The sequence below is a fragment of the Streptomyces sp. NPDC025721 genome, from assembly GCF_055558595.1.
This window is the reverse complement of record NZ_JBVHMF010000018.1, coordinates 1-57671: the sequence shown is the minus strand read 5'-3', so window position 1 is coordinate 57671 and position 57671 is coordinate 1. Positions and strand designations below refer to the sequence as shown.

Sequence of the window (57671 nt, the reverse complement as noted above, 5' to 3'; positions counted from 1 at the left end):
TCGGCAGCGCCTCCGGCGCCTTCGCCGCCACCACCCTCTACGCCGCCGCGGGCTGGCCGGCCGTCTGCGCCCTCGGCGCCGCCCTGAGCCTCGCCGCCCTCCTCCTCTGGGCGGCCACCACTCCGCGACGCCGAGGGCCGCGCTGACGCTGTGGGGCGAGCCGATCTTTCGGGCGCTGGGGGTACCTCCCAGCGGTAGCCGGGGGAGGAACTGCGCGGTCGGCCGAGACGTGGCTGCACGTCACCACCGGCCCCAGCGGGGCGATTCGGCTGTTGTCGGACCACCGGCCGGCGGGGCCAACGGGGCGGCGGCCCAGCCTCGTTCGCCTCACGTCAAGGCTGACGTAACCAAATGATCACCCCCGTGAGGTTGGCTTCGGGAATGACGGAGGGTTTAAGGGCCCCGGCCCACGTAGCGATCCTCGCCGGAGGCGACCCCGGTGGATTGGACGGCGACTCGCGTGCCCTGAGGGTGGCGGACGCGGCGCGGGCGGCGGGCTATCGGGTCACGCTGATCGGCAGGGCACCGGCGACGGTGACGCCGAAGGGCGTGGACGTACGGAAGGTCGCCGTGCGCGGCGTACTCGGCGCGCACCGGGTGCGGCGGCCGAGACCCGGGCTGCGCTGGCCACTGGCGTACCGGAGCGCGGCGGCGTACGACCACCGCACGGCACTGGTGACGGCCGAGCGCGCGGTGCTCGTCACCCGCACCGCGGAACTGGACGTCGTGCACCGGGCGTTGCCGCTGCTCGCGGCGGCCCGCACGGGCCACGCGCTGGCGTGGCTGCGGCACGGACTGCGGGCCGGATGGACACGGCTGCGCGCGGCGCAGTACCTGGCGGCGGTCCGCCGCCGCAAAAGCCCGACGGCCCGGCTGGACAACTTCGTCACCGAGACGCTGCGGCTGCTGCTCGGCCGCCGCGCGTGGCGCCGCCTCGACCCCGGCCTGCTGGACGAGGAGGTCGCGTACGGCCCGGTGCTGGACGCCGTCCGCCCGCATCTGATCCACGCGCTCGGCCACCGGGCGCTCGGCGTCGCCACCCGCGCGGCGCTGCGGGCCGAAGGGGCGGGGCACCGTATCGAGGTCGTGTGGGACGCGCCGCCGCGCACCCCGGCCGCCTCCCGCCGCGCGGCCGTGGCGGGCGAGGCGTACGAACGGACCTTCGCGCCCGAGGCCGACGGCGTCGTCACCGTCGGCGAGGGCCTGGCAAGGGAGTTGCGCGCACGGCACCGGCTGGCGGCCACGCCCGCCGTGGTCCGCAACGCCCCGCCGCTGGCCGCCGCCTCCGTCGCCGCGCACCCCGCGGGCATCAGGGCGCGCTGCCATCTGGCGCCCGACATCCCGCTGTTGGTGCACACAGGACCCGTCACCCCGGACCGCGGCCCGGCCACCGTCGTGGAGGCGCTGCCCAAGCTGTACGACCTGCACGCCGCCTTCGTCGTGCCCGACCCCGGCCACCCGCACCTGCGCGAGCTGCGCGAGCGCGCCGCCCAACTCGGCGTCCACGGACGGCTGCACGTCCTCCCGTACGTCCCCGTCGCCGAGATCCCGCGCTTCCTCGCCTCCGCCGACATCGGCGTCCTGCCCGTCCACCAACTCCCGCACCACCAAACGGTGCTGGCCACCCGCTACTTCGAATACGCCCACGCCCGGCTGCCCGTGGTCGTCAGCGACGTCCGCGCCATGGCCGCCGCCACCCTCGAACTCGGCAACGGCGAGGTCTTCCGCGCCCGCGACACCGCCGACTTCGTCCGCGCGGTCGGCGCCGTCCTCACCAACCCGCGCCGCTACCGCAAGGCATACGACCGCACCGACATCCTCCGCCAATGGTCTTGGCAGACCGAGTCCGCCCCCCTCCTCGACCTCTACACCCGCCTCCTGGGCCCCCGCCCCTCCGACACCTGAGCCCCCTGAGCCCCCTGAGCCCCCGCCCGGTCCGCCAGCAACAGCGCGAGCGGCCCCGCGGGCAACAGAAACCGACCGTCCCCGGCGGCGCGCAAAGCCTCTCCCATGGACCACCACCCGAGCGCGAAGTCCGCTTCGCTCTCCGCGAGTTCCTGCGGACCACAACTCAGGCCGCGCGCTTCGTAGAGATACACGCGGGCGGGCGTGGCGACGGTGAGCGCGAACGACCCCAGCGATCGCCACACCGTGGCGGTGATGCCGGACTCCTCACGCAACTCCCGCCGCGCACACTCCTCCGGCGTCTCGCCCGACTCCCGCCGCCCGCCGGGCAGAAACAGGAACTCGCCCCGGTGCGCCGGAAAGTACGAGCTCAGAACAGCCACGAACCCCTCGTCGTCCCTCGCCACCACCACCGAGGCGTCGCGAGGTCCCCCGCTGTCCTTCCGGGCCTCGCTGATATCGGCGCTCATACCGCCCGAGGCTAGCGATCGTCAGAGCACCATGGCCGCGTAGGGCACGTTCATGACCACCGGGTGGGCGATACCGCGGCCGTGGAAGCCGTCCTCGCCGAAGGCGTCGCCGTGGTCGGCGCACAGGATGATCAGCCAGCGGCTTCTGGCGGTCAGGGTGGTGATCAGGCGGCCGAGGTGGGCGTCGGCGTAGACGAGGGCTGCCTGCTGGGAGGCAGCGGTGTCGCGGCTGTCGCCGAGGTAGTGGCCGTGGGGGACGTGGGTGGCCGAGATGTTGACGAACAGGTAGAGAGGCCGCCCGTTGTGGTGTTCGGCGATCTCCAGCGCGTGGTCGACCTGGTGGTGGGTGGAGTCCGGTTCGGGGGAGCCGAATTCGGGCCGCCAGTGGTCCTCGTCGAAAAGGCCGGGCAACACCGAGCCGAGCGGTGTTTCGCGGGAGAAGTAGGTGACGCCGCCGACGCAGACACTGCGGTATCCGTGCAGGGCAAGGCCCTTGAGGAGGTTCGGGGCGTCGAAGACGAAAGTCTCGGGCGGGACGGTCGCGAAGGCGGGCGGGCGGCATTCCCACAGCCGCGGCGGCTGCACGGGCCGGGGCAGCTTGGGCAGGAAGCCGGAGAAGAAGGCCATGTGGGCGGGGAGGGTGAAGGTGCCCGGGGTCTGCCGGTGCTCCCAGACGCCGCCGGGAAGTAGAGCGGCCAGGCATGGGGTGAGCCCGCCTTCCAGGGCGGTGCGGGCTACGTCATAGCGCAGTGAGTCGAGCGTGACGAACAGGATGCTGGTGCCCTTGCGGATGATCTCGGCCGCGTCGATCACGTCGTTTCCTCCACGTCGGCTGGATCGAGGTCATGGATGCTGCCGCGGGCGCTGTCGCTGACCGGGAGCGGGATGCGGTCCTCGGCGATCATGCGGCGGATCGCGGCGAGACCGGTGTCCTCCTGGAGTGGTTCGCCGTCCTCGTCGTAGAGCTGGACGCGGACGACCACCGTTCCGTCCGAGGCGGGTTCGGTGGATACGTATGTGGCTGGCATTGGGCGTACGACCTGAAGGAAGGCGCGCAGGACCTTCCCCGTGACGGTGCCGAGGGAGGAAACGGCGCACGCGTGGTACCGCGCGTTGACGGCCCCGTTGCACAGTCGGCGTGCGAATTCGGCGGACGTCGGATGGCCGTCGTGCCCCACGGCCAAGCGGGGCGCGGCCTTTACGGCGACGAAGCACGCGCCGACCCACCAGGCGACACCCTCGTGGATCGCGCCGGGGAAACGGCCGGTCGCGCCGCTGTCGCGGATGACGGCGGTCGTGTCGACAGGGTTAAGCATCACGGGCCTCCAGGCGGGTGACGATCCAGTCGGCCAGGTCGTCCACGGACTTGTCATCGGTGTGGAGCGCGACGGCCGTCGGATCGGCGTCCTGCACCTGCTGGAAGTTCACGAGCAGCCGCGCAAGCCTGCCGGGAACGGCGAACAGGTCCACGTCGTCCTGTTCGGTATCGAGCTTGGCCGCCAACCGCTCCGTCAACGCGGCTTCCGAGCAGCGCAGATAGAAGGTGTGAGTGGGCGGTTCGAGGTAGGTACGGAACGGCTCCAGCAGACGGCTGACGTCGGTGACCGGCACGGTGTGGACGGCTGCGTGGCATGCGATGACCGAGGACGCGAAGCGATCGGCGATCACCGGGCCGTTCCTGCGGGCAGTACGCACGCAGTCGGCGGCGTGCAGCAGACCGGACACGTAGAAGGCGAACTGCGGCAGGGCGCGCAGCCGTTCGTTCACCACCGTCGACCATGCGGTGTGGGGCGGGGGAAGGGTATGCAGGGACGTGCCGCCCAGCCGCTTGGTCAGGGCGCGGGCCAGCGTCGACTTCCCGACGCCGGACACACCTTCCAGGACGATGAACGGATACGGCAGCGGAGCGTCCACAACGTGTGGACGGTACGGCGGCGGAAGGCTCACAGTGTCCCCTCGGTAAAGGCGGCCACGTGCTCGGCGACCGCCGAAGCCAGCCCTGCCGGATCGGCGAGCAGGCCGCTGACGTCCAGGCGGAGGTCGTCGCGCAACAGGCACGGCTGGACGCCGCCGCCGTGGTCGACCCGAAGAGCCCAGAAACCCTCCACGCACCGGACGCGCAGTGCGCAGCTCCCGCACTGGCCGACGTGATGGCGGCCGAGATCCCGGTGGATAACGTCGATCTCGACGCCGTCGACACGGAAGACCCGGCGTCCCTGTCCGACCCCGGCGACCTCAAGGTGCTCATCGCTGGTCAGGCTCCGCAGGTGGGCGATGATGCCGTCGGCGGACACCGCCGAGTCGGCTCGGCCCTCGTTGAAGTCGGTGCCCACCAGCTCGATGAACTGCACCGGCAGTCGGCGCTCCAGCGCGAAGTCCAGGATCTGCCGCACCTCGTGGGCGTTCTCCCGCTGCAGCAGCGTGTTCAGTTCGACCCGCTCGAAGATCTCCCTCGCGGCCTCGATGCCGTCCAGGACAGTACCGATTCCGATCCGCGTCCCGGCGATGGTCCGCAGCGACGCGTCGGAGAAGTAGTGCAGGGAGACCTTCACCTTGTCCAGCCGGGTCTTCGCCAGCCACGACCGATGCGTGCGCACCCTCGTTCCGTTCGTGATCAGCGTGTACGAGGCGTCGGGGCGCGCTTCCGGCAGCCCCTCCAGCACAGGCTGCGCCATAGGCGACGCCAACGGCTCACCACCGGTGAAGTACACCCGCCTCAGCCCGCTCTCCATCAGCGCGCCGATCACACCGAGATACGCGCCCGCGTCGAGCTGCCGTGGCCGCGGCTGCCGCGACCGGTCGAGCCGCGTCATCGGCGGCGGCACATCGCCCTCGTTGTGGCAGAACCAGCAGGCGATGTTGCACCGCGGCGTCAACGACACACGCAACTGGCCACGCAGAGCGGCGAAGTTGTGCAGAGCGGTCCAGTCGACACCGGCCGCAGCCGGTAGCGACAGCGAAGGTCCAGGCACGCGCGGACGTCCTCTCAAGGCTGTGGAACACGGCAGACCCGCCCGACTCGCGGGCAACGGACAGCGATTGGGCTCAGCGGCGGCCGAAGTGCCATGGGTCACCGACCTCGTCGCCACAAGGGCGGCGACGGGACGGCGTCCACGAAGCCTCCGGAATGGCGACCTTGGCCCAGACGCATTTCCCGGCTCCGACCGCCGCGACGGGCCTTTCCGTACGACCGCCGCGGTCTGTTCACCGACTGTGCGGCGACGGATCTCTTGTCACTTCCCGCACTCGGGTATCCCCACCATGGGTACGCTTTTTCACGGGGTGTGACGCACACTCGGCTGAACAGGCACGACGGGGTACTCATGACCGCATACAGGCCGCCAACAGCCTTACCGAACGAGCTCTTCGAGCGCGCGGACGTACGGGAAGCACTCGCGGCCCACGACTTCGGGACAGTGTTCCGGCTGGTGCGTGAGCTGGCCGGGATCAGCTATTCGAAGATCGCTGCCGAGTGCGACATCAAACCCGAGCGTGTCGGAACTCTGGCGCGGGGCCATGGCAGCGTCACGAGTTTCGACAAATTCGTGGCCATCGCTGACGCTCTGCGAATTCCCGGACATCTCCTCGGTCTTGCCACCCGTCCGTGGGAAGACGGGGAATCGGTCCCAGCATTGCCTGAACGGGACGACAGATCGGCGAGAGGCGGGGAAGACGTGCGGCGCAGGCAGTTCCTTCGGGCAAGTTCCGGTGCCGGTCTGGCGGCCGGGATTCCTGATCTGGCCAAGCCAAGCGCCGGGCGACGCATCGGCAGGGACTTCCCCGGACTTCTGCGGGAGCGCACCGCACGCCTGCGTCGGCTCGATGACGTGCTCGGCGGCGGAGACACCTACCGCGTCTATCTGGGCGAGTACCAGCAGACGAAGGCGTTGCTCCGGGACTCGACCTGCGCCGAGGAAACGCGCCGCGACCTGCTGTCCGTACTCGCCGAACAGGCTCAGCAAGCCGGATGGGCAGCATTCGACGCCGGGCGGGAGACGGATGCCGCCAGCTTCTACAAGGACAGTTACACCGCGGCGGTCGAAGCCGATGACACCGACCTCGCCGGTAACGCCCTGGCCTTCCTCGCCTACCAGACCGTGGCCGGCGACCGGAAAGCCGGAGTGGAGATCGCCGCGCGTTCCTGCCGAACCCTCACACCCGACGCCCCGGCCGGGGTGCGAGCCCTGCTCCACGAGCGGTTGGCGTGGGCCTGCGCCGTCGCGGGACTCGCCACGGAAGCGGAGAAGGCGCTCAGCCACGCCGAGGAGGCACTGGCCGACCTCGGCGCCGCGCCCCAACCCGACTGGGTGGCATGGGTCGACAGCAACGAACTCCAGATCATGTCCGGCCGCTGCTGGAGCGAACTGCGCCGTCCGCTGCGCGCCGTGCCCGTGCTGGAGGCAGCACTGGCCGGGTACGACGACAGCCACGCCCGCGACAAAGCGCTCTACCTGTCGTGGCTGGCCGCCTCCTACCTGACCGCCGGAGAGATCGAACAGGCCGCCAAGGTCACCGGCCGCGCGCTCGACCTCGCCAACGGGGTCGCATCCGTCCGTCCGAAGCAGCGCCTCGCACCGTTTGTGGAGCGGCTCGCGCGGCACCGTGATGTCGCCGCGGTGGCGGACGTGCTGGAGAAGGCAGCGGTCTGAGGGTTACGAAGCCGCTTCGGGCGTGGTGTTCGTCTCGATCCACCGGAAGGACGCCTCCGAACCGGCGACGACCGGCACCGCCGACACCTCGGGGTTGTCCCACGGATGGTGCCGCAACAGATGATCTTCGAGGGCCTGGTACCGCTCCGCCCGGGTGGTCAGCAGCAACCGCCACTCCTCCCCGGTACCGAACTTCCCCAGGTGCCAGAACACCGATGTCACCGGCCCGACGACCTGCGCCCCCGCGGCCAGACGCTCACGCACCGCGGACGCGGCCAACTCCACCGCCTGGTCACGAGTTTCCGTAGCAGTGCTCACCTGAAGGAAGTCGCCCATGTCGCGAGAGTAACCGCCGCGTTGGGCGCGCAGCAGGGCGCGGTGGGCGGCGGAGGTGCGGGGCACGGGGGCGTGGGGAGCGGAACACTCGGGCGGCACACGTTGCCGTAACACGAGGGTCGTAAGGTAAGGGGTCTCACCCGTGAGGCGGGGGTCGTCGGAGACGGTCGCGTTGCCTCGCGTGGGACGGCTCGTTGAGCCAGTATGGGTGTAAGAGACCTAAAAAGTTTTCTTACCCCCGAGGGTGACTGGGTATGCGCCGATCGGGCGACTTCTTCTCCTCCCGCAGGACAAAAACTTTCCCGATCACGTAAGAGGAGCCGGTGATGGGCCCTACGCTGACTGAGGTGAACGATTCACCTACACCGCCGTCCGACGGGCTGACCGCGGCTGTGCTGTCCGGTCTCGCCGAGACCGTCGTGGACGACGCACTGCGCGCCGAGCTGATCGCCTTCCGCCGTGACCTGCACAGGAACCCCGAATTGGGGCGGCAGGAGTTCCGGACGACCGAGCAGATCAGGGCGCGGCTGGAGCGCGCGGGGCTGAGCCCGCGGGTGCTGCCCGGCGGGACCGGACTGGTGTGCGACATCGGCGACACGGACGACAGCGGCAGCGGCAGCGGCGAAGACACCGGCGCGGCACGCTCCCAGCGCCCCCGCCTCGCCCTGCGCGCCGACCTGGACGCGCTGCCGGTGCCCGACACCAAGACCGTGGAGTACCGATCGACGGTCGAGGGCCGGGCGCACGCGTGCGGCCACGACGTGCACACCACGATCGTGCTCGGCGCCGGCCTGGTCCTCGCGGAGCTGGACAAGCGGGGCACGCTCCCGCGCCCGGTGCGGCTGGTGTTCCAGGCGGCCGAGGAGATCATGCCCGGCGGCGCGCTGGACGCGATCAAGGCGAACGTGCTCGACGGCGTCGACCGTATCCTCGCGGTGCACTGCGACCCCAAGGTGGAGGTCGGCAGGATCGGGCTGCGCCAGGGGCCGATCACCTCGGCCGCCGACCGGCTGACCCTGACGCTGGAGGGCCCCGGCGGACACAGCGCCCGCCCGCATCTGACCACCGACCTGGTGATGGCCACCGCGAAGCTCGCCGCCGAACTGCCCGCCGTACTGGCCAGGCGCGTGGACCCCAGGTCCGGGCTGAGCATCGTGTGGGGCCGCATCCAGGCCGGGCACGCGGCCAACGTCATCCCGCAGTACGCGGAGCTGGAGGGCACCGTCCGCTGCCTGGACCTGACGGCCTGGCACGACGCACCCGACCTGGTGCACGAGGTGATCGACCAGATCACGGCGATGTACCGGGCGAAGTGCGAGATCACCTACCAGCGCGGTGTGCCGCCGGTGGTCAACGAGGCGGTCTCGGTGGAGCTGCTGCGGGACGCGATGACCGCGCGCTACGGCCTGCACGCGGTCGAGGACACCGAGCAGAGCCTGGGCGGCGAGGACTTCTCCTGGTATCTGGAGCGGGTGCCGGGCGCGCTGGCCCGGCTCGGCGTGCGGCCGGTCGGCGACACCGCCAAGCGCGATCTGCACCAGGGCGATTTCGACGTGGACGAGGGGGCGATCGCGGTCGGCGTGGAGCTTTTCACGGCGGCTGTCCTGCTGTCCTGACACCGGGTGAACCCCCCGCTACCGGTCCGTCACCTGGCTGAAATGCGTCGATCCGATAACGGGCCGTCATTCGGTCTTTACCTGACATCTACGCGCGTTAAGCTCCCGCTTAGCCAGCGCCGGACGGGGCGCTTCAGACTGAAGGGGACCCTCTTGCGCCGGGTATCCAAGATCATCGTCGCGGGTATGGTGTCCGCGACTCTGGGGCTCACTGCCACCGCGTGCGGCAGCAGCAGCTCCTCGGACAGCGGCAAGGACAAGGGCGTCGGTCTCGCCTTCGACGTCGGCGGCCGTGGCGACCACTCCTTCAACGACTCCGCGGCCCGCGGCATGGACAAGGCCGTCAAGGAGTTCAAGATCGGGTCGAAGGACCAGACCGCCAGCAACGGCGAGACGGAGTCCGACCGCGAGCAGCGCCTCGACCTCCTCGCGGGCGGCGGCTACAACCCCGTCGTGGCGGTCGGCTTCACCTACGGCGACTCGGTCACGAAGATCGCCAAGAAGTACCCCAAGGTGACCTTCGGCATCGTCGACTCGGTCGTGGACCTGCCCAACGTCGACTCCATGGTCTTCGCCACCGAGCAGAGCTCGTACCTCGCCGGTGTGGCCGCGGCCCTGAAGACCAAGACCAACAAGGTCGGCTTCATCGGCGGTGTGCACAACACCCTGATCGGCACCTTCGACGCGGGCTTCGCCCAGGGCGTCAAGGACACCAAGCCGTCGGTCCAGCTCACCCGCCAGTACCTGTACGAGACCGACACCAAGGGCTTCAACGACCCGACGTCGGCGCAGGGCAAGGCGCAGGGCATGCTCGACAGCGGCGTGGACGTGATCTACACCGCCGCCGGTCTGTCCGGTGACGGCGCGATCCAGGCGGTGGCGGGCAAGGCCGGCGCCTGGGCGATCGGCGTGGACTCCGACCAGTACGAGGACCCGGCCCTGGCCAAGTACAAGGACCACATCCTGACCTCGGCGGTCAAGAACGTCGACGTGGCCACGTACGACCTGATCAAGTCGGTGCACGAGGGCAAGGCCAAGACCGGCACCAACACGTACGACCTGGCCAACGACGGTGTGTCGCTGGCGACGTCCGGCGGTTTCATCGCCGACATCCAGTCGCAGCTCGACGCGGCCAAGCAGAAGATCGTCTCGGGCGCGATCAAGGTGAGCTCGAAGCCGTGACGTAAGCCGGGGACCCGGCCACGGGTCCCCGCTGGACCGGCGGTACGACAACCGGTTCGCGAGGCTCGGCGGGGGGATGCTGCGGCGCCCCCCCCCCGAGCCTCGATCACTGTGCGGAACCATGCGGGAACACCCGGAAATCCCAGGAACCGTCCTGTCGGAATCCCGTGGTCCCCAGCCTGTGGAATGAACACAACTACGCGCGTAGAGTGCCATTTCCGCGATACGTTCACGCGATACCTTCACCCCACCCGCCCTGCCGCTCCGAGCCTTTCCCCCCAGGAGAGTGCGTCATCAACGCGTCCACGAGTCCACCCGCCGCCCCGGCCCCCGGCCGGTCCGCCGCGCCGCCCGCCGTCGAACTGCGCGGCATCACCAAGCGGTTCCCCGGCGTCGTCGCCAACCACGACATCGACATCACTGTGCGCAGCGGCACCGTGCACGCCCTCGTGGGCGAGAACGGCGCCGGCAAGTCCACCCTGATGAAGATCCTCTACGGCATGCAGAAGCCCGACGAGGGCACCATCGCCATCGACGGCGAGGTGGTGACGCTCGGCGACCCCGGCGACGCCATCGCCCGCGGGATCGGCATGGTGCACCAGCACTTCATGCTCGCCGACAACCTCACCGTGCTGGAGAACACCGTCCTCGGCAGCGAGGGCCTGCACGGCATCGGCGGCAAGGCCCGCGCCCGGATCAAGGAGCTGTCCGACGCCTACGGCCTCGGCGTACGCCCCGACGTCCTGGTCGAGGACCTGGGCGTCGCCGACCGGCAGCGGGTGGAGATCCTCAAGGTCCTCTACCGCGGCGCCCGCACGCTGATCCTGGACGAGCCGACCGCAGTCCTGGTGCCGCAGGAGGTCGACGCGCTCTTCGAGAACCTGCGCGGACTGAAGGCCGAGGGCCTGACCGTCATCTTCATCTCGCACAAGCTCGGCGAGGTGCTGTCGGTCGCCGACGTCATCACCGTCATCCGGCGCGGCACCACCGTCGGCGAGGCGGACCCGGGGACCACCACGGCCAAGCAGCTCGCCGAGCTGATGGTCGGCAGCGAACTGCCCTCGCCCGAGACCCGCGAGTCGACCGTCACCACCGAGCCGATGCTCACCGTGGACGGGCTGCGGCTGGGCACCGTCGACCTCGACGGCATCGAGCGCAAGGTGCTCGACGACATCTCCTTCACCATCCACAAGGGCGAGATCCTCGGCATCGCGGGCGTCGAGGGCAACGGCCAGGCCGAACTGGTCGAGGCCATCATGGGCATGCGGGAGCTGGACTCCGGCGGCCTCGTGCTCGACGGCAGCGACATCGCCCACGTGCCGACCCGCAAGCGGCGCGAGGACGGCATCGGCTACATCCCCGAGGACCGGCACCGGCACGGCCTGCTGCTGGAAGCGCCGCTGTGGGAGAACCGCATCCTCGGCCATGTCACCGAGCGCCCCAACAGCCGCGGCTTCCTGATCGACTCCGGCGCCGCCCGCCGCGACACCGAGCGGATCGTCAAGGAGTACGACGTCCGTACCCCCGGCATCGAGGTCACCGCGGCCTCGCTGTCCGGCGGCAACCAGCAGAAGCTGATCGTCGGCCGCGAGATGAGCCACCTGCCCAAGCTGCTGATCGCCGCGCACCCCACCCGGGGCGTGGACGTCGGCGCGCAGGCGCAGATCTGGGACCAGATCCGTGAGGCCCGCCGCGAGGGTCTGGCGGTGCTGCTGATCTCCGCCGACCTCGACGAGCTGATCGGCCTGTCCGACACTCTGCGCGTCATGTACCGGGGACGGCTCGTCGCCGACGCCGACCCCGCCACCATCACCCCGGAAGAGCTGGGATCCGCGATGACCGGTGCCGCCAGCGGCCATCTCGAACACGGGGCCGGGACCGACACCTCGGCCGGTTCAGAGGACCGGCCCAAGAAGCTCGGGGGAGAGGACCGATGAAGAAGTTCGACAAGGACCGGCTGGCCCTGGGCGTCGCCGCCCCCGTGCTCGCCGTCGTCGGCGCGCTGGTGGTCACCGCCCTGGTGCTGCTGGCCACCGGCAAGGAGCCGTTCCACGCGTTCGACGTGATGGTGAACTACGGCAGCAAGACCGACAGCCAGGTCTACATCCTCAACAAGGCGACCACGTACTACCTCGCGGGTCTCGCGGTGGCGGTCGGCTTCCGGATGAACCTGTTCAACATCGGTGTGGACGGCCAGTACCGGCTCGCGGCCTTCTTCGCCGCCGCCGCGGGCGGCGCGATGTCGATCCCCGGCATCATCCAGATCCCGGTCATCATCCTCACCGCCATGGTCGTCGGCGCGCTGTGGGCGGCCATCGCGGGTGTCCTCAAGGTGACCCGCGGGGTCAGCGAGGTCATCTCCACGATCATGCTGAACTCCCTCGCGGGCATCGTGATCGGCTACTTCCTGCGCGACGGACGGCTCGGCGTCACCGACAAAGCGGCGAACATGATCTCCACCAAGCCGCTGCCGTCCTCCAGTCACCTGTTCAACTTCACCACCTCCACCGACCCGGTTTTCGGCTTCATCGTCTTCGCGGTGCTGGCCGGTGTCATCTACTGGTTCGTGCTCTCGCGCACCCGCTTCGGCTTCGACCTGCGCGCGGTCGGCCGCTCGGAGTCCGCCGCCGAGGCCAGCGGCGTCAGCGTCAAGAAGATGGTCGTCACCAGCATGCTGATCTCCGGCGCGATGGCCGGACTCGTCGGCATGCCGACCCTGCTCAACCAGTCGTACGAGTACGGCACGGACTTCCCGACCGGTATCGGCTTCACCGGTATCGCGGTCGCCCTGCTCGGCCGCAACAACCCGATCGGCATCGGCATCGGCGCCCTGCTCTGGGCCTTCCTGGAGCGGGCCTCCAACGGCCTGGAGTTCGAGGGGTACGACAAGGAGATCGTCGGCGTCATCCAGGGCGTCATCGTCCTGGCCGTCGTCATCGCCTACGAACTGGTCCGCCGCTACGGCATCACCCGCCAGCAGCGCCAGGTGGGCGCGGAACTCGCCGCGGCGTCCGGTCCGGGCAACGGAACAGGCCCCGGCACCGGCAACGGTTCAGGCAACGGCACCGGTAACGGCACCGGCAATGGCCCCGACTCCGGCCCCGACTCCGGCCCCGACGACAAGCAGGAGGTGACGGCGTGACTGCCACCGCTACCCAGACCCCGCCGCCGGCCGCGCCGCGCGTGACCAACGGCGGCAAGGCGCCCCGGCTCAAGCTCACCTTCCCGGTGATCCTGCTGATGATCGCCGCCGCGCTGATCGTCGTCTCCCTGGTCCGGATCATCACCGGCGCGAACGACATCACCTCCGACGGCCAGATCGCCGGAGCGCTCGCCGGCGCCGTACCGATCGGCCTGGCAGGACTCGCCGGCCTGTGGTCCGAGCGGGCCGGTGTGGTCAACATCGGCCTCGAGGGCATGATGATCCTCGGTGCCTTCTTCGGCGCGGCGGTGGGCTGGCAGACCGACCCGTGGCTCGCCGTCCTGGCCGGTGTGCTCGGCGGCGCGGCGGGCGGCCTCGTGCACGCGATCGTCACCGTCACCTTCGGCGTCGACCACATCATCGCCGGTGTCGCCATGAACATCCTCGCCACCGGCGTCACCGCGTACCTCGCCAAGCGCTGGTTCACCGTCGGCGAGGCGGCCTCCAAGGGCGGCAGCCCCAAGCAGTCCCCGCCGATGGACTCCATCAAGTCCTTCACCGTGCCCGGACTCTCGCACTGGCTGGCCACCGTCGAGAACCACCACTGGTTCCTGATCTCCGACGTGGCGGGCATCCTCGGCGGCCTGGTCACGCACATCTCGTCGCTGACCATCCTCACGCTGGTGCTCTTCGTCGCCACCTTCTTCGTGCTGTGGCGCACCGCCTTCGGCCTGCGGCTGCGGTCCTGCGGCGAGAACCCGGTCGCCGCCGAATCCCTCGGCGTCAACGTGTACTTCTACAAGTACATGGCCGTCATCGTCTCCGGCGGCCTCGCCGGACTCGGCGGCGTCTTCCTCGCCATCGGCACGCACTTCTACCTCGCGGGCCAGACCGGCGGACGCGGCTACATCGGTCTCGCCGCCATGATCTTCGGCAACTGGCGCCCCGGCGGACTCGCCATGGGCGCGGGCCTGTTCGGATACGCCGACAGCCTCCAGCTCCGCAACGGCAGCTCCTCCGTGCACGCCCTGCTGCTCCTGCTCGCGCTGCTGCTGCTGGCCATGGCCGCCTGGAAGTTCTTCCGCAAGTCCTACGTGCCCGCCGCCGTCGCCCTGGGCTTCGCCGTCCTGCTGGCCGTCTGGTACGCGCTGACCGACTCCGTCCCCGACGAGGTCGTCCAGGCCACGCCGTACGTCGCCACGCTGCTCGTCATGGGCCTGTCCGCACAGCGGCTGCGCATGCCGAAGGCGGACGGGGTCCCGTACCGGAAGGGGGAGGGCGGATGACGCCTCCCGTCACCGACCCGGCCGCCGTCGACTGGGACCGCCTGCGGTCCGCCGCCCGGGAGATCATGGAGAAGGCGTACGCGCCCTACTCCGGTTTCCCGGTCGGCGCCGCGGCGCTGGCCGTCGCCGACGACGGCACGGTCCGTACGGTCGTCGGCTGCAACGTCGAGAACGCCGCGTACGGGGTCGCGCTGTGCGCCGAGTGCGGGCTGGTCTCGGCGCTGCACGCCTCGGGCGGCGGCAGACTGACCGCCTTCACCTGCTCCGACCTGCGCGGCAACCTGTTGATGCCGTGCGGGCGGTGCCGCCAACTGCTGTGGGAGAACGGCGGGCCCGGCCTGCTGGTCGACACCGCGGGCGGCATCCGGCCGATGAGTGAGATCCTGCCGGACGCGTTCGGCCCGGAAGACCTGAACCGCTGACGCGGTTGAACCGCTACACCGCTAGGACTATTCGTGGACGTCATTTCCGTCATCCGTACCAAGCGGGACCGCCAGAGGCTGAGCGACGACCAGATCGACTGGGTCATCGACGCCTACACGCGCGGTGCCGTCGCCGACGAGCAGATGTCGGCGCTCGCCATGGCCATCCTGCTCAACGGCATGGACCGCGCCGAGATCGCCCGCTGGACCGCCGCGATGATCAACTCCGGTGAGCGGATGGACTTCTCGGCGCTCACCCGCCCCACCGCGGACAAGCACTCCACCGGCGGCGTCGGCGACAAGATCACGCTGCCGCTGGCCCCGCTGGTCGCCGCGTGCGGCGCCGCCGTCCCGCAGCTCTCCGGGCGCGGCCTCGGCCACACCGGGGGCACCCTCGACAAGCTCGAATCCATCCCCGGCTGGCGCGCCTCGATCTCCAACGAGGAGATGCTGGCCGTCCTGGACGACGTCGGCGCCGTCATCTGCGCCGCCGGGGACGGGCTCGCGCCCGCCGACAAGAAGCTGTACGCGCTGCGCGACGTGACCGGGACGGTCGAGGCCATCCCGCTGATCGCCTCCTCGATCATGTCCAAGAAGATCGCCGAGGGCACCGGGTCGCTCGTGCTCGACGTCAAGGTCGGCTCCGGCGCCTTCATGAAGTCCCTTGAGGACGCACGGGAGTTGGCGTCCACCATGGTCGGGCTCGGCACCGACCACGGCGTCCGCACGGTCGCCCTGCTCACCGACATGTCCGTACCCCTCGGGCTCACCGCGGGCAACGCGCTCGAAGTCCGCGAATCCGTCGAGGTGCTGGCCGGTGGCGGCCCCGCCGATGTCGTCGAGCTGACCCTGGCGCTCGCCCGCGAGATGCTGGCCGCCGCCGGGCTTCCCGACGCCGACCCCGCCAAGGCGCTCGCCGACGGCTCCGCCATGGACGTCTGGCGCCGCATGATCCGCGCCCAGGGCGGTGACCCTTCCGCTCCGCTCCCGGTGGCCCGCGAAACCCTCGTCGTCCCCGCGCCCGCCTCCGGCGTCCTCACCTCCCTCGACGCCTACGCCGTCGGCGTCGCCGCCTGGCGGCTCGGCGCCGGCCGCGCCCGCAAGGAGGACTCCGTCCAGGCGGGGGCCGGGGTCGAGCTGCACGCCAAACCGGGCGACTCCGTCGTAGCGGGCCAGCCCCTCCTGACCCTCCACACCGACACGCCGGAAAAGTTCCCGTACGCGGAGGAAGCCCTCGACGGCTCCTTCTCCGTTGCCCCGGAGGGTGCCTCCTTCTCCCCCCGCCCGATCATCCTCGACCGCATCGTCTAGGCCCCCGCGCCGGGCCCGCTGCCTTTGCGCAGGGCCTGGTTTTTAGGGGCGCGGGGAGGCGCGGTGCCTCTGCGCAGGGCCTGGCCTTTAGGGGCGCGGGGAACTGCGCGACAAGCCACGACGTGCGTGCACGTCACCACCGGCCCCAGAGGGGCAGTTCGGTTGTCTCCGGACCACCGGCCCGGTGGGGGCTGGCCGCGCAGTTCCCCGCGCCCCTTAAAGGATCGGCCCACCGCCCTGGGCGAAGGGGGCGTCCGGGGGCCGCGCCCCTTAAAGGATCGGCCCACCGCCCTGGGTGGAAGGGGCGTCGGGGCCGCGCCCCGTAGAAGATCGGCTCACCGCCCCGGAGGGGCTCCCCGGGGATGTGTCAGGATCGGCGGATGGTGGGGATGAGGACGTGGGCGGTGGCGGCGGCGGCCGCAACGGTGTTGGCGGTGGGCGGGTGCGGGACGGACGGGGGGTCCGAGGCGGCCGTGGGGCTGCCGACGGACGCGGCACCGCCCGCGCCGGCGCCGGTGGTGACGGAACCGCCGTGTCCGGAGGGCGGCCTGGCCGTCACCGGTGAGGAACCGGACGCCGCGATGGGCCTGCGGGCGATGGCCGTCTACGTGACGAACTGCGGGAAGTCGCCGCGCACGGTGGAGGGTTACCCGCGGACGTATGTCCTGGACAAGGCGCGCGAGCGCCTGAAGGTGACGGTCCATCAGGGCTTGTCGATCACGACCGGCATCGACGACCCGGCCCCGACACGTATCGAACTGCGGCCGGGACAGCGGGCGTTGACAGTGCTGGTGTGGCGCAACACGGTGACGGACAGCACGGTGGCGGCGAGCACGGGCGAATACCTGGAGATCACGCCGGTCAAGGACACCCCGCCCCAACGCGTGACGATGATGGTCGACTTGGGCACCACCGGAAAGCTGGACGTCACGGCGTGGCGGCGCCCGGCCGCCTGAGCGCGAGGCCCGCGACGAGCCCGACGGCGCCGACGGTCGCCAGCGCGAGCGACACCGTCGCGCCCCACCCCCCGGCGTGGAACGCGCCGGCGCCGAGCGTGCCGCCGAGGCTGTTGCCGATGTAGTACGCGGTCAGGTAGAGCGCGGACGCCTGCGCGCGGCCCGTGAGGGCCGTCCGGCTGACCGCGCCGGAGGCGGCCGAGTGGCCGGTGAAGAAGCCGGCCGTGACCAGGACGAGCCCGAGCAGGATCAGCGCCAGGGTCCCGGACAGGGTGAGCAGCAGCCCGGCGGCGCACAGTACGGCGGCGACGGTGAAGGCGCCGCGCAGGCCCGTACGGGCGAGGAGCGCGCCGGACGCGGCGGAGGCGGCCGTACCGACGAGGTAGACGAGGAAGATCGCGCCGACGGCGGTCTGGGAGAGGCCGAAGGGCGCGGCGGTCAGCCGGTAGCCGAGGACGGTGTAGACGGCGCCGAAGACCGCCATGAAGAGCAGGCCGATCGCGTAGAGGCCGCGCAGCAGCGGGTCGCCGAGGTGCCCGGCGACCGTGCGCCACAGCGCGGCCGGACGCACGGGTCCCGGCGTGAAGTGCCGGGCGGGCGGCACGAGCAGCCGGAAGGCGACCGCGCAGGCCAGCGCCGACAGGCCGACGGCGAAGAGCGCGGCGCGCCAGCCGAACGCCTCGGAGAGGACCCCGCCGACGACGCGCGAGCTCATGCCGCCGATGGAGTTGCCCGCCACGTACAGGCCGATCGCGGAGGGGACGGCGGCCGGGTGGACCTCCTCGGCGAGATACGCCATCGCGGTCGCGGGCAGCCCGGCGAGCGCCACGCCCTGCACGGCGCGCAGCGCGACGAGGACGGCCAGGTCGGGCGCGAAGGGCACGGCGAGGGCGAGCAGCGAGGCGGCGAAGACGGAGGCCGTCATCACCGGCGTACGGCCGTACTTCTCGCTGAGGGCGCTGACCGGCAGGAGCGCGACGGCCAGCGCGGCCGTCGTCGCCGAGACGGTGAGGCTGGCCCGCGCGGGGCTCAGCGACAGGCCGGAGGACAGGGCGGGCAGCAGCGCCTGCGTGGAGTAGAGCAGGGCGAAGGTGGCCAGTCCCGCGGCGAACAGCGCGAGGTTGGCGCGGCGGTAGCCGGGGGAGCCGGGGCGGAGCCGGTCATCGGCCGTGGTGGCGGCCTGCGTTCGGGCTCGGGCGTTCGCGCGGGTCGCGGCGACCGCCCCGGTATCGGCGCGTGACATGTCACGACCGTAGGGGCGTCCACATTTATGCGTCCAATGCACAGATCGTGCATGATTGATGCACTGGTGCATGAGCGCAGGTGGAGGGGGCATATACGGTGGCCGACACAGCCGGTACCGGGCCGGACCCGGAGTCCTGGGGCGCGCTGCTGGCACCGCGCCTCGCGCAGTTCGCGGCCGTGGCGCGGCATGAGCATGTGACGCGCGCGGCCCAGGAGTTGGGCATGCCGCAGTCGACGCTCAGCCGCGCGCTGGCCCGTCTCGAAGCCGATCTCGGTGTCGCCCTCTTCGCCCGCCACGGCCGCGCCGTCCGCCTCACCCGCGCCGGGGTCACCTTCCGCGCCGCCGCCGAGCGGGCGCTCGCCGAGGTGGAACGGTCCGCCGAGTCCGTACGCCTCGACGCCGATCCCGACAGCGGGCGGGTCGCCTTCGGGTTCCTCCACACGCTCGGGCCCGAGACCGTCCCCTCCCTCCTGCGCGCCTTCCGCGCCGAGTATCCGCGCGTCCGCTTCCAGCTCGTGCAGACGTACGGCGAGGCCATGCTGGAACGCCTGCGGCTGGGCGAGCTGGACCTGTGTCTGACCTCACCGGTGCCCGACGAGGCGGGACTTGTCGTACGGAAGCTGGACGAGCAGCGGCTGCGGCTGGTCGTGCCCGCCGGGCACCGGCTCGCGGGGCGCAAGCGGGTGCGGCTCGCGGAGGCCGCAGGGGAGGCGTTCGTCACCCTGGAACCGGGGTTCGGGCTGCGGCGGATCACCGACGCCCTGTGCGCCGAGGCCGGGTTCACCCCGCGGGTCGCCTTCGAGGGCGAGGAGGCCGAGACGCTTCGGGGGCTGGTCGCCGCAGGGCTCGGCGTCGCCGTCCTTCCCCCGCCGGCCGTGCCCCGGCCCGGCGTCGTCGAACTCGACCTCACCGGGCGACGTGCCGTCCGCGAGATCGGTCTCGCCTGGCTCGACGGCGCCCCGGCCCCGCCCCCGGTCGCCGCTTTCCGTGCTTTCCTGCTCGCCCAGACGGGCACCCTTCTGCCGGCCTGAGCCGGTCTCCTGCGGAGGGCGAAGCCCGACGTCTTTGGGGCGCGGCCCCTGTACGGTTCCTTGGCGTGGGACGCCAGCCCATGTTTTTAGGGGCGCGGGGAACCGCGCGCTCAGCCACGACGGCGGCGCGGGTAAAAAACCGCCCCAGTGGGGCAGACGCTGTGTGTTTCGCGACCACCGGCCGGTGGTGGGCTGGCCGCGCAGTTCCCCGCGCCCCTAAAAGCACGTGGCTGGCGTCCGGGCGAAAGGTGGTGCGGCCACGGTGGGGGGCGCCCTCCCCCGGGGGGCGGGTCAGACGCGGAGGGACTTGCCGAAGCCGGAGGCCAGGGGCATGCGGAGGCCGAGGGGCGGCGGAGCCGCGAGGGCGTCGGCGATGGGCCGGGCGTGGGGCCGGTCGAGAAGCGAGCCGAGGACGAAATCGGAGGTGAGGGCGAAGACCTCGCTGCGGTGCTGGTGGAGGCCGTGACCGTCGGAGTGCACCTCGAAGCGGCAGGTGTCGCGGTTGACCTTCTTGAGGCGTTCGGCGAAGCCGTAGGAGATGTCGGGCGCGGTGGACTCGTCCTCGGTGCCGTGGACGAGCAGCACGCGCCGCCCGATGAGCTGCTTGACCGGCTCGGGCTCGGCACCGCGCGGCAGCCACGGAGAGAGCGCGACGACGGAGGTCACGGCGGGGTGACCGGCGGCGTGGAGGGCGGCCCGCGCGCCCATGTCCATGCCGACGAGGCAGACGGGCACGTCACCGTAGCGCCGTACGGCCTCGCCGACCGCCCACTCGGCGTCCTCCGCCGGATGCGCGTGCCCGCCGTTCCAGCCGCGGAAGCGGTAGTGCACGACGTGCGCGGCCACCCCGTCGGCGGCCCCCTCGCGGACGAGATGGCGGGCCAGCGGCCACATGACGGCCGCCGCCACCGGGGAGCGGCGCCGGGTGCTCAGCGCGTCACCGCCGGGCAGGGCGAGCACGACGGCGCGCACCGTGGCGCCGGTATCGTGTTCGCGCTGCCTCGGCGCGGGCACCAGCCCGGACGGCACCGGGCGGCCCAGTCGTGCGCCACGCGCCGGTAATGCTTGGGAAGCCATGGCGCAACGATGGCAGACGCAGGGGTGTGCACTGTATGGCCGGGCGGAAAATTGTTGTGCGCAGCGCGATATCTACGCGCGTAGGGGCTATCGTTTGAGCATGCAGAACCCCAAACCGAGCACTCCCACCCCGGAACAGATCCGCCGCGCCCCCAAGGCGCTGCTCCACGACCACCTCGACGGCGGCCTGCGCCCCGGCACGATCGTGGACATCGCGCGCGCGACCGGTTACGACGCGCTGCCCGAGACCGATCCGGACAAGCTCGGCGCGTGGTTCCGCGAGGCCGCCGACTCCGGTTCGCTGGAGCGGTATCTGGAGACGTTCGCGCACACCTGCGCCGTGATGCAGACGCGGGACGCGCTGGTACGGGTCGCCGCCGAGTGCGCGCAGGACCTGGCGGCCGACGGCGTGGTCTACGCCGAGATCCGGTACGCGCCCGAGCAGCACCTGGAGCGCGGCCTGACCCTCGAAGAGGTCGTCGAGGCGGTCAACGAGGGCTTCAGGGAAGGCGAGCGCCGGGCGCGCGAGGACGGCCACCGGATTCGCGTCGGCGCGCTGCTGACCGCGATGCGGCACGCCGCCCGCTCCCAGGAGATCGCCGAACTGGCCAACCGCTACCGGGACCTGGGCGTCGTCGGCTTCGACATCGCGGGCGCCGAGGCCGGTTACCCGCCCACCCGGCACCTGGATGCCTTCGAGTACCTGAAGCGCGAGAACAACCACTTCACGATCCACGCGGGCGAGGCGTTCGGCCTGCCGTCCATCTGGCAGGCGCTCCAGTGGTGCGGCGCCGACCGGCTCGGGCACGGCGTGCGGATCATCGACGACATCTCCTCCGACGGGCGCGGCGACCAGGTCAAGCTCGGCCGCCTGGCGTCGTACGTGCGCGACAAGCGCGTGCCGCTGGAGATGTGCCCCACCTCCAACCTCCAGACCGGCGCGGCCAGCTCGTACGCCGAGCACCCGATCGGTCTGCTGCGGCGGCTGCACTTCCGGGTCACCGTCAACACCGACAACCGGCTGATGTCCGGCACCAGCATGAGTCAGGAGTTCGAGCACCTCGTGGAGGCGTTCGACTACACCCTCGATGACATGCAGTGGTTTACCGTCAATGCGATGAAATCAGCGTTCATCCCTTTCGATGAACGTCTGGCCATGATCAATGAGGTGATCAAGCCGGGGTACGCGGAGCTGAAGGCCGAGTGGCTGTTCCGGCAGTCGGCCGCCGCACCGACCCTGGCCAGCGATTCCGTGCCCGACGAGGGCTGACGGAACACCTTCACGGCGCGGCCGGCCCGAGGGGTGACAGCCGCGCCACGCCGTTTGCACGGCCGGTCAACATCTGACTACGTTCCGAAGTCATGCAGACCCGTACCCAGAAGACCCTCGCCACCACCGTGCTCGGCCTCGCCTTCGCCGCCGCCGCGGCGGGCACCGCCTCCGCGGCCTCCCTCCCGGCCCTGCCGGTCACCGACCAGGCCGGTTCGCTGCTCGGCCACGCCGGTTCGCCCACCGTGCTCGACGGGACTCCGGTCGGCACCGCCGCCAAGCTCCTGCCCGGCGCCGCCGACAGCGCCAACGGCGCGCAGCAGGCGCTGACCAACGGCACCTCCGCGCTCCCCGGCAACCCGGGCAAGCTGCTGCCCTCCGGCAACCAGGTCAGCCCGGCGAACGGCCTCCTCGGCGGCCTCCCGGTCGGCGGCCTCACCGGCAAGTAGGCCGCGGACACGTCGGCGCGTCTCCACGTACGCACGTAGGCACGTCGGCACGGAGCAAGCAGGCAGGCACCGGCCGGAGTACGTACCGCCTCGGCGCGTACCGCCTCGGCGCGTACCGCCTCGGTACGTCGGCCGACCGGTCAGACCCCCACGGGCCGCGCCCCCGCCGAGCGATCCTCGGCAGGGGGCGCGGCCCGCTTGCGTGCCTCGCGCCTGCGCAGCGCGCGCCGCGCGGGCGGCACCACCAGGAGGTGCGCCAGCGCCACGCCCGCCGTGTTGAGCAGTAGCGCGTCCACGTCGAAGAGCTGGCCCGGCACCATCGTCTGAAGGAATTCCAGGGTCAGCGACACCATCAGCGAGGCGAAGACCGTCCGCGCGAAGGACGCGAAGCCCGAGGTGCGGACCCGGCCGCCCGCCATCGGCAGCAGCACGCCCAGCGGCGCGAGCAGACCCAGGCCCTCGGCGATCCGCCGGGCCGCCTCGCCCGCGCTCATCGCCAGGTCGGCGCGGATCGTGCCGAACGGCCGCAGATTCGGCGCGGGCACCCACGCCACGTAATGCGGACGCAGCAGCAGCCAGGCGACGAAAGCGAGGTACGCGGCGGTGAGCAGCAGCCCGGCCGCGCGCACCCTGAAACTGGAGCCTTCGTGCCGCACGCCCTCCAAGACGCGGCTTCACCCCACCGCGGTTCCCGCGCTGTCCGCGGCGTCCGGGCGGGTCCGCAGGTCGGGCGTGCAGGCGTAGCGGCGCGGCTTGCTGTCGGGGTCGTCGCCGCCGAGCACCACACCGCCGTCGCCGGTGACCGACGGGTCGTCGACGAGCGTGCAGACGATCTGCGCGAGCGCGAACGACGGCAGCTCGTCCACCGGCTGGTTCAGCCGCAGCGCGTTCTCGGGATCGCCCTTGAACGGCCCCAGGATTTCCAGGCTGGCCGGCACCTCGGTGGAGAAACCGGCCTGCGCCTCGGCCGACAGCGGGCTGCGCTGCAACTGCGCGACCAGCTCCCTGACCTGCGTCAGCCGGTCGATCCTGCCCGGCCGCAGCGTCACGTTCCGCTTGACCGGCGTGGTCTGCATGCTGCACACCAGATACACCTGGCGTACGACGGTGTCCGTCTCCGGCGCCTTGCCGTCGCGCGGCACCGCGCACGACACCCGCGACGGCGCGGGCCCCGCGTCCACCGGGACCGTGGTCGACCGGATGCCGCAGCCGCCGATCAGCGGCAGCGCGGCGAGCAGGACGACGGCCAGCACCTTGCGTGGCGCATGTCTCATCCGGCCGAGGCTCATCGGGCGGCGTCTCATCGAGCGCTGGTTCATCAGGCCGTATCTCGTCGGGCCGTATCTCGTCGGGCGGTGTCTCGTCGGGCGGTATTTCGTCGGGCGGTGTCTCATCGCGCGTCACCGCCGGGCCCCTGCGACGTGCCCGTGGCGCCCGAGCCGTTCGCGCCCCCGTCGCCGTCCGCGTCGTCCTCGTCCTCGTCGGTGCGCGGCCTGACCGGCAGCCGCAGCGTGAAGACCGCGCCGCCGTCCGGGGAGTTGGCCGCCGTGATGTCGCCGCCGTGGATGTGCGCGTTCTCCATCGCGATCGACAGGCCGAGACCGCTGCCCTCGGAGCGGGCGCGCGAGGCGTCGGCCTTGTAGAAGCGGTCGAAGACATGCGGGAGGACGTCCTCGGGGATGCCGGGGCCGTGGTCGGAGACCGCGATGACGACGTCGCCGTCCGCGCCCCCCTCCCTGCGCAGGCTGACCCGGACCGGGGAACCGCCGTGCTTGAGCGCGTTCCCGATCAGATTCGCCATGATCACATCCAGCCGTCGCGGGTCCAGGGTGGCCAGCAGGCCGCGCGGCGCGTCCAGTTCGACCGAGTCGACCCACGCCCTGGCGTCCATGCAGGCCATCACCATGTCCGCGACGTCGACCTCGTCGACCCGCAGCTTCGCGGTGCCCGCGTCGAAGCGGGTGACCTCCATCAACGTCTCCACCAACTCGTTCAGCCGCCGCGTCTCGCTGACCACCAGCCGTACCGCCGGGGCGATCATCGGGTCCAGCGCCTCCGCCTCGTCCTCCAGCACATCGGTGACCGCCGTGATGGCCGTCAGCGGGGTGCGCAACTCGTGCGACATGTCGGCCACGAAGCGGCGGCTGGCCGCCTCCCGCGCGCTCAACTCCTCGACGCGGCTCTCCAACGCCTCGGCCGCGCTGTTGAACGTCCGTGACATCTCGGCGAGTTCGTCGGTGCCCGACACCTTCAGCCGGGTGTCCAGGTGGCCTTCGCCGAGCCGCTGCGCCGCCTCACCGAGCCGCCGTACCGGACGCAGGACGGTCGAGCCCGCCGCCTGGGCGAGCAGCGCGGCGCCCACCAGAGCGAGCAGGGTCGCGATCCCCAGCGACCAGGCGAGGGAGTTGAGGTCCTTGCGCTCCGCGTCCAGCGACTTGAGCATGTAGCCGGTCGCGCCGTCGTCGTTGATCCGCGCGCCCGCCACCAGATACGGGCGGCCCTGCAACGAGATCCGCATCCACCGCAGGTGGTAGCGGTTGTGGTCCTTGGTATCCGGGGTGTTGACCGCCCGCTGCAACTGCGCGGGCACGTCGTCCAGCGTGAACACGTCCCGGTTGGAGGGCGCGGCGCACGGCGCGTTGTCCCGCGTCGTGTCGATCAGCACCACCTGGTACGTGTCGGGTCCGCCGATCCGGCCCGCCGCCGTGTTCAGCGACTCGCAGGTCGGCGAGACCGGCAGCGAGGCCGCGTTGCGCTGCAAGGAGTCACGGAAGTCGTTCAGCGCGCTGTTCTGCGCGCGGGTCAGCACCGCGTCGCGGTTGAGCCAGTACGCGATGCCGGAGACGGAGACGGCGGCCGTGAGCGCGACGGCCGCGAAGACCGCGACCAGGCGCAGCCGCAGACTCGTCCAACGCACCATGCCGGGCGACCAGTTCCAGCCCCGGTCGCGTTCCTGGCCGGTGGCGGAGCCGTTGCCGGTGCCGGTGGCGGTGGCGGTGCCGTCGGAACCGCCGTCGTCCGAAGGGCCGTTGTCGGTCGGGCCGCTCTCAGAGGGGTCGTCGTGCCGATCCTGCCGGTCGTGCCGATCCTTCCCGCCGTGCCCGCCGTTCCCGTCGCCGAACCGCGATTTCACTGGGGCGTGTCCAGGCGGTATCCCACGCCTCTGACCGTACGGATCAGGGTCGGTGACGACGGCACGTCCTCGATCTTGGCGCGCAGCCGCTGCACACACGCGTCGACGAGACGCGAGTCACCGAGGTAGTCGTGCTCCCACACCAGACGCAGCAACTGCTGCCGGGACAGCGCCTGTCCCGGCCTGCGGCTCAGTTCGAGCAGCAGGCGCAGCTCGGTCGGCGTGAGCTGAAGGTCCTCGCCGTCCTTCGTCACCGTCATGGCACTGCGGTCGATGACGATCGCGCCGAAGGCCGCGGAGTCGGTGCTGTCCCGCTCGCCGCGCCGCAGCACCGCCCGGATGCGGGCGTCGAGCACCCGCGGCTGCACCGGCTTGATCACGTAGTCGTCGGCCCCGGACTCCAGCCCCACCACCACGTCGATGTCGTCGCTGCGCGCGGTGAGCAGGATGATCGGGAGCTGGTCGGTACGGCGGATGCGCCGGCACACCTCGAACCCGTCGATCCCCGGCAGCATCACGTCCAGCACGATCAGGTCGGGGCGCTGCTCCTTGAGCAGCTTCAGGCCGTCCTCGCCCGTCGCAGCGGCCACCACGCGGTGACCCTGACGGGACAGGCCGAGTTCGAGGCCCGTACGGATGGCGTCGTCATCCTCGATAAGCAACAGGAAAGGCACGCCGGTCATTGTTGCCTAACGACGGCGTCCGCATGAAGTGCGGGGACCTTCTCCCCTGACATGCCCCTGCCCGCGTGACCTGCTCGTGACCTGCTGACCGGGGGTGCCGCAGCCGGGCCGACCGGCCGGTCACGCGGCGCGCGGCCTCTGTGACGGGCCTGTGACACTCGGCGGACAGCGTCATGAAACTGGCCCGGCAGTCTGTTGTCACATCGGAAGAGCGCACGCCGTACCGGATGCGACGCCGAAGACCACGCATCAGGTTCCAACGACGGGGGCGGGACATGAACACACTGCACATCACCACCGACACCGCGGTTCATGCGACGCACACGCACTCGGCGCACTCCACGGGGACCTGCGCCGTCCGCACCACGGAGAAGGCCGGCGCCGCGAACGGACGGGGGTACGTACGCGGCGCCGTACGCGGCACCTCGTACCCGACGAGCGCCCGGCACCGCCCGCCGTTCATGGCGGCGGTCGACAGCGGCGCCGAGCACCAGGCGAAGCCCGTACCGTCCGCGACCACCGCCGACCAGCCGTCCGGCACCTTCGACGGCGCCGCCGCCCGCACCCCGGCGCGGGCCGAGGCCGAAGCGGCCTTCACCGCCTACGTCCAGGAGCGCCGCGCGTCGCTCTACGCGACCGCGTACCACCTCACCGGGGACCGCTTCGCGGCCGAGGACCTGCTCCAGAGCGCCCTGTTCTCCACATACCGGGCCTGGGACCGGATCAGCGACAAGGCGGCCGTCGGCGGCTACCTGCGGCGCACCATGACCAATCTGCACATCAGCGCCTGGCGGCGGCGCAAGCTCAGCGAGTACCCGACGGAGGAGCTGCCCGAGACGGTCGGCGACACCGACGAGATGGGCGGCACCGAACTGCGCGCCGTCCTGTGGCAGGCGCTCGCCCGGCTGCCCGAGCAGCAGCGCACCATGCTCGTGCTCCGCTACTACGAGGGCCGCACCGACCCCGAGATCGCCGACATCCTCGGGATCAGCGTCGGCACCGTCAAGAGCAGCATCTGGCGCTCCCTGCGCCGCATGCGCGACGACGAGGCCCTGAGCTTCGGCCGCGACGAGGAGGACGCCTTCGGCGAACTGGTCGCCTGAGGGCCGTCCGAGGCCCAGCTCAAGGCCAAGGATTTCCACACGCCGGTACGGGGGCCGGTCGGGGGGACACGGGGGAGCAGGGGGGAAACGGGGGGGACCCGGGGGGTACGGGGGAGCAGGGCCGGACGGCCAGGGGAATGCCGTCCGGCCCTGTCGTACGTCCGCTGCCGTACAGCTCTACAGCTTTGCGGCTTTATAGCTCTACGGCGTCACGCCTCGGCCGGGACGCGGGGCAGCGGGGGCGCGGGGGTGACGGCCGCGGCGATACGTTCCAGCGCCTCGTCACGGCCGCAGGGGTGGCAGCCGAGAGCGGTCTGACGGGCCACGATCGCGCGTTCCGCGCGCATGAGGTTCCAGCCCCTGCGGACCAGGAACGGCACCGACTTCCGCGCCTCGCGCAGATCCCGTACGAAACGCCGGCGCGCCGTCGTCGTCGGGCGTCCGCGCAGGCACAGCGCGTCCGCGAGCAGCCCCAGCTCCCGGCAGCGCCCGGCGATCTCGGCGGCGAAGATGCCTTCGGCGACGAAGACGGGCGCTCCGCCGAGGTCGAGGCGGGTACGGCCGGTGACCGAACTCGTCGCGATGTCGTAGACCGGGGTGTCGGCGGCGCCGTCCGCGCAGAGCGCGGCCACGGCCGTGAGCGCCGCGTCCGCGTTCCACGAACCCGGGGCGTCCCAGTCGGTGCCCGCGCCGCTGGGCAGGGCGGGCAGCGTCGGGTCGTCGCACGCCTTGTAGAAGTCGTCGAGGGCCAGCACCGGCAGTCCGGCACGGGTGGCGAGGGACGATTTGCCGGACCCCGAGGGGCCGGTCAGCAGGATCACACGGGAGCGAAGCGACACCGGGGATGAACTCACGGAGAACAATTGTCCCGTATCCCCGGCCGGGGGACGACCCGCCGTAGGACAACTACCCTGCGCGGTCATTGCGTTACGCTGCGCCAGGAAGACTCCCGTCGACAGGAACCGGTCCATGCCCTCGCTCCGTACCGCCCTCGCCCTGACCCTCACCGCCGCCGCCGTCGTCGTACCGGCCGGTGTCGCCGCCGCCGATCCCCTCGCGGCGGCCCAGAGCGCCACCGACGCCCTCCCGACGTCCGACGTCACCTCCGCGCTCCCCACCCAGTACGTCACCGGCGCACTCGGCGCGGGCGTCGCCCCCGTCCGCGACCTCACGATCGATCCGTTGAGCAACACCGGTGTCGACCCGCTCGACAACGCCGTCGGCTCCCAGGTCGCCGATTTCCACCCCGTCTCCACCTCCGCCGTGACCGCTCCGATCACCAACGGGGGCTCCCTCGGCACGCTTCCCCTGGTGGGACCTGTCACGGGACTCCTCCCGCACTGAGCGGTTCCTTTGCCGGGGACGGCAGGCCGATTTTTCAGGGGCGCGGGGAACTGCGCGGCCCGCCCCCACCGGCCGGTGGTCCGGAGACCACCGATCTGCCCCTCTGGGGCGGGTGGTGACGTGCACGCACGTCGTGGCTTGTCGCGCAGTTCCTCGCGCCCCTACGGGGGACCCGTCAGGCGCCGATGGGGTGCCAGACGGTTTTGGTCTCGAGCCACGCGGTGAGGCGGGAGAGGCCGGGGTCCGTACCCCAGTCCTCCGGCGCCGGACGGCGCACCCGCTTCAGGTTGTCGGCCGCGCCCCGCTCCAACTCGGCGGCGAGGTCCGCGTCGGCGCCGGTGAGGTCGAGGCCGTTGACGTCCTGGTGGGCGGCGAGGGGCGCGGCGATCTCGGAGGTGCGGCCGGAGAGGATGTTGACGACGCCGCCCGGCACGTCGGAGGTGGCGAGGACTTCGCCGAGGGAGAGCGCGGGCAGCGGCGAGCGCTCGGAGGCGACGACCACCGCGGTGTTGCCCGTGGCGATCACCGGGGCGAGGACCGAGACGAGGCCGAGGAAGGACGAGTCCTGGGGAGCCAGGACGGCGACCACACCGGTCGGCTCGGGCGTCGAGAGGTTGAAGTAAGGACCGGCCACCTGGTTGGCGCCCCCTACCACCTGGGCGATCTTGTCGGTCCAGCCCGCGTACCAGACCCAGCGGTCGACGGCGGCGTCGACGGCGGCCCCGGCCTTCGTCTTGGAGAGCCCCTCGGCCTCCGCGACCTCGCGGACGAACTGCTCGCGCCGCCCCTCCAGCATCTCCGCGACGCGGTACAGCACCTGCCCGCGGTTGTACGCGGTCGCGCCCGACCAGCCGGACACGGCCTTGCGGGCGGCGACCACCGCGTCCCGCGCGTCCTTGCGGGACGCCTGCGGCGCGTTGGCCAGCCAGGCGCCGCCCTTGGAGTCCGTCACCTCGTACACCCGACCGCTCTCACTGCGGGGGAACTTGCCCCCGACGTACAGCTTGTAGGTCTTGAACACGCTCAGCCGAGCGTCGCGGACGTCAGACATCGAGGTACCCCTCCAGGCCGTGCCGACCGCCCTCGCGGCCGTAACCGGACTCCTTGTAGCCGCCGAAGGGGGAGGCCGGATCGAACTTGTTGAACGTGTTCGCCCACACCACACCGGCCCGGAGCTTGTTCGCCATCGACAGGATGCGCGAGCCCTTCTCGGTCCAGATGCCCGCGGACAGGCCGTACGGGGTGTTGTTGGCCTTCTCGACCGCCTCGGCCGGGGTGCGGAAGGTCAGCACCGACAGGACCGGGCCGAAGATCTCCTCGCGGGCGATGCGGTGCGCCTGGGTGACGCCGGTGAACAGCGTCGGCGCGAACCAGTAACCGGCGTCGGGCAGTTCGCACGCCGGGGCCCAGCGCTCGGCGCCCTCCTCCTCACCGGCCTGCGCCAGCGCGGTGATCCGGGCCAACTGCTCGGCCGAGTTGATCGCGCCGATGTCGGTGTTCTTGTCCAGCGGGTCGCCGACCCGCAGCGTCGCCATCCGCCGCTTGAGCGCGTCGAGCACCTCGTCCTGCACCGACTCCTGGACCAGCAGCCGGGAGCCCGCGCAGCAGACATGGCCCTGGTTGAAGAAGATGCCGTTGACGATGCCCTCGACGGCCTGGTCGACCGGGGCGTCGTCGAAGACGATGTTCGCCGCCTTGCCGCCCAACTCCAGCGTGACCTTCTTGTCCGTGCCCGCGACCGTACGGGCGATGGCCTTGCCGACCCCGGTGGAGCCGGTGAAGGCGACCTTGTCCACGCCCTCGTGCGCGACCAGGGCCGCGCCCGCGTCCCCGTACCCCGTCAGGATGTTGACGACACCGCGCGGGAGGCCCGCCTGGCGGCAGACGTCGGCGAAGAACAGCGCGGACAGCGGGGTGGTCTCGGCGGGCTTGAGCACCACCGTGTTGCCCGCGGCGAGCGCCGGGGCGATCTTCCAGGCCAGCATCAGCAGCGGGAAGTTCCACGGGATGACCTGGCCGGCCACGCCGAGCGGGCGCGGGTCGGGGCCGTAGCCCGCGTACGCCAGCTTGTCGGCCCAGCCCGCGTAGTAGAAGAAGTGCGCGGCGACCAGCGGGAGGTCGACGTCGCGGGTCTCGCGGATCGGCTTGCCGTTGTCCAGCGACTCCAGCACCGCCAGTTCGCGGGAGCGCTCCTGGATGATGCGGGCGATCCTGAAGAGGTACTTGCCGCGCTCGGCGCCCGGCAGCGCGGACCACTTCTCGAACGCCTTGCGGGCCGCCTTCACCGCGCGGTCCACGTCCGCCTCGCCCGCGCGCGCGACCTCGGCGAGGACTTCCTCGCTGGACGGCGAGACGGACTTGAAGACGGTGCCGTCGGCGGCGGCGGTGAACTCGCCGTCGATGAACAGGCCGTAGGAAGGCGCGATGTCGACGACGGACCGCGACTCGGGCGCGGGCGCGTACGCGAATTTCTGGCCGGGTCGCTGGCCGGGATTCCGGCCGGGCCGCATGCCGGGCTGGCCGGTGCTCTGGTCGGTGCTCTGGTCGGTCATGGTTTTCAGTCCACCGTCACGTAATCGGGACCGGAGTACCGGCCGGTGCTGAGCTTTTGACGCTGCATCAGCAGATCGTTGAGCAGGCTGGAGGCGCCGAAGCGGAACCAGTCGGGGGACAGCCAGTCGTCGCCGAGCGTCTCGTTGACCATCACCAGGTACTTCACGGCGTCCTTGGAGGTCCTGATGCCGCCCGCGGGCTTCACTCCGACCTGTACGCCGACGGCCGCGCGGAAGTCGCGGACCGCTTCCAGCATGAGCAGGGTGTTCGCGGGGGTCGCGTTGACCGCGACCTTGCCCGTCGAGGTCTTGATGAAGTCCGCGCCCGCCAGCATCGCCAGCCAGGAGCAGCGGCGGATGTTGTCGTACGTCGCCAGCTCGCCGTTCTCGAAGATCACCTTCAGGTGGGCGGCGCTCTCGCCGTCGGGGCGGGCGCACGCCTCCTTGACGGCGCGGATCTCCTCGAAGACATCCATGTAGCGGCCGGACAGGAACGCGCCGCGGTCGATCACCATGTCGATCTCGTCCGCGCCGGCCGCGACCGCGTCGGCGGTGTCGGCCAGCTTCACGTCGCGCGCGACCCGGCCGGCCGGGAAGGCCGTCGCCACCGAGGCGACGTGCACGCCGGAGTCGCCCAGGGCCTCTTTGGCCGTCGCCACCATGTCGGGGTACACGCAGATCGCCGCGACCTTCGGGGTCGTGCGGTCGGTCGGGTCGGGACGCACGCCCTTCGCGCACAGCGCCCGGACCTTGCCGTGCGTGTCCGCGCCCTCCAGCGTCGTCAGGTCGATCATCGAGATCGCCAGGTCGATGGCGTACGCCTTCGCCGTCGTCTTGATCGACCGTGTGCCGAGCGACGCCGCCCGCCCTTCCAGGCCCACCGCGTCCACCCCCGGCAGTCCGTGCAGGAAGCGGCGCAGGGCGCTGTCCGAAGCGGTCACATCCGACATCGTCGCCGTACGGCGCGCGGCATCGGGATCATAGGCGGGGACTACCGGCGTAGGCGGCGGCGAAGACATGGTCACCACCTCAGCATATCTACGCGCGTAGCAACCCGCCACCCCCCTCCGGGCGAGGGTTCCCCCACCCTCGACGGCCCCCGATCTCCCTGGGGCTCCCCTCTGAACCCTTCTCCGCCTTGGGCGGCGGGGCGATCTTTTGGGGGGCGCAGGACTGTGTCTTATCTGCGGCTGCCGCCGCGTGGGCGCTCCGCGCAGGTCACCGCCGGTCCCGGCGGGGCAGTCCGGTTGTTTTCCGGTCACCGGCCGGTGGTGGGTTGCTCGCGCAGTTCCCCGCGCCCCTGACGGGGCGGGCCCCTTTCGCATGGGGGGCGGGCCGATCGTTTGAGGGGCGCGGGGGACTGTGCGGCCAGTTGGAGCGTTCCCGCAGGTCGCCACCGGTCCCGGGCGGGGTGCCCCGGTTGTTTCCCGGCCAACGGCCGGTGGTGGGTTGCTCGCGCAGTTCCGGCGGGCCGGTCTTTTGAGGGGCGCGGGGAACTGCGCGGTCAGCCATGGCGCTCCCGCAGGTCGCCACCGGTCCCGGCGGGGCAGCCCGGATGTTTTCCCGCCTCCGGCCGGTGGGGGGTTGCGCCCGCGGTTCTGCGCGCGCCTGGCGGGAAGTGCGGGTTTGGGGGAAAGATGCGGGAACGCAACAGGGCTGGGGGCGAGGGCGGCGGCTCGGTGGGGCAGAATCGGGGATTATGACGAGCCACCACAACCGCCCGGCCGCGCAGGCCACCACGCCCGACCCGGCAGGCGGGACACCGCAGTACCCCGACCGGGTCTACCGCTCGGTGGCCGGACTGTGCGCCGGTGTGCTGCTGCTGGTGCTCGCGCTGTGGCTGGGCGGCGACGCCGTGGTGCACGGCAAGGGACACGCGCCGTGGCTGGCGCTGGCCTCACTGCTGCTGGCGGTCCCGCTGATCGTGGCGTTCACCTTGCGGCCCGCCGTCTACGCGGGCGAGCAGCGGCTCAAGGTCCGCAACCCGTTCAGGACGATCTCGGTGGCGTGGGCCGGCGTCGAGTCGCTGCGCGCGTCGTTCTCGAACGAGCTGTTCGCGGGCGGCAAGAAGTACCAGATCTGGGCGATCCCGGTCTCGCTGCGCGCGCGCAAGCGCGCGACCAAGCAGCAGATGCGCGCCAAGGCGGCGGGCGACGACCCCTTCGGCGCGCCCCCGCGCCGCAAGCCGCGCCCCGGCCTCCCGGTCGATGACGACGGCGCCTACCGTTCGCCCTCCGACCAGGCCATCCACGAGCTGCGCGAGCTCAAGGAGCGGCACGGCGCCGACGACGGCTCCGAGCCCCCGAAGCCCGAGATCCGCTGGGCCTACGAGGTCATCGCCCCGGCCGTCGCCGGTTTCGTCGTCCTCGTCGTCCTCCTCGCCATCGGCGGCTGACCTTTCCCCCTGAGGCCCCCTGAGCCCTGCGGAGGCCCCCCGGGCCCCCGCGCCGCCCGGCGCGCCCTGCGAACGTCACCCCTAGCGACCGTCCGTGAACAAGGGGCAACTTCGCGGTGAAGGATGCCGTGGGCAACCTGTGAGACAACCCTCAATTATCTGAGGCCACATACATTGCCCGTGCCGCACGATCTACCGCGCGTGCGGCCTTCCTCGACGTGGGGCGACAAAGAGGTCATCAGGGGTGGGGTTGCGGCAGATGGCAGGAGAGATCGGTGGGGCCAGTGTGGTGGGGACACGGTGTCAGATCGACATCGACGAGAACGGGTGGCACTCGTGGCGACTGACGGCGAACAACGGCCGGGTGATCGCTCTCGGGGCGAACGCGTATCCGGACGACGCCGCGTGCAGGGCGTCCTTCGAGGGGCTGTGCGAGAGCGCGGAGGGACTGGCGGGCGGAGTACAGCACGCCGCCGAGTCCAATGGATGGATCTGGCGGTTACGGGACAGTGAGGGTCGTGTGCAGGCCGTGTCGGCGCGGGCGTACGAGCGGCACTCGACGTGCCAGGCCGCGTACGACCGGTTCCGTCTGACGCTGCTCGGGCTCGGCGCCGCCGAATCCGTGCCCTGGGACGACGCGAGCTGACCGAAGAACCTCAACGGCCACGTTCCGTGCCGCGCCGACGCGCGGCGGGACGTGGCCGCCGTGTTTCCCCGCCCGGCCGGCCCCCGCGCCCGCCCGCGCCCCGCGCCCCGCCCGCCGCCCCCCGGCCCGTACGGCTGTACGGCCCACGTGATTCCGTACGGAAACCGAAGTTGCCCCTACGGGTGCTGTCGTTCACATCGGCTTGCGAATGCGGCCATCGCGGACCATGAGCGTCAATGCGTGACGATGCGAACACTGGCGAGAACCGGCGAGCCGGACCAGGGTGACGGGCCCGGAGCCGACAGCGCCCGGCGGCTGCACGCCGACTCGGGGCTGCCCGACCGGGTGTTCAGGGCAGTGGCGCGCGGCGGCGGCAGCCTGGTGCTCGTCGTGATGCTGCTGGTCGGCGGATTCCTGCTGTACCGGGCGTGGCAGGCGCTGCGCAAGGTGGGCGTTCCGGCGTTCCTGACCACCGCCGAATGGGACCCGGACGCCGGGCACTTCGGCATCGCGGCCGTCATCATCGGCACGGTGCTGATCGCGGCGGTCGCCATCGTCATCGCGGTGCCGATGGCGATCGGCACGGCGCTGTACATCTCGGAGTACGCCCCCGCCAGGCTGCGCCGCACGCTGGTCAGCACCGTGGACCTGATGGCCGCCGTGCCGTCGGTGGTCTACGGCCTGTGGGGGCTGTTCTTCCTCCAGGGCAAGGTGATCGGCCTGGCCCGCTGGCTGTCGACGTACTTCGGCTGGATCCCGCTCTTCCACGTGGACGGCGCCGACCCGCACGACCCGCTCGCCACCGCGACCGTCTACACCGCGTCCACCTTCGTCGCCGGAATCGTCGTGGCCATGATGGTCACCCCGATCATCTGCTCGATCATCCGCGAGGTGTTCTCGCAGGCCCCGGTGGGGGAGCGGGAGGGCGCGTACGCGCTGGGCGCGACCCGCTGGGGCATGATCCGCTCGGTCGTCCTGCCGTACGGCATGGGCGGCATGATCGGCGGCACCATGCTCGGCCTGGGCCGCGCGCTCGGCGAGACCATCGGCGTCTACCTGGTCATCTCGCCGATCTTCGTCATCCAGCCGCACATCCTCCAGAGCGGCACCAGCTCCGTCTCGTCGCTGATCGCGCTGCGGTACGGCGAGGCCAGCCCGCTGGGCATGTCCGCGCTGATGGCCGCGGGTCTGGCCCTCTTCCTCATGACGCTGGTGGTCAACTTCGCCGCTTCGTCGATCGTCGCCCGCAGCCGGTCCGGCGCCACCGCCGAGTAGCCGCCCAGTAGCCGAGCCGCCGAGCCGCCGCCCCACCGTCAGCCCGCAGCCGTCAGCCGCACGCACGCCGTAGGCCGAGCGATCGGCGGAACCAGGAGACCCCCTCGTATGACCACGGACGCACCGGACTCCGTCACCACGGCGCCGGAATCCGCCGGGACCGCCACCGCTCCGGCGCACCCGGCCCCGGCGCACCCGGCCACGAAGGCCCCCGGCACCGTCATCCCCGGCCCGCCCCCCGCGGCAGCGGAACGCCGGCGCTCCACCTCCACCGTCCGCCAGACCGACCTGCTCGGACTGCTCGGCTCGGCAGCCGCCTCCCTCTCCCTCACCTGGCTGTTCTTCGCCAGGATCGCCCCCTTCAGCGGGGCCCTCGGCTTCGTCGTCTTCTGGTACGCGCTGTTCATCGCGCTGTACGCGCTGCTGGTCTCCTTCGACGAGGACGGCCCGGTGGTGCGCGACAAGATCGCCTCCGCCGTGGTCCACAGCATCGCGGTGCTGCTGCTGGTCGCGCTGCTGTTCGTCGTCGTCTACACGCTGTGGTCCGGCCGCAGGGCGATACCGCACCTGAACTTCTTCACCCGGGACATGTCCGTCACCGGGCCGCTCGACCCGCTGAGCGCGGGCGGCATCAAGCACGCCGTGGTCGGCACGCTGATCGAGATCGGCATCGCCCTGGTCCTCACCGTCCCGGCGGGACTGCTGTGCGCGGTGTTCCTCAACGAAGTGCCCGGACGCTACGCGCGTTTCGTCCGTACGGTCGTCGAGGCGATGACCGCGCTGCCGTCGATCGTGGCCGGTCTGTTCATCTACGCCACCGTGATCCTCGCGCTGAACGTCCCCAAGTCGGGCTTCGCGGCGTCGCTGGCCATCTCCGTGATGATGCTGCCGATCATCATCCGCGCCTCCGACGTGGTGATCCGCCTGGTGCCCGGCACCCTGCGCGAGGCGTCGTACGCGCTGGGGTCGCCGCGCTGGCGGACCGTATGGCATGTGGTGCTGCCCACCGCCCGGTCGGGGCTGACCACCGCGGTCATCCTCGGTACCGCCCGCGGCATCGGCGAGACCTCTCCCGTCCTGCTGACGGCGGGCTTCGGCGCGAGCACCAACTACGACCCCTCGCAGAACCCGATGGTGTCGCTGCCGCTCGCGACCTTCGAGTTCGTGAAGTCCCCCCAACCCACCATGATCGCGCGCGGGTTCGGCGCGGCGTCGGTGCTGCTGGTGCTCGTCCTGGTGCTCTTCGCGCTCGCCCGGGTCCTCGGCGGGCGCGACGCGGGCCAGTTGAGCAGGCGCGGCACCCACCGCAGGGTCGTCGCCTCCCGCCGGGACACACGCCGCTTCACCGAGCGCGCCGCGGCGCGCGACGGCTACTCGTCGGCGTCGGCCGCCCCGGCCTTCGGCACGACAACAATCCAACCTGCACAGGGAGTTGACGGATCGTGAAGAGGATCGGCTGGACGGGCCTCAGGGCGGCGAGGGCGGCGAGGGCGGCAGCGGGGGCGATGGCCGCGCTGCTGATCTCGCTGCTGTTCCTCGGCCAGGCACCGTCGGCAAAGGCCGACTCGTACGCGAGGATCAGCGGCGCCGGCTCGACCTGGAGCCAGAACGCCGTCGACCAGTGGCGGGCGAGCGTCAAGAAGTACGGGATGACCGTCGACTACACGGGCAGCGGCTCGTCCGACGGCCGCCAGCAGTTCACCAACGGCACCGTCGACTTCGCCGTGTCCGAAATCCCTTACGGCATGACCGAGTTCGGGGTGCGTGAACCTCCGCCCAAGCGCGGCTACGCGTACATGCCGATCGTCGCGGGCGGCACGGCCTTCATGTACAACCTGAAGATCGGCGGCAAGCGGGTCACCAATCTGCGGCTGAGCGGCGGCACGGTCGCCAAGATCTTCACCGGCCGGATCACCAACTGGTCCGACCGGCAGATCGCCGCCGACAACCCCGGCCTCACCCTCCCGGCCCGCAAGATCATCCCGGTGGTGCGCTCCGACGGCTCGGGCACCACCGCCCAGTTCACGCTGTGGATGTCCAAGCAGCAGGGCGCGGTGTGGAACGACTACTGCAAGCGCGCCAACAAGCCCACCCCGTGCGGCCTGACGTCGTACTACCCGGTGATCCCCGGCTCCGGCTTCATCGCCCAGTCCGGCTCGCTCGGCGTGTCCGGCTACACCCGGCAGAACTACGCCGAGGGCGCCATCACCTACGTCGAGTACTCCTACGCGGTCACCACCGGCTTCCCGGTCGCCAAGGTGCTCAACGCCAAGGGCTACTACACCGAGCCCACCGCCTCCAACGTCGCCGTGGCGCTGACCCAGGCGCAGATCAACCAGGACGAGAACTCCTCGCAGTATCTGACGCAGATCCTCGACAAGGTCTACGCGTACCAGGACGCGCGGACGTATCCGCTGTCCAGCTACAGCTACATGATCCTGCCGACCTCGCTGGACTCGCCGCTGACCGAGGACAAGGGCAGAACGCTCGGCGCGTTCGGCTACTACTTCCTGTGCCAAGGCCAGTCGCAGGCCCAGCCGTTGGGCTTCTCGCCGCTGCCGAAGAACCTCGTGCAGGCCGGATTCGACCAGCTCAAACGCGTCCCCGGTGTGCAGGCCCAGACCATCAATCTGGCGGGCTGCCACAATCCGACCTTCTCCAGCGACGGCACCAACACCCTGGCCAAGAACGCGCCGTTCCCCAAGGCGTGCGACCGGCAGGGCACGCAGCAGTGCTCCGACGGCACGGGCGGCGCGTCCAGGCAGCCCACCTCGGTCAAGCCGCAGGCCAACGCCGCCTCCGGCGGCGGCTCCAATGGCGGCAACTCCGGTGGGAGCAGGGGCGGTTCCGGCAGTACGGGCGGCGGCTCGTCCGGCACCACGGCGGGCGCGAGCGGCGGTACGGGCACCACGTCCGGCGGCACCACGGCTGGTACGAGCGGCGCCGCCACCGGCGGTACGACCGCCACGGGCGGCACCGGCCAGAGCGTCGACCCCGACACCGGCCTGCCCGCGGGCGACTCCGGCGGCACCGGCGGCAACCAGGACATCGTCGCCTCCAGCGTCGGCGTCGGCAACGAGACCTTCTGGGGCATGCGGACCTGGCTCATGGGGCTCTCCGCCCTGGCGCTGCTGCTGGTCGTCCTCGCCCCGCCCACCCTCGCCAGGCGGCTGACCAGGAACGGGAGGCGTGATGGCCGCGCGTAACCACCCCGGAGCCGCCCGAGGCCGCGTCCTGTCGGTCCGCCTCGGCGCGCTCCTCACCTCGGTGCTCGCCGCCGTCGGCCTGACCCTGCTGCCACCGTCGGCGGGCGGCGGACAGGCCCACGCGGACACCGGCACGGACACCGGCTCCGCCGTCACCAAGCCCGGCACCAAGGGTCCCTACGACGACTTCTCGCACCTGAGGGTGACGGTCGAGCAGACGAGGAATCTGCGGACGCAGGGACTGAAGGTCTCATGGGCGGGCGGGGTGAAGAGCTCGCCCAACAACGCGGGCAACTACCTCCAGCTCATGCAGTGCTGGGGTGACGCGGCGACCGGCCCGACCCCGGAGCAGTGCGAGTACGGGAACCCGCCGCCGAACACGGGCGTGCTCAACGTCGGGCGGAGCGTGGGCAATCTGGACCCGCTGGAGCCGGCGCAGCACACCGTGCCCTTCACCACGGTGAAGGGCGCCAGCTCGACCGACGTCAACCAGTTCTTCACGCAGTACGCGACCAATGAGCAGGACCTCGCCACGACCGGCGTCGACGGCAGCGGCCAGACGATCTTCCAGGCGGAGGACGCGGACACCTCGCCGATCCTGGGGTGCGGCACGGTGGCGAGGACCGGTCAGGCGCCCGAGCCGTGCTGGCTCGTGGTCGTGCCCCGCGGCACCCACGAACCCGACGGCTCCGAAGCGCCGCCGCCCAACGGACTGATCAGCTCCCCGCTGTCCGCGGGGAACTGGGCCCAACGCATCGTGTTCCGCCTCGACTTCGCCCCGACCGACTCGCCCTGCCCGATCGGCCAGGACGAACAGCCCACCATCGGCTCCGAGATGATCTTCGAGGCGATGAGCTCCTGGGCGCCGACCCTGTGCACCTCGCAGAAGGTCACCTACGGATACGTTCCGCAGCTCGAGGACTTCTCCCGTACGCAGGTCACCAGCCCCGGCACGGGCTCGGCCGGACTCGCCTTCATCGAGAACCCGGTGCTGCCCCAGCCGGACGTGGCACCGGTCGTCCACGCGCCGGTCGCGGTCTCCGGACTCGTCATCGGCTACAGCGTCCAGGTCGCCGGATCGTCCCAACAGGTGCCCCGGATACGGCTGAACGCGCGGCTCGTGGCGAAGATGCTCACCGAGTCCTACCAGTGCGACCTGCCGGGCAACGACTTCCCGCGCGGCAGACTTCCGGCGAAGAACCCGTTCGGTATCGAGCGCGACCCCGAATTCGCGCGGCTCAACGCCGGTGTGCCCTACCCCGTGGGCAGTTCCTGCGGATTCGGTATCGGGGTCCCGCAGGGCGCGAGCGATTCGGCGGGGCAGCTGTGGAAATGGCTGCTCTCCGACCCCGACGCGCGCAACTTCCTTTCCGGAAAACCCGACCCGTGGGGCACGGTCATCAATCCGTATTTCCTGGAACTGGCACCGGTCAGCACCCCGCCGTCCGGCTTCGACAAGCCGGACCCGACGGTGTGGGCACCCGACAGCCGCTTCCCCGACATCCGGCTGACGGCCGTCGGCGTGAACCCGTACGGCAGCGGTCTGAGCGACGACGCCAGGACGGTCCGCAAAGCCAACAACGGCGGCATCACCGGCTTCAACCCCACGTCCACGCCCCCGGCGCTGACGAAGGCCGAGACGCAGCCCGCGGGTTCGAACTTCATCATGGGCCTGACGGACGCGGCCAGCGCCGCCCGCTACCGGCTCGGCACCGCCGAACTCCTCAACGCCGACGGCCAGTTCGTCGCCCCGACGGTCGACTCGATGACCAGGGCGGTGAACGGGATGAAGGCGGGCAAGGCCCCGGGCGTCCTGGACGCGGACCCCTCCGCGAAGACACCGGGCGCCTACCCGCTCACCACCGTCACCTACGCCGCCGCCTCCACCTCGCTGGACGCCGCCGACCGCAAGACCTACGCCGCGCTGATCCGGTACGCGGCGGGCTCCGGCCAGCGACAGGGCATCGGCTTCGGCCTGCTGCCGCTCGGCTACGCACCCCTGACCGCCACCCTGCGCGAACAGGCCCTCACGGCCGCGTCCGCCCTGATCGCCGGTGTGCCCCCGGCCACGGGACCGGGTGACACGTCCTCCAACGGCGGTTCCGGCTCCGGCCCCGGCGGTACGGGAACGGCCGGCGGCGGTGCGGGCGGCGGCGCCGGCCACGGAGCGACCGGCGGGGGACCGGGTCCGGGCGGCGCACCGCCCGCCTCGCCGTCGTCGTCGGCCCCCGCGGCCGGTACGACCAAGGGCTCCACCGGCGGACCCGCCGCCTCGCCCCCCGTCAGCAACGTCGCGCAGACCGGCGGCACCACCCCCCAGGCGATTCTCGGCGCCGTCCGCTGGGTGCTGCTGATCGTCCTCATCGCGGGCATCGCGGGCTCCCTGGCCGGACCCCTCCTGATGCGCGCGGGCGTAGTCCGCGGCAGGAAACCGGTGTGACGGGTACTTGGGCGCCCCTTGGAAGGAAAATAAAAGAGAATTTGGAATACCCATTGTTCACTTTTGCGGGGCGGTAATTTTGGTTGCCACTTCTTGAGGGGATCGGCAGGATCATTCATGGCCGGACCGACAGGTCAGGTCTTTTGGGGGGAATTATCAATTCTCCTTGCGTGTCACACGTCTGGAAATTCCATCCGCATCGACTCGGAGGAAATACAGTGAACGTGAAATTCGCCAAGCGGGCGGCGATCGTGGTCGGTACCGCGACCCTCGGTGTCACCATCGTGGCCGGTACGGCTCAGGCCGACCCGGCGGCCGGTGTCCACCGCACGCTCGTCGCGGTCGGCTCCGACACCACGCAGGACGTGCTCAACGGCCTCGGCAACAAGATCGCCGACCCGAACCCGACCGGTTCCTCGGACGGCAACCTGATCGCGTCCTACGACGCCACCGGTTCCTCCACGATCTCGACGCGGGACACCACCTGTGCGTCGGTCACCCGCCCCGACGGCTCGGGCGCCGGTGTCAACGCGCTGCGCGCCGACATCGCGGCCGGCAGCCACTGCATCGACTTCGCCCGGTCCTCCTCCACCCCCAACGCCACGGGCCAGTTCACCTTCATCCCGTTCGCCGTGGACGCGGTGACGGCGGCGACGGCGACCACCACCAACCTGCCCGCCAACTTCACGTACCTGGCCGGCGGTTCCTCCCTGACGAACGCCCAGAAGGCCACCTCCGACCTGACCCGGGTCTACAACTGCCTGGACACGGCGGGCAACCCGCTGCCGGCCGGCACGTACCCGACCATCGGCGGCGTCACCGTCCACCCGCTGGTGCCGCAGGCCGGTTCCGGCACCCGCAAGTTCTGGGCCTCGACGCTGGGCTTCAACGCCACCACCCTGCCGTCCTGCGTCAAGGACACCGCCGCGAACGGCGCCGCCGTCCAGGAGCACAACGGCAGCGCCCTCCAGGGCCCGAACGACCTCATGCCGTTCTCGATCGCGCAGCACATCGCGCAGGGCCGCTCCCTGCCGGGCGTGACCGACCGTCGCAACGGCGCGGTGCTCAAGACCGTCAACTCCACCGCGCCGCTGAACGCGAGCGGGAACCTCAACACCGCGTTCCCGGTCACGCGTGAGGTCTACAACGTCATCCCGGACAGCCGGGTGACCGGCGAGACGCTCATCAAGAACACCTTCGTCGGCAGCGCCTCCAAGGTGTGCACCGCCAAGTACGACTCCACCACCACGGTGATCAACAAGTACGGCTTCGGCACCGACACCAACTGCGGCAACGCGACCACCCTGGTCAGCCGCGACCTCGTCTGACCCGTCGTCTGACCCGTCACAGCGGCGGACCACCGTCCGCCGGGCCGGGCGTCCCTCGGGGGCGCCCGGCCGCTCCCGGCACCGCGACGCGGTGCCACGTACACACCGGACTCCTTCAGGGGGAGAGAAGACAATGACGAGACGAAGACTGCGCGGCGTTCTGGTCGGCGCGCTCGCACTGGCCATGGGCACGGGCGCGCTGCTCGCGGGGGCGGCCACCGCAGGCGCCACCACCGGTACCCCGACGGCGACTTCGGGCACGGTCACCCTCACCGCCCGCGGCACCGGCATCGACGACGACTCGCCGTTCGCGCGGGTGTCGGTCGACAAGGCGTGCCCGGCGAACTACCAGGACGCCCTCACGGTGTCGCTCGTGGTGCCGGACGGCCGGGAGTCGCTCCTGGCCTCCCACCTGACCGGCGGCGCCCCGTACGCCAAGGCCCCGGTCACGGCGCAGGTCCCGGAGGCGTCGGGCAACGGCACCATCGTCCGGTCGATCGCCACCGCCTTCGACGTCGCCAGTGTCCCGGTGGCGGACGGCACCTACCCGATCCACGTGACCTGCGCGAACGCCGACCGGGCGAACTTCCCCGAGCACCCGACGTTCACCGGCTTCATCGACGTGACCGGTGACACCTGGCAGGTCTCCGGCCACGCCGCCCCGGTCGCCACCAGCGTCAGGCTCAGCGCCGACCCGGCCAACCACGTCCAGGTCGGCAAGCCCTTCACGCTCACCGCGAAGGTCGCGGGCGGCGTGCCCGGAGCCGTCCAGTTCGAGGCGGACAACGGCGTCACCGTGTACGACACCCCGGTGCCGGTCGTGAACGGCGTGGCCACCTTCCAGCCGCCGGCCAACACCGCGCCGAACGTCCGCAGTTACATCGCGGTCTTCATCCCCGCCGACCAACTCGCCTACGCGCAGGACTACTCGGTCCTCAGCTACTCGTTCGTCAACGCGCCGTCCGTCACGGTGACCGACGCGGACGGCAACGCCCTCGGGGACAGCCCGCAGTTGACCCCCGGACAGCACATCAAGGTCTCCGCGCAGGGCTTCCTGCCGCAGAGCCAGGAGCAGGTGCTGCCGTTCGTGTCCAACGCCCTCGCGCTCTTCGCCCCGGTGGCGACCGACGCGCGGGGCTCGGTCACCGGCTACGACCTGACGGTGCCGAAGCTGATCGCCCGCGGCTCCCACACCCTGACCCTCACCGGTCTGTGCAGCTTCGTCCAGGTCTCCTTCACCTTCACCACGAAGTGACCGCGAAACAGCGCTGACCAGCACAGACGTACCACCGGCCGGGCATCGTCCAGATGCCCGGCTGCCGCCGTGACACGGCGGAAACGGCACCGCCACCGCACGACCCGCACGTGATCACCGCACGACCCGCACGACTCGTACGACCGACGCATATCCCCGAGGGGACGAGGAGACATGAAACGAAGAATGCATGCGGCGCTGCTGAGCGTGCTCGCACTGGTCCTGGGCACCGGGGCCCTGGTCCTCACCACCGCGGGGACCGCGAACGCGGATCTGGCCGGGAACGTGACGCTGTCGCCCGCCGCCGGCACCGTCGACGACTCCCCGGCCTTCACGTCGGTCTCGGTCGACCAGGCATGCCCCACGAACTACCAGGACGCCGTGAGCGTGTACATCGTCCTCGACGGCGCGGAGTCGCTCCTGGCGACCCACTTGACCAACGGCGCCCCGTTCTCGACCGCCCCCATCACCGCGCGGCTCCCGGCCTCGGGGGGCAACGGCACGATCCTCCGGTCGATCAGCTCCGCGTTCGACGCGTCAAGCGTGGAACTCGCCGACGGCACGTATCCGATCGACGTGGTCTGCAAGTCCGCCGACCCGTCCGCCGGGGACCTGCCGACCTTCACCACGTTCATCGAGATCACCGGCTCCGACTGGGCGGTGAAGACGGTCACCCCGCCGACGTCGACCTCCGTCGTTCTCACCGTCGACCCGGCGGGCCGGGCCGTGGCGGACAAGAAGATCACCCTCAAGGCCACCGTCACGCCGGACACCGCCGAAGGCACCGTGACCTTCAAGCAGGGCGCCGTGCCCGTCACCGGCGGGAACATGATTCCGCTGGTCAACGGCGTGGCGACGGCGAGCATTCCAGGGATCGGCAACCCCGGCGTCATCACGCTCTCGGCGCAGTTCACGCCCAGCGACCCGCTCAAGTTCGCCGCCAGCCAGAACGGGGTGTCGTATCCCGTGGTGGCCGAGCCCGACCTGACCGTGCTCGACGACTCCGGGACCGAACTGCACGACACCCCGGCGCTCACCAAGGGCCAGAAGATCAAGGTCACCGCGGAGGGGTTCCTGCCGGGCCCCACGGGCGGGAACGGCGAGAAGATCACCTTCGCGCTGGACGGGTCCCCGGCCGCCGACGACGCGACCGCCGACAACAGCGGCAAGATCGCCAACTACGCGGTGACCCTGCCCGCCGACCTCGCCGACGGCAGCCACTCCCTGCTGCTGACCGGCGCGACCAGCGGCATCAAGCAGACGTTCGCGTTCACGGCGGGCGCGGGCACCTCGCCGACCGACGATCCGACCGGCACGCCGACCGACGAGCCCACGGACACCCCGACCGACACCCCCACGGACACGCCCACCGACACCGGCGGCGCGGACGGCGGAGGCACGTCGACAGACGGCGGCGCGGCCAACGGCGGTCTGTCCAGCGGCGGTTCGTCGGGGACGTCGGGCGGCTCCGGCGGCGGCAACGGCCCGCTGGCGGCCACCGGAGCCACCGGTGTCGTCCCGCTGAGCGTGCTGGCGTTCCTGATGGTGACCGGTGGCGGCTATGCCGCCTACCGGGTGCGCAGGGACGGCAAGTTGCTCACCTTCGGTCCCACGCCGCGCGACTGACCGTACGCGGTACGCGGTACGCCGGGCGGCGGGCGGTTCCGACCGTCCGCCGCCCGGCGACCGGCCGTACTGCCGCCGTACGACCGGCCGTTACGACCGACCGCTACGACCGGTCCGTACGACCGCTGTCGGGGCCGCGTACGAGACCGCGGCGCCGACCCCCCGTCCGAGCACGTCAGCGAAACGCACGCACGCGAAGGAGCGCCACCCGTGGCCGTACTGTCACCGTCCCGCGAGGCCGCCGGGCCGCCGCCGGAACCGGCCGAGCCGCAGAAAGGTCGGGCGGCCGAACAGCCGCCCGCCGCCTGGTTCGTCATCCCGGGCGCGGCACTGACCCTGCTGGCCGCGCTGCTGCTCGGATTCGTCGTCAATCTCACGCTGCTCGGCCACGTCGAGCACGCCCGCGCCCAGCAGACCGGTTACGCCGACCTGCGCGCCCAACTCGCCAAGGGCACGGCCCCGGTGGGCCGCCTGGACGACAAGGGCGAGCCCGTGCCGCTGGGTTCGCCGGTCGCGGTGCTGCACATCAAGGCGATCGGCCTCAAGGAGGTCGTCTTCCAGGGCACGACGTCCGGTGTGCTCAGGTCGGGTCCTGGGCACCGCAGGGACACCCCGCTGCCGGGCCAGCCGGGCACCAGCATCGTGATGGGCCGTCAGTGGGGCTACGGCAGCCCGTTCAACCACATCGACGAGCTGAAGGCCGGGGACCCGATCACCGTCACGACGGGCCAGGGCCAGCAGCGGTACCAGGTGACCGGGGTGCGGCACGCGGGCGACCCGGCGCCCGCGCTGCCCGGCACCGGACAGGGCCGGCTGATCCTGATGACCGCGACCGGCGGCCTCTACACCCCGCACGGTGTGCTGCGGGTGGACGCGGAACTGGTCAGCGACGTCCAGCCGGGCCCGGCGGCGGGCGGCGGCATCTCGGCGGCCGAGCAGCCGCTGGCCGGTGACCCGGCCGCCTGGCTGCCGATCCTGCTGTGGACGCAGGGGCTGCTGCTCGTCGCGGTCGCCGTCACCTGGACCTACCGGCGCTGGGGGCGCTGGCAGACGTGGATCTGCGCGGTCCCGGTGCTCGCCGCCGTCGTGGTCGCCCTGTCCGGTGAGGCCACCCGCCTGCTGCCCAACCTGCTGTGAGACCAGCGTACTTGGGACCGGGGTGCTGGACCGGCGTGCTGGAGGCCGGACCGCCTGGTACCGGACCGCCTGGGACCTGACCGCTTGAGCCGCTTTCGGACCGAGCCCGCCACGAACCGCCCCGACGCATACCCGACGCATATGAGGAACACGATGTCAGCGACTGACGAGACCGTCGTACTGCCGCCCGTCCCCGGCGACCCGCCGACCGGCGGCGACCCCCGCTCCGATTCCCGCTCCGATTCCCGTTCCGCCTCCCGTTCCGCGACCCTCGACGCCCGTGAGGTGTCGGCCTGGTTCGGCGACCACAAGGTGCTCGACCGGGTGTCGCTCACCATGCCCGCGCAGCGCGTCACCGCGCTGATCGGCCCCTCCGGCTGCGGCAAGTCCACCTTCCTGCGCATCCTCAACCGCATGCACGAACTGATCGGCACCGCCTCGCTCGCCGGGCAGGTCCTGCTCGACGGCGAGGACATCTACGACCGGGGCCGCCGGATCACCCACGCCCGCCGCGAGATCGGCATGGTCTTCCAGAAGCCGAACCCGTTCCCCGCGATGTCGATCTACGACAACGTGCTGGCCGGACTGAAGATGAACGGCGTCAAGGCCGGGCGCGGCGAGCGCGACGACCTGGTCGAGGAGTGCCTGACCAAGGCCGGGCTGTGGAAGGAAGTACGCGACCGGCTGCGGCAGCCCGGCGGCGCGCTCTCCGGCGGCCAGCAGCAACGCCTGTGCATCGCACGGTCGTTGGCGGTACGGCCGCGCGTGCTGCTGATGGACGAGCCGTGCTCCGCGCTCGACCCGACCTCCACGCGGCGCATCGAGCAGACCATCGGCGAGCTGTCCGACGACGTGACCATCGTCATCGTCACCCACAACATGCAGCAGGCCGCCCGTGTCTCGGACTCCTGCGCCTTCTTCCTCGCCGAACAGGGCACGCCCGGCGTCATCGTGGAGCACGGCCCGACCGACGACATGTTCAACCGCCCGCAGGACCCACGCACGTCGGACTACGTCAACGGCCGGTTCGGCTGAGCGGCGGCGCCCCGTGCGACCTCCGCGCAGCCCACGGTGCCGCCCGTACGCACCCGCGCTGCTGACCGCGTCCGTGGCCACCGCGCTGGCCGCGGCCCTGACCTCGTGCGCCCACCCGGCGGCGCACACCCCACCGGCCGCCGCGGACCGTACGCGCGTCCCCGTACAGCGGCCGTCCGCGCCCGCCGTGCCCAGCGCGCCCGCCGTGCCCGACCCGTCCGCCGCGTCACCGGCCGGGGACGCCAACCGGCCGCGTCCGTACGCCGATCCGGCCGCGAGCACCCCACCGGCCTTCCCGCCGCCGACCGGGAAGGCCGAGGCCGTGAAGGGCACGAAGGGCACGAAGGGAGCCGGGGCATCCGCCGCCCCCTCCCGGACGGGCGCGCCGCCGCCCGCCACGACGGCCGCCCGGCCGGGGCCGAACCCGTCCCGCGGCGCACCCGCCGCGCCGAAGAAGGCCGCCGCCGAGCGTCAATACCCGCCCGGCACCACGGTGTTGCGGATCGGCGACTGGTCACGGCCCGTCGTGCGCGGCGACCAGGCCACCATCGACGCGTGCGGGGCGGCCGTGCTGTTCTCGGGACCCGATCCGGCGCTCTCCGACGGCTACGAGATGCGGACCTCCGTCATCGTCGGCCACGACTACTGCGGCTACGACAAGCTCGCCCCGCTGCCGGTCGGCACCCGCGTCACCCTGGACACCCCGAAGGGCACGCTGTCCTTCCACGTCTACGCCACCTACGTCAACCCCGGCAGGGGCGGCCCCGACAACGGCCTCTACTGGGGCGACCTCACCCTCCAGACCTGCGTGGGCCCGGACACCGGCTTCAGCTATCTGACCCGCGACTGAACGGGCCCGACTCGCACGCGATGTGACGCGCCGTCAAATACCCGCCGCCGACGCCACATCCGCCTTCAGCGCGGCCATCACCTCGTCGGCCGTACGCCGCGCCGCGCCCAGATCGGCGGCCGAGGCCACCGGCACCACGACCTCCAGGTAGCACTTCAGCTTCGGCTCGGTACCGCTCGGCCGGACGACCACCCGCGCCGACTCGACGGTCCCGGCGCCCGCCAGGTGGTAGCGCAGCCCGTCCGTCGGCGGCAACTGCTCGCTGCCCGCGGCCAGATCGTCGGCCGACGTCACCGCGAGGCCCGCGAGCGCGGCCGGCGGCCGATCGCGCAGCCGGGCCATCGCGTCCGCGATCAGCGAGAGGTCGGCGACCCGCGCCGAGAGCTGGTCGGTGGCGTGCAGACCGTGGTCGAGCGCGATGTCGTCCAGCAGGTCGGTGAGCGTGCGCGAGTGCTGCTTGAGGGTCGCGGCCAGTTCGGCGATCAGCAGCGCCGCCGTGATGCCGTCCTTGTCGCGTACGCCCTCCGGGTCGACGCAGTAGCCCAGCGCCTCCTCGTACCCGTACCGCAGGCCCTCGACGCGGGCGATCCACTTGAAGCCGGTCAGCGTGTCCCGGTACGCCAGGCCCGCGCCCGCCGCGATCCTCGACAGCAGCGACGACGAGACGATGCTCGCCGCGAACGTGTCGCGCCCGGCCACCGCCGCGCCCGTACGCACCAGGTGCACCGCGAGCAGCGCGCCCAACTCGTCGCCGCGCAGCGTCCGCCAGCCCGCAGGGGAGTCGCGGTCGGGTACGGCGACGGCGCAGCGGTCGGCGTCCGGGTCGTTGGCGATTACGACGTCGGGGCCGACGGACTGGGCGCACTTGAACGCCAGGTCCATCGCCCCCGGCTCCTCCGGGTTCGGGAAGGCCACGGTGGGGAAGTCCGGGTCGGGCTCGGCCTGTTCGGACACGGGCGTCGGCGCGGGGAAACCGGCGCGGGAGAAGGCCGCCATCAGCGTCCGCAGGCCCACCCCGTGCATCGGCGTGTAGACCACCGACACATCGCGCGCGCCGCCCTCGGCGACCACGCCCGCCGCGCGGGCCAGATACGCCTCCACCACGTCGGGGCCGAGCACCCGCCAACCGCCCGCCGCCAGCGGCACATCGGCCAGCGCGCCCACCGCGGCGATCCGTTCGGCGATCTCCGCGTCGGCCGGGGGCACGATCTGCGAGCCGTCGCCCAGATAGACCTTGTAGCCGTTGTCCTGCGGCGGATTGTGGCTCGCGGTCACCATCACCCCGGCCGCGGCGCCCAAGTGCCTGATGGCGTAGGCCAGTACGGGCGTCGGCAGCGGCGAGGGCAGCAGCGCGGCGCGCAGCCCGGCGCCGACCATCACGGCCACGGTGTCGCGCGCGAAGTCGTACGACTTGTGCCGGGCGTCGTAGCCGACCACGACCAGGGCGTCCTCGGCGCGCTCCCCGAGATACGCGGCCAGGCCCGCGGCGGCCCTGATCACCACCGCGCGGTTCATCCGCATCGGCCCGGCGCCCAGCTCGCCGCGCAGGCCCGCGGTGCCGAACTGGAGCGTGCCGCTGAAACGGTCCCCCAGATCCGCGAGGGCCTGCGCGCCCCGCGGGTCGTCCGGGCCCGCCTGCGCGGCCTCCAGGACGCCCGCCAGCTCCGCGCGGGTGTCCGGGTCCGGGTCCTCCGCCAGCCACTGGCACGCGCGCTCCACCAGCTCACGCCCGCCGTTTCCGCCCGCCATGCCGCTCTCCGTTCCACGTGGGTCGGGCCGCCAGGGCCCGCCCCTCCAGCCGATGCCGCCGCGCGGGGCGGCAGGGCCGGTTTCCACCGGCAGGGTCAGTTTTACGTACTACCCCGCCCGTCCACCCGGCTTTACGCGCCCGCGGGCTCCACGTGCCTACAGACGTCCGAGGACGCGCCCGAGCAGCGAACCCATCCGGGTCGCGGACTCGCGGCCCGCCTCCAGCACTTCCTCGTGGTTGAGCGGCGCGCCCGTCATGCCCGCGGCCAGGTTCGTGACCAGCGAGATGCCCAGCACCTCGGCGCCGGCCTCGCGGGCCGCGATGGCCTCCAGCGTGGTCGACATCCCGACCAGGTCGCCGCCGATCGCCCGCACCATCCCGATCTCGGCCGGGGTCTCGTAGTGCGGCCCGGGAAGCTGGACGTAGACGCCCTCCTCCAGGGTCGGGTCGATCTCGCGGCACAGCGTCCGCAGCCGCGGCGAGTACAGGTCGGTGAGGTCGACGAAATTCGCGCCCACTATCGGCGAGGTCGCCGTCATGTTGATGTGGTCGCTGATCAGCACCGGCTGGCCCGGCAGGTAACCGGGGCGCAGGCCGCCGCAGCCGTTGGTGAGCACCACCGTCTTGCAGCCGGCCGCCACCGCCGTGCGCACTCCGTGCACGACGCTGGAGACGCCCCGGCCCTCGTACAGGTGCGTACGGCCCAGGAAGATCAGGGCGCGCACTCCGCCGATCCGCACGGAGCGGAGTTTGCCCGAGTGGCCCTCCACCGCCGGGGCCGGGAAGCCCGGCAGGTCGGTGATCGACAGCTCATAGTCCGCCACGCCCAGCTCGTCGGCCGCGGGCACCCAGCCCGAGCCCATCACCAGGGCGACGTCGTGGGTCTCGGCGCCGGTCAGCTCGCGCAGGCGGGCGGCGGCGGCGTCGGCCGCGGCGTAGGGGTCGGCATTCACAGAAGCGTTCACGCGCATGAGGGTAACCTGTCTCGGCCTACGCGCGTAGACGGTGCCCTGGGCTTACGAAGTGCGGCTCCTCCGGCAGGGCCCCGTTTTTGCCCGCCCGCCCACCCGTGCGGGTGCTTTTTCGTCTGCGGGTGCCGCTTGTGCCTGGTCGGTGCCGGGCCGGGGCACCTCCTCGAAATCCGTATCACCTGGCCTTCGCGAATCCGGCACCCGGCCGTCAACGTATTTCTGCGGGGGCACCCCGCCCCGTCCCCTCCTCGCTCGTCGGCGTCCGCCTGCCGGTGGGGGTGGCCGGGGAAGGGGGTGGGTGGGTCAGGGCCCGTCCGCGTCCGCCTGTCCGGTGGGGGTGCCGGGAGGCGGGTTGGCTCGGGCACCTCGGCGGGTACCTGCCGGTTGGGGGCGCCGAGGGGGTGGGTGGGCGCGGGCACGTCGGCGTCTGACGGTCCGCTGTGGTGGCGGAGGGGAGTGCGGTGCGGGTCCTGCGCCGCCGTCGACCTGCCGGGGTGGGCGCGAGGGCTCCAGTACGTCGGCGTGTGCCTGTGCGCTGCGGCTGAGGGAGCCACCCATGCAGCTCCTTGGGTGGAGGACGCTCGGGGTGCCCTCATGGTCTTTGACACCCTCCCCGGCCACCCCCACCGGCGGGCGGACGCCGACGTACCGGGAGGGGACGGGCCGGGGTGCCCCCGCAGAAATGCGGTGACAAGAAGGGCACCGGATACAGGAGGCCAGGTAGCCGCATTTCGAGGAGGTGCCCCGGACCGGCACCGACCCAGGCACAAGCGGCACCCGCAGACGAAGAAAGCACCCGCACGGGTGGGCGGGCGGGCAAAAAAGACACGGCCGGGAAAGGCCCAGGCGCTAGCAGGGCCTCTTGCGGAGGGACATGACGTAGTCATGCGGGGCCCCGGCAGACTCGGCGGCGTCAGCCAACTCACCGAGGTAGCGGGCAGAGGGCAGCCCGCCCTCGTAGTCGTTGAGCACGTAGAGCCACGAGGCGACCTCCCCGTCGAGCGTGTGAACGCGGACGGTGGCGCGCCGGTAGAGACCGAGCGGCACACCCTCCCAGCGATCGAGCGACTCCTCGTCGACGGGCGCGATGTCGTACAGCCCGACGAAGACCTGGCTGTCCTCGTCCTCCACGAGCGTGGCAAGCGCCCCCTCCCACCCCATCTGCTCGCCGCCGAAGGTGAGCCGCCAGCCGTCGAGCCAGCCGGTGCCGCGCAGGGGGGAGTGCGGGGCGCGGCGGGTCATCAGCCGCGCGTCGAGGTTGCTGGCGTAGGCGGCGTAGAGCGACATGACCACGAGAGTACGGGAGCACGCGCGGCGGACGGCCGCACGCCGTTTCGGGGTGTCCGCACGGCGGGCGACGGCGCCCGGATCGGACAAGCGTGCCCCCTGGCGGAGAACACTTGGCGCGTGCGGGACAATGGGGTACGTGACAAGGATCGTGATCATCGGAGGCGGACCCGGCGGCTACGAAGCTGCCCTGGTGGCGGCGCAGCTCGGCGCGGAGGTGACCGTCGTGGACTGCGACGGCCTGGGCGGGGCGTCGGTGCTGACCGACTGCGTACCGTCCAAGACCCTCATCGCCACCGCCGAGGTGATGACGACGTTCGATTCGTCGTACGAGGAACTCGGCATCATCGTCGCCGACGACACCCCGCCGCTGGAGCGCGCGGCGCGCGTCGTCGGGGTGGACCTGGGCAAGGTCAACCGACGCGTGAAGCGCCTGGCGCTCGCGCAGTCGCACGACATCACCGCGTCCGTGACGCGGGCCGGCGCCCGGGTGATGCGCGGGCGGGGGCGGCTCGACGGCTGTCAGACCGCCGCCGACGGCAGCCGCTGCGTGGTGGTCGAGGCCGCGGACGGCACGACCGAGCGGCTGACCGCAGACGCGGTGCTCGTGGCGACCGGCGCGCGCCCGCGCGAACTGGAGGACGCGCTGCCGGACGGCGAGCGCATCCTCAACTGGACGCAGGTCTACGACCTGGACGAGCTGCCCGAGGAACTGATCGTGGTCGGCTCCGGCGTGACCGGCGCGGAGTTCGCGGGCGCGTACCAGGCGCTCGGCTCCACGGTGACGCTCGTGTCGTCCCGCGACCGGGTGCTGCCCGGCGAGGACCCGGACGCCGCCGCCGTACTGGAGGACGTCTTCCGGCGCCGCGGCATGAACGTGATGGCCCGCTCCCGCGCCCAGTCCGTCAAGCGGATCGGCGACCGGGTCGAGGTCGCGCTGGCCGACGGCCGGGTGATCACGGGCACGCACTGCCTGATGGCGGTCGGCGCGATCCCGAACACCTCGGGCATGGGGCTGGAGGAGTCGGGCGTGAAGCTGACCGACTCCGGTCACATCTGGACCGACAAGGTGTCGCGGACGAGCGCGCCCGGCGTGTACGCGGCCGGTGACGTGACCGGGATCTTCGCGCTCGCGTCGGTCGCGGCCATGCAGGGCCGGATCGCGATGTACCACTTCCTCGGCGACGCGGTGGCCCCGCTCAACCTCAAGACGGTCTCCTCGAACGTCTTCACCGACCCGGAGATCGCCACCGTCGGCTACACGCAGGCCGACGTGGACAACAAGCGGATCGTGGCCAATGTCGTCAAGCTGCCGCTGCTGCGCAATCCTCGGGCCAAGATGCAGGGCATCAGGGACGGCTTCGTGAAGCTGTTCTGCCGTCCCGGCACGGGCATCGTGGTCGGGGGAGTGGTGGTCGCGCCCAAGGCCAGCGAGCTGATCCACCCCATCTCGATCGCCGTCGACAACAATCTGACGGTCGAGCAGATCGCCAGCGCCTTCACCGTGTACCCGTCGCTGTCCGGCTCGGTGGCCGAGGTAGCACGGCAGTTGCACACCCGCAAGGCGGCCGAGGCGGATCTGGGCTGACGGCCCCTCGCGTCATCCGGAAAGGCGCCGTTTGCGAACGCACGGTCGGCGTATAGCACTCGCCGGTCTCTTTTGTGCACGACTTCCGTCATCTGGTGCAAAGTGCTGAAAGCCGACGGACGTTGGCGTTACTGTCGGTTCCGTGTTCGCTGCAGAACGTCGCCAATTGATCCTCGAAATGGTGCGGGCGAACGGGGCGGTCTCGCTCCGTGAACTCGCCCGTGTCGTCCAGACCTCAGAAGTGACCGTGCGCCGGGACGTGCGGGCGTTGGAGGCCGAAGGACTGCTGGACCGCCGGCACGGCGGTGCGGTCCTGCCCGGTGGCTTCACCAGGGAGTCCGGTTTCCCGCAGAAATCCCATCTAGCGACCGCGGAGAAGTCGGCCATCGCCGAACTCGCCGCCGATCTCGTGGACGAGGGCGAGGCCATCGTCGTCGGCGCGGGGACCACCACGCAGGAGCTGGCCCGTCGGCTCGCGCGGGTGCCGGGACTGACCGTGGTCACCAACTCCCTGCTGGTGGCACAGGCGTTGGCGCACGCCAACCGGGTCGAGGTGGTGATGACCGGCGGCACGCTGCGCGGGTCGAACTACGGCCTGGTGGGCAGCGGCGCCGAGCAGTCCCTCCAGGGGCTGCGGGTCTCCCGCGCCTTCCTGTCCGGCGCGGGCCTGACCGCCGAACGCGGCCTGTCCACGTCCAACATGCTCTCCGCGAGCGTGGACCGGGCGCTGGTGCAGTCCGCCGCCGAGGTCGTCGTCCTCGCCGACCACACCAAGCTCGGCACCGACACGATGTTCCAGACCGTGCCCACCGACCTCATCACCCACCTGGTCACCGACGAGCCGCCCGGCGGCGACGAGCGGGCCGGTACCGAACTCCAGGCGCTCGCCGACCGCGGCGTGCAGATCACCGTGGCGCCGCTGACCGGCGCGGACGCCATCGCCGCCGGACGTCCGCGCCACGACCAGCCTTTGCCAGGACCCCGGCGGCCCCAGCCCCTTCGCAGCGCCCAGCCGCTGCCCGGCGGCGGCCCGTCGCTGGCCGGAGGCGGCGGCACCGAGCCCACCCCGCGGCTGGCGGACGTCCGCCGCCGCTAGGGCTCCCCGCCCACCGGGGCTCCCCGCTACCCGAGCTTCCTAGACCGGCTCCGCGGCCGTCTCCCTCACGGCCCTGCGGCCGGTGTCCTCCACGGCCCCACGGCCGGTGTCCTGCCGGGTCCGCAGGCCGTCCAGGGTCAGCGTCATCAGGCGAACGAACAGCCCCGTGTCCTCCCGGTTGTTCTCCGCGGTCAGCACGATCGCGTTGATCAGCTTGAGCAGGTCGGACATGGTGGCGTCCGGCCTGATCTCGCCCGCGTCCTGCGCGCGCCGCAGCAGCGCCTCGCCCGACGAGCGCAGCAGCGCCTTGCACGCGGGCATCTTCGCGTCCGGCGCGGACATGATGGCCTTGGCGAGGCCGCGGTACGCGGTGGAGTGCACGGCGACCGCGTAGAGCCACTTGGTGAGCGCGTCGACCGGGTCCGGCTCCTCCAGCAGTTCTTGCGCGCGCGCGTTGAGCTTGACCAGTTCCCGCTCGAAGACGGCGTTCATCAGGGTGTAGCGGTCGGGGAAGTGGCGGTACAGCGTGCCGATGCCCACCCCGGCCTGCCGCGCGATGTCCTCCAGGGCGACGTCGGTGCCGTGCACGAAGAAGGCCTGGGCGGCCTCTTCCAGCAGCCGGTCGTAATTGCGCTGCGCGTCTGCCCGCATGGCGTCATGCCTCCTGAAGTGCCGGTCCTCACGGCTCGCCCGTACCCGCGGCGCGCCCACGTCCACGGCTGACCACGCCCACGCCACCCGTGCCCGCGGCTCGCCCGAACCCATCGTTCGTCAAAGTCCGCCCAAAAGCGATTGTAGAACCGGAGGCTGTCTCCGTATAGTTAACGGAGGAACCCTCCGTTTATTGCTCTCCGCTGGAGGCTTACTCAGCATGTCCACACCCGCAGTGCGCGCGCTCTCCACCGCATCCCGCACTCCGTCCCCCGCCCGTGGGCGCCCGTTCATCGCCCTCGTGGCCATCGTCGGCACGCAGCTCATGCTGCTGCTCGACGCCACCGTGGTGAATGTCGCCCTGCCGGGCATCGGCACCCATCTCGGCTTCTCGCCCACCGGCATGTCCTGGGTGCTGAACGTCTACACGCTCGCCTTCGGCGGCCTGCTGCTGCTCGGCAGCCGGATAGGCGACCTGATCGGCCGCCGCAGGGCGCTGATGTGGGGCGTCGGCGCCTTCACCCTCGCCTCCGTGGCCGGCGGCGTCGCCAACGACTCCACCACCCTGCTCATCGCCCGCGGCCTGCAAGGCGCCGCCGCCGCGCTGGCCGCGCCCAGCACCCTGGCGCTGATCGCCACCTCGTTCTCCGAGGGCTCGGAACGCAACCGCGCGCTGAGCGTCTTCTCCGCGATCTCCGGCGCCGGTTCCGCGATCGGCCTCACCGTCGGCGGCATGCTCACCGACTGGGGCTCCTGGCGCTGGGTCTTCTTCGTCAACGTCCCCGTGGGCCTGGCCATCGTGCTGCTCGCCCCGCGCTACATCAAGGAGACCGAGCGGCACCCCGGCGGCCGGTTCGACATCGCCGGCGCCCTGACCGGCACCCTCGGCATGGCCTCGCTGGTCTACGCCTTCATCCGCGTCGGCGAGAGCCACTGGACCGATTCCCGCGCCCTGACCAGCTTCGTCATCGCCGCCGCCCTGCTCGTGTCGTTCCTGATCAACGAGACCCGCGTCGAGCGCCCGCTGGTCGTGCTGCGGCTCTTCCTCAACCGCAACCGCGCGCTGGCGTACGGGATCATGCTGCTCGTCCCCGCCGGGATGTTCGGCGTGTTCTACTTCTCCACCCAGTACCTTCAGACGTATCTGCACTACAGCCCGCTGCGGACCGGCTTCGCCTTCCTGCCGCTGGCAGGACCGCTGTTCGTCGCCGCCCGCCTCGCCCCGCGCGCCCTCGCCCGCTTCGGCGCCAAGCGCGTCGCCGCCACCGGCGGTCTGTTCAACGTCGGCGGCACGGTCTGGCTCTCCACGCTCAACGCGTCCGACGGGTACGCGGGCGGCATCCTCGGCCCGCTGATCCTGATCGGTGTCGGCGTCGGCTTCACGATGATGCCGCTCAACACCTTCATCCTCTCCGGCGTCGAGCCGAAGGAGGCGGGCTCCGCGTCCGGGCTGCTCCAGACGATGCAGCAGGTCGGCGGCAGCCTCGGACTGTCCATCCTGGTCACGGTGTTCGGCACCGTCTCGCGCCATGCGCACAGCGAGCCGTTCATCCACGGCGCCACCGCCGCCTTCACCGCCGCCGCGGTCTTCACCGCCCTGTCCGTCGCCCTGGTCCTGGCGCTGCGCAGTCCGAAACCGGTGTCCCTGCGCTGACGGTGACCCGTTGACGGGGCTCTGTTGACCGCGTTGACGGTACGGAGCCGCGCGCGTGGACCGGCGCGCGAACGCCGGTGGGGCCGGTCGTCGTGACCGGCCCCACCGGCGTTTCTTACGTACGGCCGCTGCCGTACCGCCTTCGTGTGTGCTGTGGCGTCAGTCCTTGATTTCGCAGATGACGGCGCCGGAGGAGACGGAGGTGCCGACTTCGGCCTTGAGGCCGATGACGGTGCCCGACCGGTGGGCGTTCAGGGGCTGTTCCATCTTCATGGCCTCCAGGACCACGATCAGATCACCCGCGGTGACCTGCTGGCC

The 57671-nt window shown here is 71.6% G+C and carries 52 protein-coding genes (1 of these 52 running past the window's edge); 31 read left to right on the top strand and 21 right to left on the bottom strand.

Annotated elements, in window-relative coordinates:
• Together ACZ4EF_RS23870 and ACZ4EF_RS23865 are read left to right on the top strand one after the other, a co-directional pair.
• Positions 1-146 carry the end of an MFS transporter gene (locus ACZ4EF_RS23870; RefSeq protein ID WP_467506386.1) on the top strand. 1024 nt of this gene lie to the left of the window's left edge, so 146 of the gene's 1170 nt are visible here — the last part of the coding sequence; the start codon falls outside the window, past its left edge; its stop codon occupies positions 144-146.
• Between the two features lie 298 nt (positions 147-444).
• Positions 445-1905 (top strand): glycosyltransferase, encoded by a 1461-nt coding sequence (locus ACZ4EF_RS23865; RefSeq protein ID WP_391163313.1) that lies wholly within the window; start codon positions 445-447, stop codon positions 1903-1905.
• Here ACZ4EF_RS23865 and ACZ4EF_RS23860 read toward each other — a convergent pair.
• Genes ACZ4EF_RS23860 through ACZ4EF_RS23840 form a run of 5 tightly spaced genes read right to left on the bottom strand, consistent with a single transcriptional unit; the run spans position 1866 to position 5347 of the window.
• Complete coding sequence (locus ACZ4EF_RS23860) at positions 1866-2375, bottom strand: NUDIX hydrolase (protein ID WP_467506353.1); 510 nt, start codon at positions 2373-2375, stop codon at positions 1866-1868. The genes ACZ4EF_RS23865 and ACZ4EF_RS23860 overlap by 40 nt on opposite strands.
• Positions 2376-2396: 21 nt before the next feature.
• A complete protein-coding gene (locus ACZ4EF_RS23855; protein WP_467506352.1) occupies positions 2397-3188 on the bottom strand; it encodes an STM4013/SEN3800 family hydrolase in 792 nt (263 codons plus the stop codon).
• Positions 3185-3691 carry a hypothetical protein gene (locus tag ACZ4EF_RS23850; RefSeq protein WP_467506351.1) on the bottom strand — a complete coding sequence of 169 codons (507 nt, stop codon included), beginning with the start codon at positions 3689-3691 and terminating at the stop codon, positions 3185-3187. The genes ACZ4EF_RS23855 and ACZ4EF_RS23850 overlap by 4 nt, the downstream gene beginning before the upstream one ends.
• Positions 3684-4289 (bottom strand): dTMP kinase, encoded by a 606-nt coding sequence (locus ACZ4EF_RS23845; RefSeq protein WP_467346805.1) that lies wholly within the window; start codon positions 4287-4289, stop codon positions 3684-3686. Before ACZ4EF_RS23845 ends, ACZ4EF_RS23850 begins: the two co-directional genes overlap by 8 nt.
• Before the next feature lie 29 nt (positions 4290-4318).
• On the bottom strand, positions 4319-5347 hold the full coding sequence (locus tag ACZ4EF_RS23840) for a radical SAM protein (protein WP_467506350.1): 1029 nt from the start codon (positions 5345-5347) through the stop codon (positions 4319-4321).
• 351 nt (positions 5348-5698) lie between these two features.
• Between ACZ4EF_RS23840 and ACZ4EF_RS23835 the strand changes: the two genes are divergently transcribed.
• Complete coding sequence (locus ACZ4EF_RS23835) at positions 5699-7024, top strand: XRE family transcriptional regulator (RefSeq protein WP_467506349.1); 1326 nt, start codon at positions 5699-5701, stop codon at positions 7022-7024.
• A 3-nt stretch (positions 7025-7027) separates the two neighbouring features.
• Here the strand turns inward: ACZ4EF_RS23835 and cutA are convergent, their stop codons facing one another.
• Entirely contained in the window at positions 7028-7426 is a 399-nt protein-coding gene (gene cutA, locus ACZ4EF_RS23830) for a divalent-cation tolerance protein CutA (RefSeq protein ID WP_401724978.1), read from the bottom strand.
• A gap of 260 nt (positions 7427-7686) precedes the next feature.
• On the opposite strand from cutA, the gene ACZ4EF_RS23825 reads away from it, so the two are divergent.
• The 8 genes from ACZ4EF_RS23825 (at position 7687) to ACZ4EF_RS23790 (ending at position 17275) form a co-directional block, all read left to right on the top strand.
• Positions 7687-8976: an amidohydrolase gene (locus ACZ4EF_RS23825; protein ID WP_467506348.1), complete on the top strand. Its 1290-nt coding sequence runs from the start codon at positions 7687-7689 to the stop codon at positions 8974-8976.
• Between the two features lie 153 nt (positions 8977-9129).
• Positions 9130-10158, top strand: coding sequence for a BMP family lipoprotein (locus ACZ4EF_RS23820; RefSeq protein WP_391050520.1), 1029 nt, complete (start codon positions 9130-9132; stop codon positions 10156-10158).
• Positions 10159-10394: 236 nt separating this feature from the next.
• Positions 10395-12095, top strand: a complete 1701-nt coding sequence (locus ACZ4EF_RS23815; RefSeq protein WP_467506385.1) for an ABC transporter ATP-binding protein — start codon at positions 10395-10397, stop codon at positions 12093-12095.
• Positions 12092-13300: an ABC transporter permease gene (locus ACZ4EF_RS23810; RefSeq protein ID WP_467506347.1), complete on the top strand. Its 1209-nt coding sequence runs from the start codon at positions 12092-12094 to the stop codon at positions 13298-13300. The genes ACZ4EF_RS23815 and ACZ4EF_RS23810 overlap by 4 nt, the downstream gene beginning before the upstream one ends.
• Complete coding sequence (locus tag ACZ4EF_RS23805; RefSeq protein WP_355336893.1) at positions 13297-14586, top strand: ABC transporter permease; 1290 nt, start codon at positions 13297-13299, stop codon at positions 14584-14586. The genes ACZ4EF_RS23810 and ACZ4EF_RS23805 overlap by 4 nt, the downstream gene beginning before the upstream one ends.
• Entirely contained in the window at positions 14583-15008 is a 426-nt protein-coding gene (locus ACZ4EF_RS23800) for a cytidine deaminase (RefSeq protein WP_355336894.1), read from the top strand. The genes ACZ4EF_RS23805 and ACZ4EF_RS23800 overlap by 4 nt, the downstream gene beginning before the upstream one ends.
• A 33-nt stretch (positions 15009-15041) precedes the next feature.
• Positions 15042-16319, top strand: a complete 1278-nt coding sequence (locus ACZ4EF_RS23795; RefSeq protein ID WP_355336895.1) for a thymidine phosphorylase — start codon at positions 15042-15044, stop codon at positions 16317-16319.
• 380 nt (positions 16320-16699) lie between these two features.
• Positions 16700-17275 carry a DUF4232 domain-containing protein gene (locus ACZ4EF_RS23790; RefSeq protein WP_467506346.1) on the top strand — a complete coding sequence of 192 codons (576 nt, stop codon included), beginning with the start codon at positions 16700-16702 and terminating at the stop codon, positions 17273-17275.
• On the opposite strand, the gene ACZ4EF_RS23785 is transcribed toward ACZ4EF_RS23790, so the two are convergent.
• Positions 17247-18518 carry an MFS transporter gene (locus ACZ4EF_RS23785; protein ID WP_467506345.1) on the bottom strand — a complete coding sequence of 424 codons (1272 nt, stop codon included), beginning with the start codon at positions 18516-18518 and terminating at the stop codon, positions 17247-17249. The two genes, ACZ4EF_RS23790 and ACZ4EF_RS23785, sit on opposite strands and share 29 nt — an antisense overlap.
• 98 nt (positions 18519-18616) lie before the next feature.
• Between ACZ4EF_RS23785 and ACZ4EF_RS23780 the strand changes: the two genes are divergently transcribed.
• Positions 18617-19552, top strand: coding sequence for a LysR family transcriptional regulator (locus tag ACZ4EF_RS23780; RefSeq protein WP_467506344.1), 936 nt, complete (start codon positions 18617-18619; stop codon positions 19550-19552).
• Between the two features lie 291 nt (positions 19553-19843).
• Here ACZ4EF_RS23780 and ACZ4EF_RS23775 read toward each other — a convergent pair whose 3' ends face one another.
• On the bottom strand, positions 19844-20629 hold the full coding sequence (locus ACZ4EF_RS23775) for a dienelactone hydrolase family protein (RefSeq protein ID WP_391050530.1): 786 nt from the start codon (positions 20627-20629) through the stop codon (positions 19844-19846).
• A gap of 100 nt (positions 20630-20729) precedes the next feature.
• On the opposite strand from ACZ4EF_RS23775, the gene ACZ4EF_RS23770 reads away from it, so the two are divergent.
• Together ACZ4EF_RS23770 and ACZ4EF_RS23765 are read left to right on the top strand one after the other, a co-directional pair.
• On the top strand, positions 20730-21899 hold the full coding sequence (locus ACZ4EF_RS23770) for an adenosine deaminase (protein WP_355336900.1): 1170 nt from the start codon (positions 20730-20732) through the stop codon (positions 21897-21899).
• Positions 21900-21991: 92 nt separating this feature from the next.
• A complete protein-coding gene (locus ACZ4EF_RS23765) occupies positions 21992-22348 on the top strand; it encodes an ATP-binding protein (RefSeq protein WP_467506343.1) in 357 nt (118 codons plus the stop codon).
• 140 nt (positions 22349-22488) lie between these two features.
• Here the strand turns inward: ACZ4EF_RS23765 and ACZ4EF_RS23760 are convergent, their stop codons facing one another.
• The 4 genes from ACZ4EF_RS23760 to ACZ4EF_RS23745 all read right to left on the bottom strand — a co-directional run bounded on the left by ACZ4EF_RS23760 (position 22489) and on the right by ACZ4EF_RS23745 (position 26155).
• Positions 22489-22977 (bottom strand): VanZ family protein, encoded by a 489-nt coding sequence (locus ACZ4EF_RS23760; protein WP_355336902.1) that lies wholly within the window; start codon positions 22975-22977, stop codon positions 22489-22491.
• Positions 22978-23022: 45 nt separating this feature from the next.
• Entirely contained in the window at positions 23023-23622 is a 600-nt protein-coding gene (locus ACZ4EF_RS23755; RefSeq protein ID WP_402711140.1) for a hypothetical protein, read from the bottom strand.
• Positions 23623-23738: 116 nt separating this feature from the next.
• Positions 23739-25481 carry an ATP-binding protein gene (locus ACZ4EF_RS23750; RefSeq protein WP_467506342.1) on the bottom strand — a complete coding sequence of 581 codons (1743 nt, stop codon included), beginning with the start codon at positions 25479-25481 and terminating at the stop codon, positions 23739-23741.
• A complete protein-coding gene (locus ACZ4EF_RS23745) occupies positions 25478-26155 on the bottom strand; it encodes a response regulator (protein ID WP_188279231.1) in 678 nt (225 codons plus the stop codon). The genes ACZ4EF_RS23750 and ACZ4EF_RS23745 overlap by 4 nt, the downstream gene beginning before the upstream one ends.
• A 284-nt stretch (positions 26156-26439) precedes the next feature.
• On the opposite strand from ACZ4EF_RS23745, the gene ACZ4EF_RS23740 reads away from it, so the two are divergent.
• Positions 26440-27267 (top strand): SigE family RNA polymerase sigma factor, encoded by an 828-nt coding sequence (locus ACZ4EF_RS23740; RefSeq protein ID WP_467346818.1) that lies wholly within the window; start codon positions 26440-26442, stop codon positions 27265-27267.
• A gap of 209 nt (positions 27268-27476) precedes the next feature.
• Here the strand turns inward: ACZ4EF_RS23740 and ACZ4EF_RS23735 are convergent, their stop codons facing one another.
• Positions 27477-28121: an ATP-binding protein gene (locus tag ACZ4EF_RS23735; protein WP_467506341.1), complete on the bottom strand. Its 645-nt coding sequence runs from the start codon at positions 28119-28121 to the stop codon at positions 27477-27479.
• 115 nt (positions 28122-28236) lie between these two features.
• Here ACZ4EF_RS23735 and ACZ4EF_RS23730 point away from each other — a divergent pair, with 115 nt between their 5' ends.
• Positions 28237-28611 carry a hypothetical protein gene (locus ACZ4EF_RS23730; protein ID WP_402711137.1) on the top strand — a complete coding sequence of 125 codons (375 nt, stop codon included), beginning with the start codon at positions 28237-28239 and terminating at the stop codon, positions 28609-28611.
• 175 nt (positions 28612-28786) lie between these two features.
• Here the strand turns inward: ACZ4EF_RS23730 and ACZ4EF_RS23725 are convergent, their stop codons facing one another.
• The 3 genes from ACZ4EF_RS23725 to deoC are packed head-to-tail and all read right to left on the bottom strand — an operon-like array spanning position 28787 to position 32113.
• Positions 28787-29662, bottom strand: a complete 876-nt coding sequence (locus ACZ4EF_RS23725; protein ID WP_391123310.1) for an aldehyde dehydrogenase family protein — start codon at positions 29660-29662, stop codon at positions 28787-28789.
• On the bottom strand, positions 29655-31121 hold the full coding sequence (locus ACZ4EF_RS23720) for an aldehyde dehydrogenase family protein (RefSeq protein ID WP_391050583.1): 1467 nt from the start codon (positions 31119-31121) through the stop codon (positions 29655-29657). The genes ACZ4EF_RS23725 and ACZ4EF_RS23720 overlap by 8 nt, the downstream gene beginning before the upstream one ends.
• Positions 31122-31168: 47 nt before the next feature.
• Entirely contained in the window at positions 31169-32113 is a 945-nt protein-coding gene (deoC, locus tag ACZ4EF_RS23715; RefSeq protein ID WP_355336909.1) for a deoxyribose-phosphate aldolase, read from the bottom strand.
• Between the two features lie 749 nt (positions 32114-32862).
• Between deoC and ACZ4EF_RS23710 the strand changes: the two genes are divergently transcribed.
• From ACZ4EF_RS23710 to ACZ4EF_RS23655, 12 genes are all read left to right on the top strand, one after another.
• On the top strand, positions 32863-33558 hold the full coding sequence (locus ACZ4EF_RS23710) for a PH domain-containing protein (protein ID WP_467506340.1): 696 nt from the start codon (positions 32863-32865) through the stop codon (positions 33556-33558).
• 259 nt (positions 33559-33817) lie between these two features.
• Positions 33818-34204 carry a YegP family protein gene (locus ACZ4EF_RS23705; RefSeq protein WP_355336911.1) on the top strand — a complete coding sequence of 129 codons (387 nt, stop codon included), beginning with the start codon at positions 33818-33820 and terminating at the stop codon, positions 34202-34204.
• Between the two features lie 246 nt (positions 34205-34450).
• The gene (pstC, locus tag ACZ4EF_RS23700; RefSeq protein WP_355337214.1) at positions 34451-35479 is read left to right on the top strand and encodes a phosphate ABC transporter permease subunit PstC; all 1029 of its coding nucleotides are present in this window, start codon (positions 34451-34453) and stop codon (positions 35477-35479) included.
• A gap of 108 nt (positions 35480-35587) precedes the next feature.
• Entirely contained in the window at positions 35588-36925 is a 1338-nt protein-coding gene (pstA, locus tag ACZ4EF_RS23695; RefSeq protein WP_467506339.1) for a phosphate ABC transporter permease PstA, read from the top strand.
• On the top strand, positions 36922-38685 hold the full coding sequence (locus ACZ4EF_RS23690; RefSeq protein WP_467506338.1) for a phosphate ABC transporter substrate-binding protein PstS: 1764 nt from the start codon (positions 36922-36924) through the stop codon (positions 38683-38685). Before pstA ends, ACZ4EF_RS23690 begins: the two co-directional genes overlap by 4 nt.
• Positions 38672-41125 (top strand): hypothetical protein, encoded by a 2454-nt coding sequence (locus ACZ4EF_RS23685; RefSeq protein WP_467506337.1) that lies wholly within the window; start codon positions 38672-38674, stop codon positions 41123-41125. The genes ACZ4EF_RS23690 and ACZ4EF_RS23685 overlap by 14 nt, the downstream gene beginning before the upstream one ends.
• A gap of 218 nt (positions 41126-41343) precedes the next feature.
• The gene (locus ACZ4EF_RS23680; RefSeq protein WP_355336915.1) at positions 41344-42453 is read left to right on the top strand and encodes a hypothetical protein; all 1110 of its coding nucleotides are present in this window, start codon (positions 41344-41346) and stop codon (positions 42451-42453) included.
• A 133-nt stretch (positions 42454-42586) separates the two neighbouring features.
• Positions 42587-43708 carry a hypothetical protein gene (locus tag ACZ4EF_RS23675; protein ID WP_467506336.1) on the top strand — a complete coding sequence of 374 codons (1122 nt, stop codon included), beginning with the start codon at positions 42587-42589 and terminating at the stop codon, positions 43706-43708.
• Positions 43709-43882: 174 nt separating this feature from the next.
• On the top strand, positions 43883-45334 hold the full coding sequence (locus tag ACZ4EF_RS23670; protein ID WP_467506335.1) for a hypothetical protein: 1452 nt from the start codon (positions 43883-43885) through the stop codon (positions 45332-45334).
• 210 nt (positions 45335-45544) lie between these two features.
• On the top strand, positions 45545-46471 hold the full coding sequence (locus ACZ4EF_RS23665) for a sortase (protein WP_355336918.1): 927 nt from the start codon (positions 45545-45547) through the stop codon (positions 46469-46471).
• Between the two features lie 153 nt (positions 46472-46624).
• Positions 46625-47506 (top strand): phosphate ABC transporter ATP-binding protein, encoded by an 882-nt coding sequence (locus ACZ4EF_RS23660; RefSeq protein WP_391163290.1) that lies wholly within the window; start codon positions 46625-46627, stop codon positions 47504-47506.
• Between the two features lie 13 nt (positions 47507-47519).
• Positions 47520-48356 carry a hypothetical protein gene (locus tag ACZ4EF_RS23655; protein ID WP_467506334.1) on the top strand — a complete coding sequence of 279 codons (837 nt, stop codon included), beginning with the start codon at positions 47520-47522 and terminating at the stop codon, positions 48354-48356.
• 33 nt (positions 48357-48389) lie between these two features.
• Here the strand turns inward: ACZ4EF_RS23655 and ACZ4EF_RS23650 are convergent, their stop codons facing one another.
• The 3 genes from ACZ4EF_RS23650 to ACZ4EF_RS23640 all read right to left on the bottom strand — a co-directional run bounded on the left by ACZ4EF_RS23650 (position 48390) and on the right by ACZ4EF_RS23640 (position 52364).
• Entirely contained in the window at positions 48390-50105 is a 1716-nt protein-coding gene (locus ACZ4EF_RS23650) for a phospho-sugar mutase (protein ID WP_467506333.1), read from the bottom strand.
• A 156-nt stretch (positions 50106-50261) separates the two neighbouring features.
• On the bottom strand, positions 50262-51077 hold the full coding sequence (locus tag ACZ4EF_RS23645; RefSeq protein WP_391050561.1) for a purine-nucleoside phosphorylase: 816 nt from the start codon (positions 51075-51077) through the stop codon (positions 50262-50264).
• Positions 51078-51926: 849 nt separating this feature from the next.
• Positions 51927-52364: a gamma-glutamylcyclotransferase family protein gene (locus ACZ4EF_RS23640; RefSeq protein ID WP_355350335.1), complete on the bottom strand. Its 438-nt coding sequence runs from the start codon at positions 52362-52364 to the stop codon at positions 51927-51929.
• Positions 52365-52494: 130 nt separating this feature from the next.
• Here ACZ4EF_RS23640 and ACZ4EF_RS23635 point away from each other — a divergent pair, with 130 nt between their 5' ends.
• A complete protein-coding gene (locus ACZ4EF_RS23635; protein WP_355350338.1) occupies positions 52495-53952 on the top strand; it encodes an NAD(P)H-quinone dehydrogenase in 1458 nt (485 codons plus the stop codon).
• A gap of 178 nt (positions 53953-54130) precedes the next feature.
• Positions 54131-55048, top strand: a complete 918-nt coding sequence (locus tag ACZ4EF_RS23630) for a DeoR/GlpR family DNA-binding transcription regulator (protein WP_467346858.1) — start codon at positions 54131-54133, stop codon at positions 55046-55048.
• Positions 55049-55087: 39 nt separating this feature from the next.
• Here ACZ4EF_RS23630 and ACZ4EF_RS23625 read toward each other — a convergent pair whose 3' ends face one another.
• Positions 55088-55699, bottom strand: coding sequence for a TetR/AcrR family transcriptional regulator (locus tag ACZ4EF_RS23625; protein ID WP_355350344.1), 612 nt, complete (start codon positions 55697-55699; stop codon positions 55088-55090).
• 220 nt (positions 55700-55919) lie between these two features.
• Between ACZ4EF_RS23625 and ACZ4EF_RS23620 the strand changes: the two genes are divergently transcribed.
• Entirely contained in the window at positions 55920-57353 is a 1434-nt protein-coding gene (locus ACZ4EF_RS23620; protein WP_391163285.1) for an MFS transporter, read from the top strand.
• A gap of 159 nt (positions 57354-57512) precedes the next feature.
• On the opposite strand, the gene ACZ4EF_RS23615 is transcribed toward ACZ4EF_RS23620, so the two are convergent.
• Positions 57513-57671, bottom strand: a 159-nt coding sequence (locus ACZ4EF_RS23615; RefSeq protein ID WP_467506384.1) for an acyl-CoA carboxylase biotin carboxyl carrier protein subunit, incomplete at its 5' end; no start/stop codon positions are given.

Bases quoted from the DNA above. Each gene is read 5' to 3' on its own strand.
- ACZ4EF_RS23800 (WP_355336894.1), top strand. From the start codon at position 14,583: ATGACGCCTCCCGTCACCGACCCGGCCGCCGTCGACTGGGACCGCCTG.
- ACZ4EF_RS23710 (WP_467506340.1), top strand. From the start codon at position 32,863: ATGACGAGCCACCACAACCGCCCGGCCGCGCAGGCCACCACGCCCGAC.
- ACZ4EF_RS23650 (WP_467506333.1), bottom strand. From the start codon at position 50,105: ATGGCGGGCGGAAACGGCGGGCGTGAGCTGGTGGAGCGCGCGTGCCAG.
- ACZ4EF_RS23850 (WP_467506351.1), bottom strand. From the start codon at position 3,691: ATGCTTAACCCTGTCGACACGACCGCCGTCATCCGCGACAGCGGCGCG.
- pstC (WP_355337214.1), top strand. From the start codon at position 34,451: ATGCGAACACTGGCGAGAACCGGCGAGCCGGACCAGGGTGACGGGCCC.
- ACZ4EF_RS23660 (WP_391163290.1), top strand. From the start codon at position 46,625: ATGTCAGCGACTGACGAGACCGTCGTACTGCCGCCCGTCCCCGGCGAC.
- ACZ4EF_RS23705 (WP_355336911.1), top strand. From the start codon at position 33,818: ATGGCAGGAGAGATCGGTGGGGCCAGTGTGGTGGGGACACGGTGTCAG.
- ACZ4EF_RS23635 (WP_355350338.1), top strand. From the start codon at position 52,495: ATGGGGTACGTGACAAGGATCGTGATCATCGGAGGCGGACCCGGCGGC.
- ACZ4EF_RS23730 (WP_402711137.1), top strand. From the start codon at position 28,237: ATGCCCTCGCTCCGTACCGCCCTCGCCCTGACCCTCACCGCCGCCGCC.
- ACZ4EF_RS23785 (WP_467506345.1), bottom strand. From the start codon at position 18,518: ATGTCACGCGCCGATACCGGGGCGGTCGCCGCGACCCGCGCGAACGCC.
- ACZ4EF_RS23675 (WP_467506336.1), top strand. From the start codon at position 42,587: ATGACGAGACGAAGACTGCGCGGCGTTCTGGTCGGCGCGCTCGCACTG.
- ACZ4EF_RS23755 (WP_402711140.1), bottom strand. From the start codon at position 23,622: ATGAGACATGCGCCACGCAAGGTGCTGGCCGTCGTCCTGCTCGCCGCG.
- ACZ4EF_RS23810 (WP_467506347.1), top strand. From the start codon at position 12,092: ATGAAGAAGTTCGACAAGGACCGGCTGGCCCTGGGCGTCGCCGCCCCC.
- ACZ4EF_RS23765 (WP_467506343.1), top strand. From the start codon at position 21,992: ATGCAGACCCGTACCCAGAAGACCCTCGCCACCACCGTGCTCGGCCTC.
- ACZ4EF_RS23860 (WP_467506353.1), bottom strand. From the start codon at position 2,375: ATGAGCGCCGATATCAGCGAGGCCCGGAAGGACAGCGGGGGACCTCGC.
- ACZ4EF_RS23670 (WP_467506335.1), top strand. From the start codon at position 43,883: ATGAAACGAAGAATGCATGCGGCGCTGCTGAGCGTGCTCGCACTGGTC.
- ACZ4EF_RS23790 (WP_467506346.1), top strand. From the start codon at position 16,700: ATGGTGGGGATGAGGACGTGGGCGGTGGCGGCGGCGGCCGCAACGGTG.
- pstA (WP_467506339.1), top strand. From the start codon at position 35,588: ATGACCACGGACGCACCGGACTCCGTCACCACGGCGCCGGAATCCGCC.
- ACZ4EF_RS23630 (WP_467346858.1), top strand. From the start codon at position 54,131: ATGGTGCGGGCGAACGGGGCGGTCTCGCTCCGTGAACTCGCCCGTGTC.
- ACZ4EF_RS23620 (WP_391163285.1), top strand. From the start codon at position 55,920: ATGTCCACACCCGCAGTGCGCGCGCTCTCCACCGCATCCCGCACTCCG.
- ACZ4EF_RS23825 (WP_467506348.1), top strand. From the start codon at position 7,687: ATGGGCCCTACGCTGACTGAGGTGAACGATTCACCTACACCGCCGTCC.
- ACZ4EF_RS23640 (WP_355350335.1), bottom strand. From the start codon at position 52,364: ATGTCGCTCTACGCCGCCTACGCCAGCAACCTCGACGCGCGGCTGATG.
- ACZ4EF_RS23645 (WP_391050561.1), bottom strand. From the start codon at position 51,077: ATGCGCGTGAACGCTTCTGTGAATGCCGACCCCTACGCCGCGGCCGAC.
- ACZ4EF_RS23835 (WP_467506349.1), top strand. From the start codon at position 5,699: ATGACCGCATACAGGCCGCCAACAGCCTTACCGAACGAGCTCTTCGAG.
- ACZ4EF_RS23775 (WP_391050530.1), bottom strand. From the start codon at position 20,629: ATGGCTTCCCAAGCATTACCGGCGCGTGGCGCACGACTGGGCCGCCCG.
- ACZ4EF_RS23725 (WP_391123310.1), bottom strand. From the start codon at position 29,662: ATGTCTGACGTCCGCGACGCTCGGCTGAGCGTGTTCAAGACCTACAAG.
- ACZ4EF_RS23685 (WP_467506337.1), top strand. From the start codon at position 38,672: ATGGCCGCGCGTAACCACCCCGGAGCCGCCCGAGGCCGCGTCCTGTCG.
- deoC (WP_355336909.1), bottom strand. From the start codon at position 32,113: ATGTCGGATGTGACCGCTTCGGACAGCGCCCTGCGCCGCTTCCTGCAC.
- ACZ4EF_RS23770 (WP_355336900.1), top strand. From the start codon at position 20,730: ATGCAGAACCCCAAACCGAGCACTCCCACCCCGGAACAGATCCGCCGC.
- ACZ4EF_RS23625 (WP_355350344.1), bottom strand. From the start codon at position 55,699: ATGCGGGCAGACGCGCAGCGCAATTACGACCGGCTGCTGGAAGAGGCC.
- ACZ4EF_RS23720 (WP_391050583.1), bottom strand. From the start codon at position 31,121: ATGCGGCCCGGCCGGAATCCCGGCCAGCGACCCGGCCAGAAATTCGCG.
- ACZ4EF_RS23740 (WP_467346818.1), top strand. From the start codon at position 26,440: ATGAACACACTGCACATCACCACCGACACCGCGGTTCATGCGACGCAC.